Origin of the sequence: Streptomyces sp. NBC_01463 (assembly GCA_036227345.1) — a bacterium.
Classification (GTDB): Bacteria; Actinomycetota; Actinomycetes; order Streptomycetales; family Streptomycetaceae; genus Streptomyces.
The window spans coordinates 7,478,475-7,534,880 of sequence record CP109468.1 but is presented as its reverse complement, the minus strand read 5'-3'; the positions used below and the strand labels follow the sequence as shown (position 1 = coordinate 7,534,880).

The following is a 56,406-nucleotide window of genomic DNA, read 5'->3' as shown; positions in this document are numbered from 1 at the left end:
GCCGCCGTCTTCGGGCAGGCCTGCTACGACCCGGGCACGGCCAAGAACACGTACGGCACCGGCAGTTTCCTGCTGCTCAACACCGGGAACCGTCCCGTGCCGTCCAAGAACGGGCTGATCACCACGCTGGGCTACCGGATCGGCGACGAGCCTCCCGTCTACTGCCTGGAAGGGTCGATCGCGATCACCGGGGCGCTCGTCCAGTGGTTCCGCGACCAGCTCGGGATCATCGGCAGCGCGGCGGAGATCGAGACGCTGGCGGAGAGCGTCGAGGACAACGGCGGGGCGTACATCGTGCCCGCGTTCTCCGGGCTGTTCGCCCCCTACTGGCGCTCCGACGCCCGGGGCGTGATCACCGGTCTGACCGGCTATGTCACCAAGGCGCATCTGGCCCGCGCCGTCCTGGAGGCGACCAGCTGGCAGACCCGTGAGGTCGTCGACGCGATGTACCAGGACTCCGGGGTGCCGATCACCACGCTCAAGGTGGACGGCGGCATGACCGCGAACCGTCTCCTCATGCAGCACCAGGCCGACGTGCTGGGCGTTCCGGTGATCCGGCCGAAGATCTCGGAGACCACCTGCCTGGGCGCGGCGTACGCGGCGGGGCTCGCGACCGGGGTGTGGTCGGGGCTCGACGAGCTCAAGACGCACTGGCAGCGCGATGTGGAGTGGCAGCCCCGGATGGAGCCGGAGGTCCGCGAGCGCGAGTACGGCAACTGGCGCAAGGCGGTGGAGCGGAGCCTCGGCTGGCAGGACGAGGCCGGCGGGCGGTAGGGAGCCGACGCTCCCCGTCCGTCCCATGGACGCGCGGCCCGTACCCTCGTCGGCGGGGGTACGAGCCGCGTTCCGCTGTCCGGACGGGGCCGGCGTCCTACGTCGTGGCGGGCTCGCGGAGCCGGTCCACCCGGGCCACCGCGTGTTCCACGACGGCCACCAGCACGTCCCGTACGGACGACCGGTCCCGTGCGTCGCACATGAGCACCGGCACCTGCGGATCCAGATCCAGCGCCGCCTGCACCGTCTCGGCGGGGAAACGGCCCGCGCCCTCGAAGCAGTTGACCGCGACCGCGAACGGGATCTCCCGCCGCTCGAAGTAGTCGACCGCCGCGAAGCAGTCCTCCAGGCGGCGGGTGTCCGCGAGGACGACCGCCCCCAGCGCACCCTGTGCGAGTTCGTCCCAGAGGAACCAGAAACGGTCCTGCCCCGGGGTCCCGAAGAGATACAGCACCAGGTCCTCGCGCAGCGTGATCCGCCCGAAGTCCATCGCCACCGTCGTCGTGGTCTTCGCCTCGACCCCGTCCAGGTCGTCCACCGGACGCCCTGCCTCGCTCAGCATCTCCTCCGTACGCAGCGGTCTGATCTCGCTGACCGCTCCCACCAGGGTCGTCTTGCCCACTCCGAAGCCGCCCGCCACCAGGATTTTCAGGGTAACGGGCTCCACGGGCCGCCTGCTGCGGCTAGAGCGCCCGAAGGCCATTGATCACCTCGCGAAGAATGTTCACGTCCGGCAGCTCGGCCGGCGGAACGGGACGGGTTACGTGCACCAGCTCGTCCTCGACGAGGTCACCGACCAGGACCCGGACCACCCCGACGGGGAGGTCGAGACCGGCCGCGAGCTCGGCGATCGACTGGGGCATGTCACTGCAGAGTTCGACGATCTCCACGTGTTCCGGGGAGAGCATCTGGTCCCTGCCGGGGTCGTCCGCCGCGGGTTCGGGCATGACGATCGCGATCAGGTCGAGGCGATGCCGGGACGCACTGCTGGTGCGTCCCCTGGTCATCGCGTAGGGGCGCACCACTGGTCCCGCGTCGGCGTCGTACCAGCGCGAGGACTGCGGGTCGCCGGGGGTCTCCGGAGTGGGGGAGGTATCGGCGCTCATGCCATCCACTCACCCTCCGGAGGGCAGACCGGTCGTCCGGGGAGCGTTGGCCAGGTGGGCACCCACGCGCTTGACCATCAGCGTCATCTCGTACGCCACCTGCCCCACGTCCGAGTCCGAGTCGGCCAGTACGGCGAGACAGCTGCCGTCGCCGGCCGCGGTGACGAAGAGGAACGCCTCGTCGAGCTCGACGACCGTCTGCCGGACCCTGCCCGCGTCGAAGTGGCGGCCGACGCCCTTGGCGAGGCTGTGGAACCCGGAGGCGACGGCGGCCAGGTGCTCACCGTCCTCCCGGGTCAGGTCCTTGGACGCGCCGGTGGGGAGACCGTCGCTGGAGAGCACCAGCGCCTTGCGGATGCTGGCGACGCGTTCGACGAGTTCGTCCAGGAGCCAGTTGAGTTCACCCGACCCCTGTCGTGCGGAGTTGAGTGCTGAGGCGTGCGGTGCGGTCATGGACCGTCCCCTCCCGAAGTGGTTCCTTGAGCTGTGTCGCCGGGGCCGGTCACGTCCTCGGCGTTCTGCAGGCGTCCACGCTGCCAGCCGCGCTGGAGCGAGGCCATGCGGCTGCGTACCTCGTCCGCGTCCCGCTCGATGTCCTCGGCGCTCTCCACCGGATCCGGCCCGGCGGTGTGCGCCGAGCCCTCGCGGAGCTGCGGGGCGAGGCTGGCCTGCCGGATGCGGCGGGGCAGTCCGCCCACGGTGTCGGGCGCGGCCTGCCCCGACGGCACCGACGACGCGGACGGCACGGCTGATGTGGAGGACCGGGGCGCCGGTACCGACGGCGTGGCGGGCCCGGCGGGTGTCCGGAAGCCGCTGGGCTGCCGGGGCTCGGTGGGGCGGCGCCGGTCCACGGACGGGACGGGGCCGGTGGCGGGGCGGGCGGGCTCCTGCTCGGCGTTCGACGGGTGGGCGCGGCCGCTCTCGTCGACCCGGCGGCCCCGGTCGGTGACGAGGGTCGGCGGGGTGCGGCGGGGCAGCGGGCGTACCCCGTCCGGCCGCAGGGCCCGCACACCGTCCGGTCCCGCCGTGTGGTCGGCGGCCTGCTGGTGCTGCTCGTGGTCGCCTTCGCGGCGGAGCTCGCGGGCGCGGAAGATGCCGCCTCGTTCGCTCTCGGTGTCGTCCAGGTCGGAGACGCCGTCGAGTGCGGGGTCCAGGCCCCGGCCCGCGACGGCTTCGAGGACCGGATCACGGTCGAAGTCCAGCGGTGCGACCGGTCCTTCGAGCTCCACCGGACCGTCCAGCAGGGCCGGGTCCGCGAGCCCGCTGGGGACCGGTGAGAGGCTGCCGGGCCGCTCCGGCGGGCGGGCGGCGGTGAGCCGGCGGTCGGAGGAGTCCTCGCCCCGGCCGTCCTTCGGGGCGCTGCCCGGCCTGCTGCTGGCGATGGCCTTCTCGGACCTGCGGTCGAGGCGGAATCCGCTCCCGTGCGAGTCCGGGGCGTCCGTGAGCAACGGTGCCGGGATGAAGACGACGGCGGTGGTGCCGCCGTACGGGGAGGTCTGGAGCGACACCCGGACGTTCTGCCGTTGCGCCAGCCGGCTGACGACGAAGAGGCCGAGCCGGTCGGTGTCCGAGAGTTCGAACTCGGGGGTCTCGGCGAGCCGGAGGTTGGCGTCCAGGAGCACCTCGGGGGGCATGCCGAGGCCGCGGTCGTGGATTTCGAGGGTGAAGCCGTTGGCGACCTGCTCGCCGTGCACCTGGACCGCGGTGTGCGGGGGCGAGAACACCGTGGCGTTCTCCAGGAGTTCGGCGATGAGGTGGGTGAGGTCGGCCACGGCGGGGCCGCCCACGCCGATCCGCGGGAGCCTGCGGACCTCGATGCGTTCGTAGTCCTCCACCTCGGCGACCGCCGCGCGCACCACGTCCATGAGCTGGATGGGCTTGCGCCACTGCCGGGACGGGGCGGCTCCGGAGAGGATCACGAGGCCCTCGGCGTGGCGCCGCATCCGGGTGGTGAGGTGGTCGAGGCGGAACAGGTCCGCGAGTTCGTCGGTGTTCTCGGTGCGGCGCTCCATGGTGTCCAGGAGCGTCAGCTGGCGGTGCAGGAGGACCTGGTTGCGTCGGGCGAGGTTGACGAACACCTCGGAGACGCCGCGGCGCATGTCCGCCTGCTTGACGGCCGCCTCGACCGCGGCGCGCTGCAGGGTGTTCAGTGCCTGGCCGACCTGGCCGATCTCGTCGCGTTCGTAACTCAGGTGCGGGGACTCGGTCTCGACGTCGACCTGTTCGCCGGCGGCGAGCCGGCGCATCACGCTCGGCAGCCGGACCCCGGAGACCTCGTGGGCGTCCTTGCGCAGCCGGGAGAGGTCACGGACGAGTTCGCGGCCGATGCGCACGGAGACGAAGACGGAGACGAGCAGGGCCAGGAAGCCGAGGACGCCGGCGACCCCGGCCTTGATCAGGACGCCGTAGCCGGCGGGCCGGCCGCGGTCCTGGAAGCGGTTGTTCATCTCCGTCGAGTCGTTGGCCAGCCGGTCCAGGACCGGTGGGGCGACCTGCTGCCAGCGGGCGGCGTCCAGCGCGCGGGAGTCGCGGGTGGCGCCCTGGGCGATGAGCTTGTCCTCGGCGGTGCGCAGCGGTTCGCTGTCGGGGCCGGTCCAGTACTGCTCGACGCGGCGGCGCTCGGACTCGGGGAGGACCTGGAGGTTGATCTCGTACAGCAGCTCGCGCTTGGCCACGAGGTCGGAGACCTGCCGGAGCTCGGGGGCGGTGAACCGCCCCGCCAGGAGTCCCGAGGCGACCAGCGCGTCTTCCCTGGAGAGCATCTCGCGGGCCCGTGAGACACCGGTCAGCGCCCGGACCTGCTTGTCCATCGAGACGTTCTCCATCGTGTGGAGACCGGTCAGGAAGAGGTAGCAGGGGTCGATGAGGCGGTTGTAGTAGTCCATCGCCTTCGCCCGGCCGATGGTGCGCCGGTCGACGGAGTCCCGGAGGGCGTCGAGTTCCTCGACGGCGCCGAGGATCGAGCCGAGCTGCGATTCCGCGTCGGTGCTCAGGGCGTCGCGGATGTCGTCCTGCTGGGCGCTCGTGTTGACGCGTTCCACGACGCGGTCGGTGACCACGCGCTGCCTGCGCAGGACCGGCAGGGCGTCGGACGCGCGCGGGTCGGCGAGGAAGACCAGGGTCTGGCGGCGCTCGTTCTGGACCGCCCTGACCGTGTCCTCCAGGGGGTGGCCGACCTTCTCCACGACGGTGCTCGCGCTCAGGAGCTGCCCGGCCTCACGTCCCGTGAGATAGGTGGCGAAGCCCCAGAGTGCGGTGAGGGAGACGAGCGGCACCAGAAGCAACGCCACGATCTTCCTGCGGATGGACTTTCCGCGAAAGCGCATGGCCTCCCCCAGCTCGGCCCCGCGGTGCGGGAATCGTGTTCCGTCAACAAACGGCGCGAGCCTACTACCGACACACAGACAACTCGAAGGCATGTCCGGACGATTTTCGGCCGCCTTACTGGGAGTTGACCATGACTTGTCCCGGTATTCCGGGAGATGAAATTCGCGAAAGCGACAGAAGAGGCCCGCCAGAGCGGCATATTCCTCCCCGCAGCGGTTGGCTGGAACTCTTCGTTCCGTGCCATTCCGAGGGAATCTTCACGGACCGGCACTCGTCTGTCTGTACGGGGGCAGGAGAGCTGCAGAGGTGCACTTGAGCAGGACGGGACAGTCCGTCCGCGTAGAAAGGGTGCATGCGGGGCAGCAACCCTGAAGTCGGACAGCGGTGGGGAGTTGAAAGTCGTTGGACACGCAAGCGCGTCATGGCGCGGCGCAGGCGTCGCAGGCCCGGGCTGCGGAAGAGGCCGGCGCCGCGGACCCGGGAAAGCAGGGCCCGCCGGTCATTCCCCGGCAGCAGCTCTGGTTCGAGGAACCGGCGCTGCGCCGGCGGATGCCGGATCCGGTACGCAGGGCCGCCGTGCGGGCCGTACTCATCATGTCGCTGACACTCATCCAGGCGATGGTCGCCTTCCTCGCCTCGTTGGCGGGGTCCTGGCTGGCCTTCCCGATGGTGCTCAGCAGTGTGGCCAGCACGGTGGTCGCGACCTGGTCGGTGCTGGACGTGTGGGTCACCCGCCAGGTGTGGAACCAGCGCAACGGCGTGGTGTCGGTCCCGAGCAGCTCGGCCCGGCAGCTGCGCCGTGAGCGGCGCAGGGCGAGGCGGGCCGCGCGGACCGCCGAGCGGGACGGCACACGGATACGCCGGCAGGACCCGGGGCACCGGCTCTCCCGGGCCTGACCGCGTCCCGCCCACCGCCCCGCTCGCGCCGGGCGTGGGTCCCGCCCGGCCGCCGGGAGTCCGCGGCTACGGGGCCGTGCCGGGTTCCGCCGCGGTGCGGGGCTCGCCCTCGCTGCGGGCCGCGGGCACGTCCGGCTTCGGCGCGGTCCGCTTGAACATGCGGGTCGCGGTGATCTCCCCGTGGACCGTCTCGGTGCCGGGATCCTGCTGGGGCAGCCCGGGGCGCAGGTGCTCCTCGACGCTGATGTACTTCAGTCCGGCCCGCAGGTCCGCGTCGTTGCGCAACCTGATCACCAGCGGGAATTCGGCGAGTGCCGTCGTGTCGAAGAGGCCGGTGGTGTAGAGCAGCTGGACGCCCAGCGCATCCGACACCGCGCGCTGGAGCTCCAGCAGATACGTGGCGTTGGCGCGGCCGATCGGGTTGTCGAGGAACAGCGTGCCCGCGTGGCGGTGCTGGTGCCGGTCCTGGCCCCGGTCGTTGCTCCGCAGGGCGGCCATCGTGCAGTACAGCGCGATGGCCGCGGTGAGCAGCTGACCGCCGGAGAAGACGTCGCCCATCTGTCCCACCGGCACCCGCTCGGCGCGGAGCACGGCGTCCGGCTTGAGGATCTCCACGGCGATGCCGCGGGGCTCCAACGCCGCCTGTACGCCGCGCAGCAGCAGGGACATGCCGTCGCGGCGGAGGTCGGAGTTCTTCTTCAGGGCCGCCTTGGTGGCCTCGTCGATGACCTCGCCGAGGCGTTCGGTGAGGGTGGCCTGGTCGGGTTCCTCGAAGCGGATCCGGAGGAATTCCTGTCCGGACCACTCCCCCAGGCCCTCGGGGAGCCGGGAGAGGCGCTGGGCGGAGCGGAGTGTGGTGAGCGCGGAGTCCACCAGCCCGCGCAGCCGGTCGACGATGGAGTCGCGGTTGCGCTCCAGCTGGGCCAGTTCGTCGGTGAGGACCCGCAGCCGGGGGGCGAAGGCGGTCGCCCACTTCTCCGCGTGCTCGGGCAGCGCGGCGGCCGGGAGTTCGCGGATCTGCTGGCGGGCGGGGGTGCGGACCTGTTCGTAGCGGGTGGAGTTGGCGTGCCGGACGAGGATGTCGCTCGCCTCCCGCACGGCCGCTTCGGCGGTGGACAGGTCGGCGGCGCAGCCACGCAGTGAGCGGCGGGCCTCGGCCGCGGACTGCCGGGCCTCCTCCAGGCTGCCCGGGTACGGCTCGGGGGTCTCGGGCTCGTCCTCCGTGCCGTGGTCCCTCAGCAGGTCCCGGAGGAGCGCGGCGGTCTCGTCGAAGCCGCCTGCCGAGTCCTCGGCCGTGCGGTGGGCGTGGAGCAGTTCGGCGTGGGCGGCCCGGGCGGTGTCCAGGGCGGCGGTGGCGGCGGCGAGCTCGGCCGTCGCGGTGCGCAGCAGCGTCTGGGCCTGTTCGGCGTCGGCCGGGACCTGGCCGTCGGGGAGTTCGGTGTGCAGGCTCTCGCCGTCGTCGGGCGCCAGCCGCTCGGCCTCGCCGCGCAGGCGGCCCAGCTGCTCACTGGCGGCCGAGGCGCGCGTCTCCAGGAGCTGGACGAGGGATTCGGCGCGGGCGGCAGCGGCCTGCCGGGACGGGCCGTCGGCCCCGTCCGTGCCTTCCAGGAGGAGGGCGGCCCGGGTGCGGACCTTGTTGGTGAGCCGGTCGAGTTCGGCCAGTGCGGCACTCTCGTCGCTCTCCGCGCGGGCCTGTTCGGCGCGCAGGTCGGCGCCGACGCCGACCTTCTCGTAGAGCTGGGACGCCGCCCGGTAGGCCTCGCGCAGGGCGGGCAGGGCGTGCCGCGGAGCGTCCGCATCGGGCTCCGGGAGGTGCTCGGGCGCGCCCGCGATATCGGCCCGTTCGGCCCGCAGGGCGCGGGCGGTGCGGCGGGCGTCGTCGGCGGCGCGCTGGGCGGCCCTGCGGTCCTCGTCGGCGGCGCGGGCGCGCTCCAGGCAGACGGTGGCGCGGGCCTCGGACTCGGCCGCCTCGTCGACCAGTTCGCGCAGCTTCGCCTGCCAGCCGGCCCGTTCGCGCAGCCGGAAGGCGAGTCCGGCGAGTGCGTCGGCTGCGCGGCGGGCGCGCTGGGCGGCCTCCTGGCGCTCGTCGCGGACCCGGGCGGTGTCGGCGGCGGCCTCGTCGGCCTCGGCACGCACCGTACGGGCCTCGGCGAGGACGGCCTCCGCGGTCTCGGCAGCCGCGCGGGCGGTGCCGGCCGCTTCGGCGAGTTCGGTGAGCATGCCGGGCGGGCAGTCGGCGCGCCAGGAGCCGATACGGGCGGCGAGCGCGCGGTCCGCGGTGAGACGGGCGGCCAGGGTGCGGATGTCCTCGTCGCGGGCCGCGGTCCGGCTGCGGAGCGCGTGCCGCTCCTCGTCTGCGGCGTGCTCGTCGTGCATCGCCGGGTTCGGCGGGACGAGGAACACCCCGTCGGTGTCGGCGGATCCGGTGCCGGGGTCCGGGACGGGGGCGAGCAGGGCTGCGGCGGTGCCCACGGCCACGGCGGAGCGCGGCAGCAGGGCGGCGGCACCGAGGACGTCACGGGCGCGGGTGTGCGCGTCCGGGTCGGTGATGACGACGCCGTCGACGAGCTCGGGGCGGGCCGCGAGTACGGCCGCGTGGTCGGCGGGGTCGACGGCCTGGGCGAGGTAGCGCCAGCCGGGCAGCGCCGGGATGCCGTGTTCGCCGAGGTATTCGACGGTGGCGAGGACGTCGGGGCCGGGCGGCAGCAGTCCGCCGTCGCCGAGGGCGCCCAGGATGCGGGAGTCGTCGGCTGCCGCGGTGCGCAGTTCGAAGAGGCGCCGTTCGGCGGTGGCCACGCCCTGGTCGAGCAGGTCCCGCAGTTCGTCGGCGTTGCGGTCGAACTCGTCGGCGGAGAGGGCCTGTTCGGTGGTCGCGGTCGCGTCGGTGTGGGTGGCGGCGGGCGATCCGGGCCCGTCAGCCGCGGAGGTGGCGGACGTGCCCCGGTCGCTCCGCTGCTGGTCCTCGGCGCCGTCCGGAGCGCCGGGTGCGCCCCGGCGGGGCCGGGGAACTCCGCCCGCCGTGGGCAGGCCGAGCAGATCGGCGAGACGGTGGTCGGCCGCGATCGACTCGGCGGCCCTGAGCTCGGCCTCGTAGGCCTGTTCCGAGGCCCGGGCGCCGTCGGCGGCGCGGGCGGCGGCGAGTTCGGCCCGGCTCTCGGCGGCGGCGGCCTGCCTGGACCGGTCAGCGGCGGCTCCGGCGGCCTCACGGGCGGTGTCCCAGGCGGCCACCGCGGACTTCTCGGCATCGTTCGCGGCGAGCGCGGCGCGGGCCGGGTCCGCGTTGGGCGCGGTGTCGTCCAGCCAGCCCGCCCGGACGGCTTCGGCGGTCTCCTGCTCCACCTCCGCGAGGCGCTGGCGCAGATGGCCGGCCTCGCTGCGGGCGCGCTGGGCCTCGGTGGCGGCGGTGGTGGCGTCGCGGTGGGCGGCCTCGCCCGCGCTCTGGAGGGTGTCGGAGCGCTCCTCCTCCTCGTTGGCCACGCTCTCGCCCGCTTCGGCGGCGGTGTGCAGGGCCCGTACGAGATCGGCGGCGGCGGTCGCGCGGGCGGCGAGGGCCGGGGCGGCGTCCCGCTCGGCCTCGCGGATCGCGACGGCGACGCGGGCGGAGCGGTCGGCCGCGGCCCGGTGGCGGAGCACGGCCTCGGCGGCCTGCCAGGCGGAGTGCAGGGTGCGGGCGTCGCCCAGTTCGCGGCGCTGGGCGGCGGCGCTCTTCTCGGCCGCGGTCAGGGCCAGTGAGGCGTGCCGGTAGGCGAGTTCGGCGGCGATGAGGGCGCTGCGGCCGCGGGTCTCCTCGGCACCGGTGACGGTGTGGGCGGCGCCGGTGACCTGCTGGGCGAGCTCCGCGGTGCGGCCGCGCTCCAGTCCGGCGCGGGCGGAGAGCCGGCGGGCCAGGTTGCGGGTGCGGCGTTCGGCGCCGGCGTGGATGTCCCGGGTGCGGGAGCGCGTTCCGGCGGCCTCGACGATGCGGCCGAGCAGGTCGACGGAGCCCGCGGTGAAGTCGCGTTCGGCGGTGAGCTCGGCGCGGCGGCCCAGCTTGTTGCCGAAGCCGCTGACGAGGTCGGCGAGGCCGTCGGTGTCACGGGTGTCGGTGACGGCGCGCAGCAGCAGATCGGTGAAGTCGGAGTCCTTCTTGACGGCGAAGAGTCCGGCGGCCTCGCCCTCGTCGGCGTTCATCTCGCGCTGGTAGCGGAAGAGTTCGGGGTCCAGGCCCAGGTCTCCGAGGTGCTCGTTCCAGCGGTCGTGGATCTCCTCCCAGTGCACGTCGAGGTGCTGGTAGAACTTGCCCGCCTCGGTGAGCGCGTCGCGGAAACCCTTCATGGTGCGGCGCCGGCCGCGGGCGCCGGAGACGCCTTCGGCGGGACGGCCGACCGAGGTGGCCTCGGCGACGGGCAGCGAGTCGAGGCTGAGCCCGGGCCCGGGGCGGAAGGAGTACCAGGCCTCGGCGAACTTCCTCGGGTCGTTGGAGACCTGGCGTCCCCGCCACTCGCTGACCTTGCCGACGACGACGCATTCGCCGGTCAGGGTGTGCTGCCACTCCAGCGCGACGTGCCCGCAGTCCTCGGCGAGCAGGAACTTGCGCAGGACGCCGGAGCTCGCGCCGCCCAGGGTGTTGCGGTGGCCGGGCAGCATCACCGAGAAGATCAGCTTCAGCAGGACGGACTTGCCGCCGCCGTTCTCCAGGAAGAGCACCCCGGCGGGGGCGGGGCGGCGCGGCGGGCCGACCGGCTCGTCCTCGAAGAACTCCGCCTGTGCCGGTGCGGGGTGGGGCACGGGCTCGCCGACTCCGCGCAGGTCAAGCACGGTGTCGGCGTAGCGCGCACCGGCAGGCCCGATGGAGTAGAGGCGGACCCGGGACAGCTCGTACATGGCGGCGGACTCTCGTCGTTCGGACAGCGGGAAGGCGATGTCGGTGGCGGGGCCGGCAGTGCCGGGCCCCGGGCGGCGGGGGGGGGCCGGTCAGCTGTGGAAGGGCAGACCGGCGTCGGCCGCCAGCTCCAGGTCGTCGGGGTCCGGTGGCGGCAGCAGCGTCGCCGATCCGTCGGTGACCGGCACCACGCCCAGCTCCAGCAGTTCGGCCATGGCGGCGCTGCCGGCCATGTCGCGGACCTGGAGCTGGTAGCGGGCGGTGGTGCGGAAGGCGCCTCCGGCGTCGTCCCCGGTGCGCTGGAGGAAGCCGGAGTCGGTGAGGAAGGCCACGGCCTTGCCGACGATGCCGGTGGTGGAACCGGCCAGCCGGCGGGCGTCCTTCGTCGCGCCGGTGGCGCTGCGCCGGGCGTAGATCCGCCAGCTCGCCTCCAGTCCGGGGGCGTCACTGGCCGGGTCGGTGTTGTCGCCGTGCTCCTCCGCGCGCTCCTCCAGCCGGTGGCAGGCCTGGCGGACGAAGGCGTCGACGCCGTTGACCGTGATCCGGCCGATGTACGCGTCGTCGGCGAGGTCCTCGGGGCGCGGGAAGGCCATCGCGGCGACGGCCAGATGGGCCAGGCCGTGCAGGAAGCGGTCGGCGGAGTCCGAGGAGGCCCGGCGGGCGTAGTCACCCATGCGGACGGCGAAGACCGAGTCCTCGCCCGCCGTCACGGCCATGCCCGCCCGGGTGGACACCTCCAGCACGACGAGGCCGAGACCGGTGGCGACGGCGTCGGCGAGCCGGGCGAAGGCGGACTCCTCCCGGTAGCGGCGCAGCAGTTCGGCGTATTCGGCGTCGCGGGCCGGCAGGAGCTTGGGCTGGAGCCCGAAGGCGACGAGCCGGGCGGCGTCGGCGGCGTCGGCCGGGGTGACGACCGCCGAAGCCGGCTGTGCCGCCGGCCGGTCGGCGGGGTGCGCGGCCGCCCGGTCGGCCGGGTGTGCGGCGGTCGGGTCGCTCCACGCTTCGGCGTGCTCTGCGCGGTGGTCGCTCACGACGTTCGCTCCTTGTTGCGGAAAGTCTTCGGTACGGGATGAACGACGGCCGGGGTGGCGGCGGCCGCCGGCACGGGCCCGGCTCCCGCGCAGGCGCCCGGGGCCGGTCCGGGGCGCCTCATGTCGCCTCCGAGCGGTCGGCCGCCATCCCCACCGCGTCCAGCAGTGCCGTCCCCACGATCAGGTCGGCGCCGCCGAACTCGGTGTCGTCGAGCACCGTGCCGTCGTCGACGGAGAACAGGAGGCGTCGCTCGCCCTGCCGGTAGGCGGTGCCGACCGGGGGGCTCGCGGCGTGCACCGCGAGCAGGGCGACCAGGTAGGGCAGCTCCGTGTCGCGCCGCCGGGCCTCGGCCAGGAGTCCCGACAGGCGGCGTGGGGCGTCGTGCTCCAGGTCGAGCAGCTCCATGGCGGAGGCGAGCTGCTCCTCGCTGAACCGGCTGTCGTCCGGGGTGGCGATCAGGTCGGGTTCGGGCATCTCGGCGCCCAGGTGTTCGCGTTCCAGGGGCGGGGTGAGCAGCATGTCGACGAGGTCTCCCACCCGGACCGAGGTGGGGGTGCGCAGGCCGGTGCCCCGGGCGAAGAACGCGTCGGTGGCCCGGATCGCCTGCTCGACGGGGAGCGGCAGCAGCGGGGCCAGGAGCTGCCCGTACAGATCGAGCCCGGTGCGGGCGGCCGGCGCGGCGAAGGACTGCCGGTCCTGCTCGGCGCGGAACAGCGGTCCGGCCTCCAGCAGCCGGGACTGGAGCTGGGTGTGGCGGCGGATGCAGTCCTTGACGATGTCGACGAGCTCGGCGGCCCGGCGCTTGTGCTCGGGTTCCTCCGCCTCGTCGCGGGCCTTGCGGATGTTGGTGAGGATCGCGTTCTCGTGGCGGTAGCGGTCGGCCACGTGGTCGAGGGCCTCGGCGATCATGTCGGGCACGGCGTTGAGCCAGTCGACCGCTCGGACGTTGCGCCGGGTCGCGTCGAGGGTCTTGCGGAGGGTCTCCGCGTACTGCACGGTCCGGTAGCGGGCCTGTTCCGCGGCGAGCTGGGCGTCGGCGAGGCGGCCGCGGCTGATCAGGACCTCCAGCTTCACCTCGGCGGCGATCTGGGCGCTGGTGACGTCCGTGTCGAGCGCGCCGACCAGGACGTTGACCGCTTCGTCGGTGGCGCGCAGATAGACGCTGCCGCCGTATCCCGGGACTTCCTCGATGAGCTTGAAGTCGTAGTCCCGGCGGACGTAGACGCCGTCGGGCCCGAAGGTGCCGTACACCGCGCGGAAGCCGCGGTCCACACTGCCGACGTTGATCAGGTTCTCCAGCACCCAGCGGGCGACCCGTTCGTGCTCCGCGACGGGGCGGCGGGGGGCCTGCGCGGCGACGCGCGGGAGCAGTCTGGCCACTATCTGGTCGTGGTCGGCGCCGGTGTCGAAGTCCATGTTCAGGGTGACGAGGTCGATCGCCGCGAGGGCGACCTCGGACATCGCGTACACCGTGTACTCACCGGCGAGGTTCGCCTTGCGCACGTCGAGGTCGTGCAGCGGCGCGGTGCAGGCGAGAGCGCGCAGCCGCCGCGAGAGCCCCTCGTCGGCGGCCGGGCCGGGTGCGGGCCGCGGCCCCGCGCCGAGCCGGTGCGCGGCGTTGTCCGTGTAGGCAGGCGAAGTCACGCTGGACAGATTAGGTCCTCGGACTGACAACGGTCGAAACGGCGCAGATGCGGCCGCTTGCCCCGGAGTCGGTCATGCCCCGGCCCGGGGTGCGGCGGCAGGGTGGCCGGCGCTGTCAGAGCGCCGGTGCGTCCGGCCCGATCCTGCTGCGTACCGCCGACTGCACCTCGGCCTCCTCGGCCGGATCGGCGGCCAGCCTGCGCAGCCGTTCGGCCACCCTGATGTCGCCGGTCTCCGCATGGCGTGCGGCGACCTCCCGGGTCGTCTCCTCGCAGTCCCACAGGCATTCGACGGCGAAGCCGGTGGCGAAGGAGGGGTCGGTGGCGGCGAGGGCCCTGGCGGCCCTGCCCCGCAGATGGGAGGAGGACGTCTCGCGGTAGACGTGGCGCAGTACGGGGGCGGCGCAGGCGATGCCGAGCCGTCCGGTGCCGTCGACGAGGGTCCACAGCCGGAGTGCGTCCGGTCCCTCGCCGCGTACCGCGTCGCGCAGGGCGCCGAGGACCAGGGACGCGTCCTGGGCGCTGCCGCGGCCGGCCAGTACGCCTGCCGCCGAGGCGCCGAGCGCGTCGGGCCGCCGGGCCCAGCGGCGGGCCCGTTCCACGGCGTCCTCACCGCACATCCGCTCGAAGGCGGCGACTGCCGCTTCGGCGACGGCGTGCGAGGCGCCGGCCGCCGCAGCCTCGATCAGGTCGAGCACGGCCGGGTCCCGGACCTCGGCCGCGAGGTAGTGCAGCGCGGCGCAGCGGGCGCCGTCCGGACCGCTGCGGGCGGCCTCGACGATCACGGGCCGGTCCTCGGGTCCGGCCACCGCCGAGAGGCAGCGCGCGGCCGGCACGTGCAGGACGCTGCCGCGGTCGAGCCCTTCCTGGGCCCAGTCGAAGACGGCCTGGACGCTCCAGCCGGGGCGGGGGCCGCCCGGTCGCATCTGGCGTTGCCAGCGGTCGAACGAACCCTGCTCCGATGCTGCGCGCACCCGGGCACCGACCGATTCACGCGGGTCGTCGGCCCAGAGCCGCCAGGGCCGGGGCTCGAAGGCGTCGCGGACGGTGGCGGCCAGCTCGGCGCGGCCCTCGGCGTCGTCCGGGAAGCGGGCGAGCACGGGTACGGCGAGTGACCGGAGTCCGGCGTCGTCGTCGCGCAGCGCCAGCTCGTCCAGGGCCCACGCCCAGTTGGAGCCGGTCGCGGCGTAGCGCCGCAGCAGGTCCAAGGCGTCGTCGCGGCCGTAGGAGGCGAGGTGGCCGAGGACCGCCAGGGCCAGGCCGGTCCGTGAGTCCTCCGTGTCGAGGTGGTCGTCGGCGTCGAACAGGTGCCGCTCGATCTCCTCGATACCGCCGTCGAGATCGAGATACAGACGTGCGTAGTAGAGGGAGCGGTTCTCCACCTGCCAGTCGTGACGCGGATCGCTCAGGACGCAGTGATGGAGAGCCGCCAGGGCCTCGGGGCGTGGTGCGGCGAGTGCGTGGAGCGTGCCGTCGCCGCGGCCCCTCTGCAGCAGGCCGAGCAGCGTGCCGCTCGGCGCTATGAACGGATCGAACATGGGGAAAGCCTCACATCAAGCTGTCGACGCAACCGGGACTGTGCAGTTCCATGTGCCGGGTGGGCACTAGACCGCGCAGCAACATGATCGGCCGACCGCCGTCTTCTGCCTGGTGCAGACCATCTTCCCTGCCTCTCGTCGGTGGCCCGAATCGGGCCCGCGACGTCATGATGACCCAGCCATTTCGCCACCGCGACCACATTTACGGCGAAGCCCGGTCAGCGGGTGCCGAAGAGTTCCAGCAGGTCGGCCTTGCCGAACATGCGCGCCGTGTCCACCGCGGAGGGTGTTCCGGACGCCGGATCGGCCCCCGCGTCGAGCAGCGCCCTGATCACCGCGTCCTCGCCCTTGAAGACGGCTCCGGCGAGCGGCGTCTGGCCGCGGTCGTTGGCACGGTCCGCGTCGGCGCCACGGGAGGTCAGGGCCGTGACGGCGGCCGCGTGCCCGTGGTAGGCCGCGAGCATCAGGAGCGAGTCGCCGCGGTCGTTGGTGAGGTTCACCGGGACTCCGGCGTCGACGTAGGCGGCGAGCGCGTCGCTGTCGCCCTGCCGTGCCAGGTCGAAGACCTTGGCCGCCAGTTCGATCACCTCGGGATCGGGGGTTTCGCTCATCGGAGGACCGCCTTCCATTAACGGTTCGGGCCGGCTCCGGCCCGCCGGGGCGTGTGCCGCGTGGGCCGCACGAGTGAATCGACAGGGTACTGCCAGGAGGTTCACATACCCCGGCCCGCCCTTGGCAAATGATCACGTCGTGTGACGGCGGAGAGATGTCCGTCACGCCGGAGGCCGCCCACCGGAGCCTCCGCGTCCGCCAGTCCAGTGAAAAAACCGACTTTTCACCCAATTGCAGCTTTTATCCTATAGATACTTCCGGTGAGCTTGGAAGGACTCATGGTGACTGTCCCCCCAACCAGGAGAACCACTCATGATCCTTTCCATGTCAGGCGTCGTCATCCTCGGCATCATCGTCTTCCTGTTCTTCAGGAAGGACGGCCTCAAGGCTTCGCACGCCCTCGTCACCGCCCTGTTCGGCTTCTACCTGGCCGGCACCGCCATCGCACCGAGCATCACCGCGGGCGGAGCGAGCCTCGCCGGCCTCTTGGGCGGGATCAAGTTCTGACCCTCCGCTCCCGCTCCCACCCCCTTCAGGAGACAGACGTGGCCCGGCGACCACTCCCCCGCATTCTGAGCAGCGGCAGCGCTTCGATCACTCGCAGTCGAGAGTTCGCGCGCACGGCCGCCGACAGCGCCACCGACGTGCTCCATCCGCTGATCATGATCACTCGTGGTCTGCGGCTGCTGGCCGGTGCAGGACGGCAGAAGTGGGCCGCGACGCCCAAGGACCGGCGTGGTCCCACGCTGTTCCTCGTCGCGGCCTGCGTGCTCGTGGTCGCGCTCATCCCGTACGGGCCGCTCCTGGCTCTCGTCACGGTGATGGGCGCAGCCGCATGGAAGGGACGGGAACGCACACCCGTCAAGACCGGCCCCGACGAGGCGGAGACCGGGCGCCTGCAAGCCCTGTACGAGGCGCTCGTGCCGTACTTCTCGACGGCCGACGACCCCAGTCCGCTGTTCGCCCACGGCGGCGACTGGGACAAGGTCTTCAGTGGGTACGCGTTCGACGGAGACGGCCGTGTCAGCCGTCTCAGCGTCACGTACCCCGCCTACTTCACCGACAGCGAGGCCGACTCCCGGGCCCGGATCGAACAGCTGCTGCACGCCAAGTCGGGCCGCGGCCGGGAGTACCGCTTCAGCTGGGACGAGGAGGGCAACCGGCTCGTGATGAACGTGCTCGACGCCCTGCCCACCTCAATCACCGCCCAGCGCTTCGTCACCGCCCCCGGCGAGACCGTCCTCGGCTTCACCGACGAGGACGCGGTGCAGCGCACCGTGCCGGTCAGCGACGGCGACGACACCCGGGACGCGCCCGGGGTCGTCTGGCGGACCGGCGCCCGCTCCACAGAGCCGCACCTGCTGATCGCCGGCCAGCCCGGCAGCGGCACCACCACGCTGATGCGCTCCATCGCCCTGCAGGCGCTCCAGCAGGGCGACGTCCTGATCATCGAGGGCAGCGGCACCGGAGAGTACGCGTGCTTCACCGGACGCGAGGGCGTCCTGGCCGTCGAGTGCGGGCTCGCCGGCGCGCTGTCCACCCTGGAGTGGGCGGCCAGCGAGACGGAACGGCGGCTCATCGAGGCCAACCGGGCCCGGCAGTCCGGTCACGCCGCGCCCGAGGACACCCGGCGCCCGCTCTGGATCCTGCTGGACCGGCCGAGCGTGCTCGGCCACCTCGCCGCAGCCGACGGCGGGCCCGATCCGCAGGAGCTGCTCCAGGTGCCGCTGCGGCACGGCCGGGCCGCCAATGTCACCGTCGTGATGACCGAGCAGTCCGACACACTCGACGGCCTGAGCGAGACGGTACGGACCCACACCAGGGCCCGGGTCGTGCTCGGCCAGTGCTCCCCCGCCCAGATCGAGTCGGTCCTGGGCCTGGAACCGCACACCACCCCCACCCCGGACGTCCCGCCCGGCCGTGGGTACGCGCGCCTGGGCACCGGCCCGGTGCTGCGCATCCAGGTCCCCGCCACCCCCGATCCGTACGACGACGCGACGAGCGAGGCACAGCGCCAGGCGGTGCTGGGTCTGCTGCCAGAACGGCGTACGGCGATCGAGGCGAACGTGCCCGACCCGGTGACGGCGGAGACCGTGACCGCCTCGGTCGGCATCGAGGGACTCGCCCTCAGCGACTGAGCAGGCGGAACAGCAGGACGGAGGCGGGGGCCCGCGGATCCGCGGGCCCCCGCCTCCGTCCTGTCAGGATTCAGGCGCTCAGGCCACGAAGGTGCGGGGCGCCTCGGCCCCCGCGCCGGCGCCCGAGCCGACCAGCTGGGCGGCGGCCGCGAGCCGAAGCGCCGCCTCCTCCGCCACCGGACCGCCGACCGTGAACGGCAGCCGCACATAACCCTCGAAGGCTCCGTCGACCCCGAACCGCGGCCCGGACGGCACCCGCACCCCGACCCGCTCCCCCGCCACCGCGAGCCGCGAGCCGGACAGGCCGCCGGTGCGCACCCAGAGCGTCAGCCCGCCGCGCGGGACCGCGAACTCCCAGTCCGGCAGCTCCCGGCGCACCGCAGTGACGAGCGCGTCCCGGTTGTCCCGCGCCTGCTCCCGGCGGATCTGCACGGCCTGCTCCCAGCCGCCGGTGCGCATCAGCCAGTTGACGGCCAGCTGTTCGAGGACCGGGGTGCCCATGTCCGCGTACGCACGGGCGGCGACCAGGCTGCGGATCACGTCCGGGGCGGCGCGCACCCAGCCGATGCGCATCCCGGCCCAGAAGGCCTTGCTGGCCGAACCGACGGTGAGGACGGTGCTGCCGGCCGGGTCGAAGGCGCAGACCCGGCGCGGCATGTCCACGTCGTCGTCCAGGTACAGCTCGTGCATCGTCTCGTCGACGACCAGGACCGTGCCGGCCGAGCGGGCGGCATCCACCAACGCGCGGCGGCGGTCCTCGTCGGCCAGCGCCCCGGTCGGGTTGTGGAAGTCCGCGACGACGTAGGCGAGCCGGGGAGCCGCGTCCCTCAGCACCTGGCGCCAGCGGTTCATGTCCCAGCCGCCGAGCCCCTCCTCCATGGCCACCGGCACCAGACGGGCGCCGGCCTCCCGCATCAGCTGGAGGATGTTGGCGTAGCTCGGGGACTCCACCGCGATCCGTTCGCCGCGGCCCGCGAAGAGGTGACAGATCGCGTCGATCGCGCCCATCGCCCCGGTGGTGACCATGATCTGCTCGGGCATCGTCGGGATGCCGTCGGCGGTGTACCGGTCGGCGATCATCTGCCGCAGCGCGGGGAGCCCCGCCGGATAGTCGCCGTGGGTGTGCGCGTACGGCGCCAGCTCCTCCAGGGCGCCCTGGACGGCCCGGGTCAGCCACGGTTCGGGGGCGGGCAGCGAGGCGCAGCCCAGGTCGATCATCGATCCGAGCGCCTCGGGCGGCAGCGGTTCCAGTCCGCGGGCGGGCAGCGGGTTGCCCGCAGGCACCGCCGTCCAGCTGCCGGCCCCGCGCCGCGACTCGAGGAAGCCCTCGGCCCGCAGTGCCTCGTAGGCGGCGGCGACCGTCGTACGGCTGACGGAGAGGGCCAGCGCCAGTTCGCGCTCGGCGGGCAGCCGGGCGGCGACCGGGACCCGGCCTTCGAGGACGAGCAGCCTGATCCCGTCGGCGAGCGCGCGGTAGGCCGGCGGCCTGCGGGTGCCGGGGCCCGCGGGCCGGGGCTGCTGGGCGTGGAGCTGCCGGGCGAGCTGTGCCGCACCGACGGCCGAAGTCCACTGCGCCATGAGAATCAGTCCACCTTCCTCGGATTGGCCATAGTTGGCAGCCAATCCCCTGCCACAGAGTGACATGCAGCAGTCCACGACCACCACACCAGGGGGCACCACTTGTCCATCACCGCCGTGCCGCGCGGGGCGCACCGTCGCCTGATCCAGCTCTACGCGGGCCTGGCCCTGTACGGGGCGAGTTCGGCACTGCTGGTCGTCGCCGGCCTCGGCCTGGAGCCGTGGGGCGTGCTGCACCAGGGGCTCGCCGAACGCACCGGGATCAGCATCGGCGTCGTCTCGATCATCATCGGCGCGATCGTGCTGCTGCTCTGGATCCCGCTCCGCCAGCGGCCGGGGCTGGGCACCGTATCGAACGTCTTCGCCGTCGGTCTCGCGATGGACGGCACCCTCGCGCTCGTCCCCGAGGTGCACGGGCTCGTGGCGCAGGCCGGGGTGATGGTGGCGGGGATCGTCCTCAACGGTGTGGCGACCGGGCTCTACATCGCCGCCCGGTTCGGTCCCGGACCGCGCGACGGACTGATGACCGGGCTGCACCAGCGGACCGGCCGGTCCATCCGGCTCGTCCGCACGGCGATCGAGGTGGCGGTCGTGGCCACCGGATTCCTGCTCGGCGGTTCCCTCGGCGTGGGCACGGTCCTGTACGCCCTGGCCATCGGCCCGCTCGCCCAGTTCTTCCTGCGCTTCTTCGCGATCACGGAAAGCGGTGGCACCACGGTCACCGCCCCGCCTTCCGCGCAGGCCATACTGCCGCAGTGACTTCCGTACGCCACCCCTATCTGGACCACCCCGCACCGCTCGCGTTCGCCCACCGGGGCGGGGCGGCGGACGGGATCGAGAACACGGCGGCCGCGTTCCGCCGCGCCGCCGACGCCGGGTACCGCTACTTCGAGACCGATGTGCACGCCTCGGCGGACGGCCGGCTGGTCGCCTTCCACGACTCCACCCTGGACCGGGTCACGGACTCCCGGGGCCGGATAGCGGAGCTGCCGTGGAGCGAGATACGGCGGGCCCGGGTGGCCGGGCGTGAGCCGCTGCCCCTGTTCGAGGAACTGCTGGAGGCGTTCCCCGGGGCCCGCTGGAACGTGGACATCAAGGCCGGCCCCGCCCTCGGACCCCTGGTCGAGCTGATCCGCCGGACGGACTCCTGGGACCGGGTGTGCGTCGGTTCGTTCTCCGAGGCCCGGGTCGCCAGGGCGCACCGGCTCGCGGGCCCCCGGCTCGCCACCTCCTACGGCGTCCGCGGAGTCCTGGGGCTGCGGCTGCGCTCGTACGGCATTCCGGCGGCGCTGCGGTCCGGCGCGGTCTGCGCGCAGGTCCCGGAGAGCCAGGGCGGTGTACGGGTCGTCGACCGGCGCTTCGTGCGCGAGGCGCACGCGCGCGGACTCCAGGTGCACGTCTGGACGGTGAACGAACCGGAACGGATGGCAGCGCTCCTGGATCTCGGAGTGGATGGCATCATGACCGATCACATCGAGACGCTGCGTACGGTGCTGAGCGAGCGGGGGGCCTGGGCCTGACGCCGGCCCGGATGACGTCTCCCCGGGGAGAGACGAGGGGTGCGCCATGACCGCCGAGACCGCGGACACCGCCGAACCGGCGGACGGCACGGGCGGTACGGGCGGTCCCGAGGAGCGGCGGCGGGAACAGCGCGGCTGGTACTTCTACGACTTCGCGTGCTCCGTCTACTCGACGAGCGTCGTCACGGTGTTCCTCGGGCCGTATCTGACCTCGGTCGCCAAGGCCGCCTCCGACGCCGAGGGGTACGTCCATCCGCTGGGCATCCCGGTCCGCGCCGGATCGCTCTTCGCCTACACGATCTCGGCCTCGCTCGTGCTCGCCGTGATCCTGATGCCAATGGCGGGCGCCGCGGCCGACCGTACGGGCCGCAAGAAGCCGCTGCTCGCGGTGGCGGCGTACACGGGTGCCACCGCGACGGCGGCGATGTTCTTCCTGGACGGCCACCGCTATCTGCTCGGCGCGTTCCTCCTCATCGTGGCGAACGCCTCGATCTCGGTGTCGATGGTGCTCTACAACGCCTATCTGCCGCAGATCGCGGAGCCCGACGAACGCGACGCGGTCTCCTCCCGGGGCTGGGCCTTCGGCTACACGTCGGGGGCGCTTGTCCTCGTCCTCAACCTGATCCTCTACACCGGCCACGACTCCTTCGGCCTCTCCGAGTCGGACGCGGTGCGGATCTGTCTCGCCTCGGCCGGTGTCTGGTGGGGTGCGTTCACCGTCATACCGCTGCGCCGGCTGCGCGACCGGGCGATGCCCGGCGGCGGCGAGGCGGCTGGTTCCGGAGCGGTCGGCGCCGGGTGGCGGCAGCTGAGGGCGACGTTGCGCGACATGCGCCGTCACCCGCTCACCCTCTCCTTCCTGCTGGCCTACCTCGTCTACAACGACGGCGTGCAGACCGTGATCTCGCAGGCCTCCGTCTACGGTTCCGAGGAACTGGGCCTCGACCAGACGACGCTGATCACGGCGGTGCTGCTGGTCCAGGTGCTCGCCGTCGCCGGGGCCCTCGGCATGGGACGGATGGCCCGGGTCCACGGCGCGAAGCACACGATCCTCGGGTCGCTCGTCGTCTGGACGCTGATTCTCGTCGCCGGCTACTTCCTGCCCGCCGACTCGCCGGTGTTCTTCTACGCACTGGCGGCGGCGATCGGCCTGGTCCTCGGCGGCAGCCAGGCGCTGTCGCGCTCGCTCTACTCGCATCTGGTGCCGCGCGGCAAGGAGGCCGAGTACTTCTCCGCGTACGAGATGAGCGACCGCGGACTGAGCTGGCTGGGGCCCCTGGTGTTCGGGCTCGCGTACCAGCTGACCGGCAGCTACCGGGATGCGATCATCTCGTTGGTGATCTTCTTCGTGATCGGTTCCGTGCTGCTCGCGAGGGTGCCGGTACGGCAGGCCGTGGCCGCGGCGGGCAATCCTGTTCCCGAACGGATTTAGACGTTGAAGTGAAAGGCCGGTAGTGTACGCCTTTGGCCTGCCCGGGAGGACCGTTACTGCGAGTGGAAGCACCCGAACCGTTGGGTGACAACTTCCGCCAGATGTGACAAACCGGGCATGGGCGGGTACATGAACACTCGCAAACCTGAAAATGCAGCGGCACGACGGGCGACGCATGACCGGCAACGGGAATCTTTGCCGCCGACCGGACGTTGACCGGATGACGACGACAGCGACACCTGTCCTGTGGGCGACAAGCCCGGGAGGCACGATTCATGAGTGAGCGAGCTCTCCGCGGCACGCGACTCGTGGTTACCAGCTACGAGACGGACCGCGGCATCGATCTGGCCCCGCGCCAGGCGGTGGAGTACGCATGCCAGAACGGACATCGATTTGAGATGCCGTTCTCGGTAGAGGCGGAAATTCCGCCGGAGTGGGAGTGCAAGGCGTGTGGCGCCCAGGCACTCCTGGTGGACGGGGATGGCCCCGAGGAGAAGAAGGGCAAGCCTGCGCGCACGCACTGGGACATGCTCATGGAGCGGCGCACACGCGAGGAGCTGGAGGAGGTGCTGGCCGAGAGGCTGGCGGTTCTGCGCTCCGGCGCCATGAACATTGCCGTGCATCCGCGGGACAGCAGGAAGTCTGCCTGACCGCGTAGCACCGCATCGAGACAGAGCCGCGGGCCGCGACACCTTGTGTGTCGCGGCCCGCGGCTCTGTGCGTGGGCCTTGGGCGGCCGACTGCGGGGGTGCGGTGCGGGTTGCCCTCTTGGACCTGGGCCCGTCTCGGCGGTACGGCTCGGTCCCGTTCGGCCGAGGCCTGAGACATCCTCGAGCGCCGGACGGGCTTGGTACTCGCCGGACGGGCCTGATCCGGCCGGTTACTTCGTCAGCGGCGGGCGCGGGGGGTCCGTCGGGTTGGGGGGCTCCTCGCGGATCACCTCGCCCTGGACGACCTTTCCGTCCGGGCGGTGCATGCGGGCCTGCTGGAAGGCGTCCGAGAGGCCGCCGGGGGCCGCTGCGGTCATCCGGCGTTCCAGCGAGCGCTCCGTGTACCTGCTGAGGGCCGACCGGACCGGCGGCACCAGGAGCAGCAGTCCCGCCACGTCCGAGATCATCCCCGGAATCATGATGAGCAGCCCGCCGAGCATCAGGAAGCCGTTGCCCCGGGTGCTCGAAGGGGCGGGCGAAGAGCCGGCCGCTCCGGGCTGCCCCGGCATCTGCTGGAGCGTCTCGGTGAGATTGCGGAAGGCGCGGCGGCCGGCCCGCTTCATCACCACGGCCCCGAGGACGACCCCCGCGGCCAGGAGCAGCAGCACGGTGAAGGCGCCTGCCGCGTCCGCCACCACGATGAGCAGCCAGATCTCGAGCACCGCCCAGGCGGCGATGGCGAGAGGTACGAAGGTCCGGGCGCGCGAGCGCCTGCGGGCGGTCGGGGGCGGTGTGCCGGTCGTCATACTCCCAGTGTGCCTGGCCCGGCGTCCGGACGGGGTAAGGGGGTGACGGCGGCCCACCGCGGCCGGATCAGGGCGTGCGGCGGCCGAGCACCCGGTTCGTACGGCTGGTGACGCCCCACGCGGTCACGCGCCACAGCGCCTCGACGAGGATGTCGCGGCTCATCTTGGAGTCGCCGACCTCCCGGTCCACGAAGGTGATCGGGACCTCGACGACGTGGTAGCCGGCCTCGATCGAGCGGCGGGCCAGGTCGACCTGGAAGCAGTAGCCCTGCGAGGCGACCTCGTCGAGGCCGATGCCCTGCAGGGTCTCGGTGCGGAAGGCCCGGTAGCCGCCGGTGACGTCGCGCGTCTGCAGCCCGAGCATGATCCGCGAGTACGTGCTGCCGCCGCGGGAGATCATCTCGCGGGACTTGGGCCAGTTGACCACCCGGCCGCCCGGCACCCAGCGGGAGCCGAGGACCAGGTCGGCACCCTTGAGGGCGGTGAGCAGCCGGGGCAGTTCCTCGGGCTGGTGGGAGCCGTCCGCGTCCATCTCGACGAGGACGCCGTAGTCGTGGTCCATGCCCCAGCGGAAGCCGGCGAGGTAGGCCGCGCCGAGCCCCTCCTTGCCCTTGCGGTGGAGCACGTGGACCTGGCCGTCGGCCGCGGCCAGTTCGTCGGCGAGCTTCCCGGTGCCGTCGGGGCTGTTGTCGTCGGCGACCAGGATGTCGGCCTCCGGCACGGCGGCGCGCACCCGGCTGACGATCGGCTTGATGTTCTCGGCCTCGTTGTAGGTCGGAATGATCACCAGAGCTCTGCCGAGCGGGCCGTATCGCCTCTGACCGCCGTCGTTCACTTACTGCCCCTTAAGTCCGTACGCAGGTGCACACCATATCGAGCGCGGCGGCGCCGCAGACCGGCCCGGTCGGGCGGCGCGGCAAGCGGCGGCGGACAGAAGAGCGGAAGTGCGGACAGAACTGCGGATCGGGGCCCGGCGTCCTTCGGGCCGACCTGGGACCCGCCGGCTGCGGGTCGACCTAGAGCCGTTGTCTACTGAACGTCCGGGCCCCACCCGGGTCGCACCCTCCGCCCGGCTGAAACCTTCCCTCGCCCCCGAGGCGCGGGCGCTGAACCTGGCTGTCAGTGGCGGTACGCCGGTGCGGCGCACCACCCCATGACCCAGCGGCGTTCGACGACTGCGTGGACGTTTAACCGGTCGGACGTCCTGTGGTGGACTCGACCGAACCTACCGGCCGGTGGGCGCATTCTGTCAATAGTTGCCTGACCTGCATCGTTTACCGAACGTGCCTGGTCAGTCCCGAAGATCCCCAGGTCGTGGCAGAGCGGGGGCACCTTCGATCGGCGGTACGAAATGTCCGGACGTCACTCGTTCGGCCGTACGTAGACAGTTTGTCCGAACACGACCGTGCGCAGGCAGACCGGGAGTTCGCCGCCCGGGCTGAGATCGGGCAGCCCGGGCGTCCCGGACCTCGGGTCGGTCGACCAGCGGGCGACCCGGTCGTCCGGGGCCTGGACCACCAGTTCGTCGGTGCGCCAGACCGCGTAGTCGGCCGGGGCGCCGGGCACCAGGGTGCCCGCGTCGTCGCGGCCGACGGCCCGCCAGCCGCCCCTGGTGTGGGCGGTGAAGCCGGCCCGTACGGAGATCCGGTGCTCGAGCGTCCGGTGGAACGCGGCGGCCCGCACGGTCCCCCACGGGTCCAGCGGGGTCACCGGGCTGTCGGAGCCGAACGCGAGGGGCACACCGGCCCGCAGGAGCGCCGCGTAGGGGTTCAGGGTCCTGGCCCGCCCGGCGCCCAGCCTGCGGGCGTACATGCCCTCCTCACCGCCCCAGGCGGCGTCGAAGGCGGGCTGCACCGAGGCGGTGAGGCCGAGTTCGGCGAAAGCGGCGACGGTCTCGGGGGTCAGCATCTCGGCGTGCTCGATGCGGTGCCTGGCGGCCCGGACCCGGCCCAGGCCGACCTTCTCGGCCGCCGCCCTGAAGCCGTCGACGACGGCGGTGAGCGCCGCGTCGCCGATGGCGTGGAAGCCCGCCTGCAGCCCGGCCCCGGTGCACGCCGCGACATGGGCGGCGATCTGCGCGGCGTCCAGATGGGCGGTGCCGGAGACCGGCGCGTCCGCGTACGGCTCGTGCAGGCAGGCGGTGTGCGAGCCGAGCGAACCGTCGACGAAGAGGTCCCCGGCCGCGCCCACCGCGCCGAGCTCCCGCACACGCTGGGCGTCCTTCTCGTCGCCGACCCGCTCGGCCCAGTAGCCGAAGACCCGCGGCCCCGGCTGTCCGGCCGCGAGCTTCAGCAGCGAGATGAAGTCCTCCTCGTCGGAGATGTCCGGGCCGCCGCACTCGTGGACCGTGCCGATCCCGAGGGACGCGGCACGCGCCAGCGCGGCCCGCTGGGCGTCGGCGCGCTGCCGCGGAGAGACGGCGCCGTGGGCGGCCGCGCGCACCGCGTGGTGGGCTGCGCCGGTCAGCGGCGCGTCGGGCCGGTAGCCGGTCATCGCGGTGACGCCGGGGACGAGATCGAGCAGCGCGGTCGTCACGACCGCCGAATGCACGTCGACGCGGGGCAGGTAGACGGCCCGGCCGGCCGCCGCCTCGTCGAGCTCGGCGCGTGAGGGCGGGCGCTGCTCCGGCCAGCGCGTGGCGTCCCAGCCGTGGCCCAGGACCACCCCGCCCGCGGGGTGCGCCGCCACGTACGTCCGGACGAGGGCGAGGGCCTCGCCGAGGGTGCGGGCTCCGGAGAGGTCGAGGCCGGTGAGGGCCAGACCGGTCGACGTGGTGTGCACGTGGGCGTCGGTGAACGCGGGCGTGACCAGGGCCCCTTCGAGGTCGATCACTTCGTCGACGCCGCTCGCGAAGGCGTCGGCGGCCCCTTCGGAGCCCACCCAGGCGACATGCCCCCGTTCGACCACCATGGCGGTGGCGAAGGGGTCGGCGGGGCTGTGGACGTCTCCACCGCGCAGCAGCACGGTGCGGTGTTCGCTCTGGGGGGCGGTGCTCTCGGTCATGAGCACCAGTCTCCCGCCTGCCGGGGCGCGGGCGGCGCGCGACCCCCTCAGATCTGCGGCGGGCGCGCCTCGTAGGGCGTGGAGAGCACCACGGTGGTGCGGGTGGACACCCCGGCGAGCGAACGGATCCGGGTGAGGAGGTGCTCCAGCTCCAGCGGGGTCGCGACCCGCACCTTGAGGATGTAGTTCTCGTCGCCCGCGACGCTGTGGCAGGCCTCCAGCTCGGGGACACCGGCGAGCCGTTCCGCGATGTCGTCGGGAGCGCTCGGGTCGAAGGGCTTCACCGAGATGAACGCGGTCAGGGGCAGCCCGACGGCCTCGGGGTCGACGACCGCGGCATAGCCCCGGATCACCCCGCGCTGCTCCAGCCTGCGGACGCGCTGATGAACGGCCGAGGTGGACAGGCCGGTGGCCTTGCCCAGGTCGGTGTAGCTCATCCGCCCGTCCTTGACGAGCAACTCCACGATTTGACGGTCCAGCTCCTCCATATGGATCAATCTATGGCCCCGGCACCCTCCAGGCACAGCCGTGTGCGGCCGGGAGAGGCACCTGCGGCGGGCATGTGACCAATGCCACAGGTTTACGGGTCAGTAGCCGGGCGCCTCGCGGTTACCGCGGATGCCCGACGGGAAGTGCTTGCTGTGGTCGAGGCCGTGGCGCCTTGTCGGCCCACCCGAGGGGGGAATTCCCATGCAGAGCCTGAAGCTCACCGGACGTACCGAACCGGAGCCCGTTGATCCTTTCGAGGACACCGCTCCCGACGCGTACGACACGTTCGAGATGTACCGGGTCATCTGCCCGGACTGCGCGCAGCCCATCGCGCTCCTGGCGGACGAGGACGTGCTGCCGGAGCACGCGCTGTGCCCCACCCCGTGGAACCCGTTCGTCCTGACGGTGTGCGCCGGCACCGGCCGTGCCGCGTCGAAGGCCCGGCCGGCCGACGAGTCGGCCGACGCCCAGGAGCAGGAGACGGCCCTGCTGCTGACGCTCCCCCAGGGACTCGACTGGAGGATGCAGCCGTTCTCGCACGCCGGCAGCAGCGGCTCGCGCCCGTTCCGGGTGCCGCAGCAGCTGCGCCGCGACGCCGCCTGAGGCAGCCCGGGCCCGGTCCCGTCGTCCTCGGACGGCGGGGCCGGGAGACCGGCGCCGCAGCGGGGTGGCAGCCGCCCCTGCGGCGCGCCATGAGGACCTGACGAACAGGCGCCCGAATCGGCCGGGCAGTGACCCGGCGCCGCCCCGCGCCGTTGGCCCGTCATGACCCTGCTGCACTCCACGGCCGGCCCCGGTCGCCGCCGCCTCGCCGCTCCGGCCTCCGAAGAATCGGTTCCGCAGTCCCGCACGGCGCCGACGCAGACCGAGACGCCGCGTCCGGCGCCGCGCTCCGGGCCCCACTCGACCGATCCGCCCATCTACCGGGCGCTCCTGCGGCACTGGGAGGGCACCGGCCGGACCCTGCCGGGCCGCCATGACCAGGAGTGGAACCGGATCATGACGACACCGGTGTGGTCGGACCGGCCGCTGCGGGTCAGCGGGTCTCAGGACCCGCGAGGTGGCGGGCGATGACCATCCGCTGGATCTGATTGGTCCCCTCGACGATCTGCAGCACCTTCGCCTCGCGCATCAGCCGCTCGACGGGGAAGTCCAGCGTGTAGCCGTATCCGCCGAGCACCTGGACGGCGTCGATGGTGACCCGCATCGCCGCGTCCGTGCAGAACAGCTTGGCCATGGCCGCCTGACGCGAGAAGGGGCTGCCGGCGTCGCGCAGCCGGGCGGCCTCGAGGTAGAGCGCGCGGCCCGCCTCGATCTGGGTGGCCATGTCGGCGAGCATGAACCGCAGTCCCTGGAAGTCCGCGATGGGGCGGCCGAACTGCTTGCGCCCGGTGGCGTAGGCGACGGCCTCGTTCAGCGCCGCCTGGGCCACACCGATGGCGCAGGCCGCGATGCCCAGCCGGCCGGAGTCGAGCGCGGACAGGGCGATCGCGAAGCCCTGCCCCTCCTCACCGATCCGGCGCGCGTCGGGCACCCGCACCCCGTCGAAGTGCAGCTGGGCGGTGGGCGATCCCTTCATCCCCATCTTCTTCTCGGGGAGGGCGGCGCTCAGCCCCGCCGCGTCGCCGGGGACGAGGAATGCGGTGATGCCGCGGGCACCCTCGGCTCCGGTGCGGGCCAGGACCGTGTAGAAGTCGGCGACGCCGCCGTGGGTGATCCACGCCTTGGTGCCGGTGATCACCCAGTCGTCGCCGTCCCGGACGGCCTTGGTGGTCAGGGACGCGGCATCGGAACCCGAGGCGGGCTCGGAGAGGCAGTAGGCGCCCAGCAGGCCGCCGCCGAGCATCGCCGGGAGGTGTTCGGTCTGCTGGTCCTTGGTGCCGTAGCCGGCGACCGCGTGACAGGCCAGGGAGTGGACACTGACGCCGAGTCCGACGGTGAGCCGGGCGGCGCTGAGCTCTTCGAGGACCTGGAGGTAGACCTCGTACGGCTGGTCGCCGCCGCCGTGGGCGGAGTCGTAGGGCAGGCCGAGCAGTCCTGACTCGGAGAGCAGGGTGAAGACTTCGCGCGGGAACCGGCCCGCGTCCTCCTCCTCGGCCGCCCGCGGCGCGATCTCCCGTTGGGCGATGTCGCGGACGAGCGCGATGAGTTGCCTGGATTCCTCGGTGGGCAGACGACGTTCCACCAACTGCGGGGCACGGTCGGACATGACGGCGCTCTCCTCCCTGTCGGGCGTTGCGGCGGTCGCGCGCGCGGGGTGTGAGCGGCGCCGCCGGGGGATCTCCGGACGATGCCCGGAAAACACTGCTGCCCAGCCGATGTTGCCCTCCCGGATTACGAGAGGCGCTGGCCAGCGGCTGTGGCGGCTTGAGTATGCCCGATCGGACGGTATCCGTCACCGGTTGACAGAAGACGCCCGGAAAGAGGCGGTGACGGCCGGGACGATCACCGGAATTGGTCCGAACCATTGACCCGACTGGTCTAGTCCATCTACGGTTCCCAGCGAACCGGCTTTCCGCGTTCATGCCAAGTTCGTCTGCGTGCACCGACGGGTACGCATTCGTGTCCGCGCGACCGTACGTCCGCTCCACAGGTGCGCGTTCGCATGTCGTCGAGAGCCGGCCGTCCACTGGCACGTCCCCTCCCCCACGAGGAGCAACCATGACCGGACTGCATCGCCCGGGAGCCCGCCTCAGGGCCCTCGCCGCTGCCGCCTGTACCGCCGCCCTGGGCGCCGCCCTGCTGGGCGTCGCGGGCACCGGATCCGCAGGCGCGGCCCCCGCCGCCGCGCAGGCGGCCGCACCGGCAGCAGCACCGGCCGCCCCCACAGCGGCCGGCAGCAAGGTGGTCGGATACTTCACCAACTGGGGTGTCTACGACCGCAATTACCACGTCAAGAACATCGAGACCTCCGGCTCGGCCGACAAGCTGACGCACATCAACTACGCCTTCGGCAACGTTCAGGGCGGCAAGTGCACGGTCGGCGACTCCTATGCCGACTACGAGAAGACCTACACCGCCGACCAGTCGGTCGACGGGGTCGCGGACACCTGGGACCAGGATCTGGCCGGCAACTTCAACCAGCTCCGCAAGCTGAAGAAGCTGCACCCGGACCTCAAGGTGATCTGGTCGTTCGGCGGCTGGACCTGGTCCGGCGGTTTCGGTGAGGCCGCGCAGAACCCGGCCGCGTTCGCCGAGTCCTGCTACAACCTGGTGGAGGACCCCCGCTGGGCCGATGTCTTCGACGGCATCGACATCGACTGGGAGTACCCGAACGCCTGCGGTCTGACCTGCGACACCAGTGGCCGTGACGCCTACGGCAACCTGCTGGCGGCGCTCCGCTCCAAGTTCGGCACGGACAACCTGGTCACCTCGGCCATCACCGCGGACGGCTCCGAGGGCGGCAAGCTCGACGCCGTCGACTACGGCGGCGCTTCGAAGTCCGTCGACTGGTACAACCCGATGACGTACGACTTCTTCGGCGCCTGGGACGCGAAGGGCCCGACGGCCCCGCACTCCCCGCTCACCTCCTACACGGGCATCCCCAAGGAGGGCTTCAACAGCACGGCGGCCATCGACAAGCTGAAGGCGCAGGGCGTCCCGGCGTCCAAGCTGCTGCTCGGCATCGGCTTCTACGGCCGCGGCTGGACGGGCGTCACCCAGGACGAGCCGGGCGGCACGGCCACCGGTGCGGCGGCGGGCACGTACGAGGCGGGCATCGAGGACTACAAGGTCCTCAAGAACAGCTGCCCCGCCACCGGAACGGTCGCCGGCACGGCGTACGCGCACTGCGGCACCAACTGGTGGAGCTACGACACCCCCGCCACCATCGGCACGAAGATGGCGTACAAGAACGAGCAGGGGCTGGGCGGCACCTTCTTCTGGGAGCTGAGCGGTGACACCACCAACGGCGAGCTGATCAAGGCGATCAACTAGGGTCTTTCGTTTGGATCTGGCTGGATCAGGGAGCGGGGTCCGGTGCGTGCAGCTGCAAGGCGGAGGAGGGAGTCGGATGGGGTCTCCCCCTGCTCGAGCGAAGCCGAGAGCTTGGGGGAGCGCGTGCCGGGGCCCGCGAGCCCGGCATGATCCGAACGAGAGCCCCTAGGTCTCACGGGCACGGGTTGGAGGCGGGGCGGGGAGCCGGGCGGGCTCTCCGCCCCGCCTCACGTCGTGGCTCCGCCCCGGGGCGTCACGGCCCGCGAGGCGGTCACATCAGGCCGAGCTGGGTGACGAGCATGGCGATGACGACGACGAGCGTCCAGCCGGCGAGGTTCTCCAGCAGCTTGGAGCGGTCCTCGGGCCCGCCGGTACGGGTGCGGCGGCGGGCGGAAGTGGTGGTTGCGGCGGCGGTCGCGGTCATGGCATCTCGCTCGGTCGGCTGACGGTGGGTGTCCCCCGAGGACCCGACCACAGTGCCAGCCCCGCGGACCCGCGGGGTAGAGACGTGCGTCACTGCCGCGGGCGGGACGGCGCCCGCCGACGGGTACCCGCAATGGCCGGATCCCGCCGACGGCGGGGATCCGGGTGCGCGGGCGGGTCCGGCCGCCCGGCGCCGTCTGTGCCCGATCCCACACGGCGTGCCGGGGCGCGGACACGGAAAGGCCGGCCCCCCACCGCCGCGCGGTGGGGGGCCGGCCGCGTTCCCGCGAAAGGCGTGGCCCGGTATCCGTGAGCGGCCGCGCCCGCGCCGTTCCGACGCCACTCAGCGCCGGCGCGAGCGGCCTCCTCCCGCGCTCCAGCCTGCGCCGACTCCCGCGACGTGCAGGGCAAGCAGCATCAGACCGAGCAGCATGATGTTGCCCGATGCGAACACGTCGTTGGTCGATATGTCGGCTGCGTTGATCAGGAATGCGATGAAGAACAGGACTGCGGCGGCTATACCCAGCATGGGGTGCTCCCTTTCGGTTCGTGGAAGCCGTGTGCCCCCGAATCGCGAAGGTAGGCGCGGTCCGTCGCTCACCTGTTCTCACCCGGCACGGATCAGATCAAGCCGAACGAAGGCAGCGCCCGGCGCCGAGCCGGTGCGGGGCCGGCCGGCCGGCAGGGCCACTCGTGAGACGGCGCGGCGTCAGAGGTGCTGCACTGACCCTCTGGTAACCGCCTACCGCCCGGGCTGCTGCCGGAGTCGGTGACGGGGCCGTCGACCGGGTGCAGGAGCACGGAGTGGCAACCTCTGAAGGGAGAGCTGTGATGGATACTTCTTCGCTGCCGTTCGTGGATGAGCACGCCGAGGTCATCGCGGCGGAGGCCGATGTCGTCTGGTCCCATCTGGGTGAAGTCCTGGACGAGTCGTTCTCACGCCTCGGCGTCGCCGGTTACGCAAGGCTGGTCGGCTCCGCCGACCGCACGGCGTCCGGGCCGCGGCCCCTTGCCGCAGGCTCGACCCTGCCCGGGTTCCGGGTGGTTGCCGCGGTGCCGGGACGTGAGCTGGTCCTGCAAGGGGCCCATCGCTTCTCGACGTACGCCTTGATCTTCCGCATTGAGCACGCAGGCCCGGGCCGGTCACGGTTGAGGGCCGAGAGCCGGGCGGCCTTCCCCGGGCCTGCCGGTGGCATCTACCGATGGCTCGTCATCGGAACGGGTGGACATGTGATCGGCCTGCGCCGGCTCCTGTCCTCGATCCGCCGCCGATCCGAATAGCGCACTCTCTCTCCGACCGGTCGCGGTCATGCCTCCGTCATCAGGGGGCGACGACACCGCCCACGCCGGCCGCTTTCGCGATCGACTGGAGGGTTGCCTCCGGGGCTGCGGCGAAGGCCGTGTTCGGCCGCGATGATGCGGGCGCGGTTGTCCTCGGCGTCCGAGCGCATCAGCTGTCGACGGGCCTTCGCCATCTGTTCGTTCGCGGAACGGGAGTCGGTCCTACGGTCCTCGCCCCCCTCTGCGGAGGCGTCTCGGTTCTTGTCACGGGGTGGCGCGCAGGAGGACGAGGGATCCGTCGTAGACCGGCCGGCTGCGGAGGTGGCCGAAGGCTTCGTCCCAGGCACCTGAACCCAGCGCGCGGCGCAGGGAGATGTCGAAGTCCTGACGCGCCCGGTCGTCGATGAAGCTCCAGGCGGAGCAGCCCTGGCGGGCGGCGGGGTTCAGGAGCATCTCGGGGCGGCCGTAGTACGCCTCGTTGAAGCCGTCGGTGCAGTCCAGCGGCACCGGCACGGACTGGATGGTGGTGGCTCCGCCGAGCGCGGTCGTGAGCCGGTCCAGGGACGGGTAGCGGCCGGCCTCGATCTCCAGGACGTCGGGGGCGTACTCGTAGAGCCAGAAGTCGCGCACGCGTGCGGGGTCGCAGGTCAGTACGGCGACAGGGCCGCGCGTGACGCGTCGCATCTCGCGCAGTCCCGCCTCGACGTCGTCCCACTCATGAACGCTGAAGAGGGCCATCGCCGCGTCGAAATGTCCCTGGGCGAAGGGGAGGTCTTCGGCGACTGCGTCGATGGCGGTGGCGAGGCGGGCCGGCCGCCGGGCACGTTTGGCCGGGGACGGCTCGACGGCCGTGATCGTATGTGCCGCGGTCTCGTACGATCCGGTGCCCGCGCCGACGTTGAGGACGATGCGCGCGTCACCGAGAGCCTGGGCGATGACGCGGGCGATGCGCCCGTCCGGGCGGCGAACGGGAGCGGCTAGGGATCCGATGGCCCCGTAGCCGGCGTCGCCCCTGCCGTCGTAGGTGTGCATGACCATCCGGGGACCTCCGCCTTTCGGGCCTGGCCGGAGCGGCGGTACTCGCGCCCCGAGCGAAGGCTTCCATCTTGCATCTGCCGGACTGAATCTCCTAGTGCCTGGTGAATGACTGGCTGATCGGCCAAAGTCTCTTGCATGTGCGCCGATGCGTTTGGACGATGCGTCGGCGCGGTGGCGTGAGTGCCGCCGGCCAGTCGCCGGGGCCGGCGATGTTGCGGGGCGCGTTCGTAGGCCGTCTCGTCCGGAGTCCTCAGACCGGGTAGGCGTGGGTCTGCGTCGCCTTCACCGTCGCCCAGACCTCCGCCCCCGGACGCAGGTCGAGTTCCGCGGCTGAGGCCGTGGTCAGGTCCGCGGCGAGCGGCAGCTCTCCGGTGAGGTCGGCGCGGATCTGGTCACCGTGGGTCTCCAGACCCGCGATCCGGCAGTGCCAGAGGTTGCGGGCGCTCGCGCCGGCGGGGCGGTCGCGGTGGAGGGTGACAGCGTTCGGCGGGAAGGCGACGAAGACCGGGCCGGACAGGTCCTCCGTGGTCGCGACGGCGGGCCCGGCATCGAGGCGGACGGTGTGGCCGTCGGCCGTACCCCGGTAGAGGTTCAGGCCGACCAGCTGGGCGATGTAGTCCGTACGGGGATGGCGGGCGATGTGGGACGGCGCCCCCTCCTGGACGACCTGGCCGTCCTCGACGACGACCAGACGGTCGGCCAGCACCATGGCGTCCAGTGGATCGTGCGTGACCAGGACGGCGACGGCCTCGAACTCGGCCAGGTGCTGCCGGAGCTGCGATCGGACCTCCAGCCGGGTGCGTGCGTCCAGTGCCGCCAGCGGCTCGTCCAGGAGCAGCAGCCGGGGGCGGGTGGCCAGCGCGCGTGCCAGGGCGACACGCTGGGCCTGGCCGCCTGACAGCTTGCGCGGCCTGGCGTCGGCGTGGTCCGCGAGACCCAGCCGCCCCAGCCACTCGGCGGCTTGTGCCCGTGCCGCCGCCTTGCTCGCGCCCTGGCAGCGCGGTCCGAAGGCCACGTTGTCCAGGGCGGTGAGGTGCGGGAAGAGCAGGTAGTCCTGGAAGACGACGCCGACGGGGCGTGACTCCGGCGGCGTGCGTTCCAACGCGGCGCCGTCCAGGCGCAGGTGGCCGCCGGTGAGCGGGGTGAGGCCGGCGAGGGTGCGCAGGGCGGTGGTCTTGCCGGCGCCGTTCGGGCCGAGCAGGGCGACGACTTCGCCGGGTGCGACGGTCAGCGTCACGTCGAGCCGGAAGGCGCCGCGCTCGACGACGAGGTGGGCGTCGAGGCCCTCTTCGGGCCTGTCGGCACGGATGTCCCGGGCGGGCTCGGGAGTCTTGGTCATCCTGCTGTCATCCAACGGTCGCGCAGGCCGGCCAGCACCGCGATGGACACGGTGAGCAGGACCAGGCTGAGGGCGATGGCCGCCTCCGGGTCGCTCTGCAACGCCAGGTATACGGCCAGCGGCATGGTCTGGGTACGGCCGGGGAAGTTGCCGGCGAACGTGATGGTCGCGCCGAACTCGCCCAGGGCGCGGGCCCATGCCAGTACCGCGCCCGCGGCGATGCCGGGCGCGATCAGCGGCAGCGTGACCCGGCGGAACGCGGTGAAGCGGGAGGCGCCGAGTGTGGCGGCGGCCTCCTCGAAGCGCGGATCGGCGGCGCGCAGGGTGCCTTCGACGCTGATGACGAGGAACGGCATCGCGACGAACGCCTCCGCGATCACGACTCCCGCCGTGGTGAACGGCAGGGTGATGCCGAACCAGTCGTCGAGCGTCTTCCCGACGATGCCGTTGCGGCCGAGTGCCATCAGCAGGGCGACACCGCCGACCACGGGGGGAAGGACGAGCGGCAGGGTGACGAGGGCCCGTACGAGACCGCGGCCGGGGAACTCGACGCGGGCCAGCAGCCAGGCCAGAGGCACGCCGATGACCAGACTGACCGCGGTGGCGGCCGTGGCGCAGACCAGGGACAGCTGGAGCGCCTGCCAGACCTCGGCGCTGGTCAGCAGCTCGGGCAGGCTGGTCCACGGGGCCCGTACGAGCAGCGCGATCAGTGGCACGATCAGGAAGGCCAGACCGAGCAGCGCGGGCACCAGCAGCGGCAGCGGCACGCCACGACCGCCGCCCGTCCGGGCGCGCCGACGCCGCGGCCGGCCCTGGAGGGTGCCGGTCGCGGCGTCGGCCTTGTTGGGCTTCGTCACGGCTTGAGGAACCCGGCCCCGGTCAGGACCTGCTGACCCTGGGCCGACCGCACCAGGGCGATGAACGCCTTGGCGGCCTCGGCGTTCTTCGTGTCCTTGAGCTCGACGATCGGGTAGTCGTTGATGGCGTCCGCGGACTCGGGGAAGTCCACGCCCTCCACCTTGTCGCCGGCTGCGTGCACGTCGGTCTTGTAGACGACGGCCGCGTCGGCCTCCTTCAGCTCGACCTTGGTCAGCGCGGACTTGACGTCCTGCTCGTAGGAGACGGGGGTGAGCTTGAGCTTGCTCGCGTCGAGGGCCTTCTGGGCGGCGGCGCCGCAGGGCACCTCCTTGTCGCAGAGGACCACCTTGAGGCCGGACTTGGTGAGGTCCTTCAGGGAGGAGACCTTGTCCGGGTTGCCCGGCAGGGTGGCGATCTCCAGCTGGTTGCGCACGAAGGTCGCGGGTGTACCGGAGGCGTCGCCCGCGTCGGTGACGATCTTCATCGTCTTGGGGCTGGCAGAGGCGAACACGTCGGCCGGGGCACCGCCGGTGATGCTCGCGGCGAGGGAGTCGCTGCCGCCGAAGCTGAAGGTGACCTTCGTTCCGGGGTTCTCCTTCTCGAACTCCTTGCCCAACGCGGTGAAGCTCTCCTTGAGGGAGGCGGCGGCGAAGACGGTCACCGTCCCGGACAGCTTGTCCGACGAGGACGCGGAGGAGTCCGATGCGGCCGACGAGGAGTCGTCGGACGACGAACATGCGCTCAGGGCCAGCAGGGCAGCGGCGCCTGCACCGGCCACCTGAAGTGTCCGGCGGGTCCGGCGCGCGGTACGGGTCATCACGGTTCTGCTCCCTCTTGTCCTGACGGACACAATCACCTGCGGTCCTGGCGGACCGTCCAGGGTCTCTCGGCGACCACGTTGGTCGACTTGATCACGGCAACCGCCGGAACACCGGGCTCCAGCTTCAGTTCTTCAGCCGACTCGCGGCTGACCGGCGCCACGACCCGGAACGGCCCGGCCTGGATCTCCACCTGTGCCGACACGTCGCCGAGCAGCACATCGGTGACGATGCCGGAGAGCCGGTCGCGGGCCGAGGAGGCCGCGGACTCCCGTTCCACACGGTGCATGTACTTGGCGTGGGCGGCCAGGGCCCGTCCGGGGATGGTCCGGCGGCCCAGCTCGTCGCGTTCGGCGGTGAGTTTCCCGCCGTCGACGAGGCGCCTCACGGTGTCGGCGCTGACACCGAGCAGGGTGGCCGCTTCCCCGATCCGGTAGGTGTGCATGCGCAGATGATACTGCCGCAGATGCGAGGGAAAAGTCTGCTGTCGCTTCGCATGAGGTAGAGCCAGGATTGCTGTGGCTGGTATGTGCGTTTGTACGGGGTCTGCGCCCGGGTAGCTTGACCGGGGAGGTGGTAGTCCGTGAGCCAGTCCCTCACAGCCGTCGGTACGACCGCCGGCCCGGTGCCGGAGATCGCCCTCACCGGCGACCTGGCCCGTCCGGCCAGGCTGACGGTGTCCGACCTGCTCGCCTGGCCTCAGCACGAGGCCGCCGTCAGCTTCGAGTGCGCCACCAGCGGTGTCCAGCACCACCGCTTCACCGGCCCGTTGCTGCACGACGTGCTCGCGGGCGCCCGCCCCCGTTTCGATCCGGCCCGCCGCAAGGACCGTCTGCGCTTCCTGATCGCGGTGTCCGGTGCGGACGGCCACCACACCCTGCTGTCCTGGGCGGAGATCGACCCGGATTTCGGCCGGGCCCCGGTCCTGCTCGCGGTGACCATCGACGGCGCCCCGCTCGACCGCACCGGCTCACAGCTCGTCCTCCCGCAGGACCGCTGCGGCGGACGGCACATCAGCGGCATCAACGCCGTGCGCGTGGACGGCGGGTACTCGAGGTGGGAGTGACGTCGGGCCCCGTCACGGGCGGGCGCCCCGCCGTCCGGACCGTGGCTCCCGGCCCGGGGACGGCTGCTTCACCGGACGGAAACACACACCTCCCGACCGATCCATGGAGGATCAGCCAAGAGGTGTTTCCGTCCTTTCTTCTGGCACTTACCATGCAGGAGCCTGAAGTCCCCTAGCTGATGCAATATCCCGGATCAAAGTCGGCGGGCGGCTGGATCCGGTCCGTACGAGGAGCCGAGTACATGCACGTCGAACACCTGCTGAGGGACGAGACCCTCGGCCTGCGCCTGCTGTGGGCCGAGGAAGCGCTGCTGGACCGGGAGATCAGTGGAGTGACAGTCACCGACCTGGAAGGGCCGGCTCGCTTCGTTCGTCCGGGGGAGGCAGTGCTCAGCGGACTCGTGTGGTGGACGCCGGACAGTGAGCAGGGCAGGACGGAACGGTTCGTGGCCGGGCTGCGAAGCGCGGACGCCGCCGTGCTGCTGGCCGGGGAGGAGACACACGGCTCGGTCCCCGACGACCTGATCGAGGCATGCGTACGGCACCGCATCCCGCTCGCGGCCGTGCCTGCGCACGTCATGTTCCGGGCCGTCACCGACAAGGTGTACCTGCAGCAGTGGGGCGAACTGAGCCGCCACCACGCACTGCCCGAGAATGCCCGCAACCGCCTGAGCCACCTCGCGGCCCAGGGCGGGAGCCCCGAGGAGGTCGTCACAGCCGCGTTCGCCCATCTCGGCCAGGGGGCCGTCGCCTACGTGCTCACCGCCACCGGTCGCACGGTCGCGGCGACACCCGGCGCACCCGGCCTTCCCCTCGTGAAGGCTGCCGCGTTGCTGGCGAGTGGTACCGGCGCAAGGGTGCCCGTCGACACGGAATCGGCGACCACGCCGTACAAACGCTGGCATCTCTACCTGCCGGATCCGGGCACGGCGCCGCCCCGGATGCTGCACGAGGTCGCCGCGGTTCTGGGCCGCTGCCAGGAACAGGAGGCTCAGCGAGAGACCGGCAGGGACCGGGCGGCGGCCCAACTGGGCCTGCTGCTCACCAGAGACGGTGCGGAGAGCGCGGCCGTGGTGGCAGCGATGCGGAGCTGCGGGCTGCCGACCACCGGGGAGTCGTACCGCGTCGCCACCGCCACCACGGGAGTGCAGGGCACGGGGCCGGCGGAGGACGCACTGTCAGAGGCTGTTGCGCAGGTGGCAGGGACGGGGCCCACCGTTGTGGGGCGGCTTCCGGACGGCACCGCATTCGCGGTCGCACTCGGCACCGCCGACGGCCTGGGCGAGGTGTGGCCCCGAGTCGCCGCATGCGAACCGTCGGTGCCCCTGCACGGGGGAACCGGCGCACCGGCCGCCGGTCCGCAGGACCTGGCCGCAGCCCTGGCCGAGGCCCGCTTCGCGCTGGCCTCGGCACAGAGCACAGCTCCGCGAGCCTCACTTCTGGTCGACGCCAGCTCCCTCACCGGCCTCGAAGCACTTCTGACCGGCATACCCGCGGAGGTGCGCACCGCGTTCAGCCGCACCGTTCTGGGCTCGCTCCTCGACAGCCGGAGCGCGTCGGCTGCCCCGCTGCTGCACACCCTGCGTACCTTTCTCGACTGCGACGGCTCATGGGCTCGTACCGCGGAAGTCCTGCATCTGCACGTGAACACCGTCCACTACCGCATCCGGCGCACCGAGCACTTCACCGGCCGGGACCTGTCCCGCCTCGCTGACCGCCTCGACCTGTGGGCCGCGCTCCTCTGCCACAAGACCGTCCCCTCCGCCGACATCCCGCACGGACCGGCCCAGTTCGAACCGGACGCGGCGAGGACGCGTTAGGTCTGCCCGAGTACCCGTCGCCAGGCGACGGTGGAACTGCTCGAAGCCCTTAGGCCCGCACGGTCAGGTGCGGTCGATGTGCACGTTCGTCGACTTCACCCGCGCGGTGGCCTCCACGCCGACCTCCAGCCCCAGCTCCTCCACAGCCTCCCGCGTCAGCAGTGACACCAGGCGGTGCGGCCCGGCCTGGATTTCCACCTGGGCGGCAACGTCACCGAGTTTGACCGCGGTGACGATCCCGGGAAACGCGTTGCGCACTGAGGTGTAGGGGGCGTCCATCCCGTCGCCACTCTTGGCAAGCTCGACGGAGAAGGCCGCCAGGTCCCTTCCCTCGATGAGGCGCCGCCCGCCCTCGTCCCGACGCGTGGCCATTCGCCCGGCGTCGGCCCACCTGCGCGCGGTGTCTGGACTTACGCCAAGCAGACGTGCTGCCTGGCCGATTGTGTAGGACTGCATGCGCGCCAACCTATGCGATCGGAGGCGCGCCGTTCGTACGCATCCGTGTGACCGTGCGAGGGGGCGGGCAGGGCCCGTCGCCGGTTGCGGCACGTAGTGGATGCCGCACGGCGACGCCTCCGTTCACGGGGTGTCCCGCCGGACCGGGCATCGCCCGGTCAAGGTCACGGTGGGCCGGTACGGCCACCTCGCGCAGGACGGCCACGAGCACTGCCGCCAGGGGGTCGAGGTGGCCGTGAGCCCCTACACGCTCACACCAGGCCGAACGATCGCAGCGCCCGGCGCTGAGCCGGTGTGGGGTCGGCCGGCCAGTACAGGTAGCAGACGCCGCCCGTGCCCGAGACCACACTGCCGCTCGCGTTGTAGCGCTTCGTCCTCAGCCAGATCGTCTCCCACTCGTGCCGCTTGTAGACGTGGCGCACCGCCTCGTCGTCCGGCGACGCGGGGTCGTTGGCGATCACGTCGCCGTCCTCGGTGAAGCCGATCACCGTCATCAGGTGGCCCGAGGTGCCGTAGCCCGCGCCGGTCAGCTCCTCCTTGAGGAACGACTGCGACGTTATGGCCGGGATGCCGGCGCGGATCAGCGTCTCCAGGTCCTTCAGCGAGCCGAGCCGGGTCACGACGGCGCTCATGTCCGGGTACGTCGCGGCGTAGGCGGCGTTGAACGGCCAGTTCCCGCAGCCCTCGTACTGGTTGTCGTACGTGAACCGCGCCGCGTGGCAGACCTGCGGGTCCTCAAGACCCGGCTTGACCCAGGAGAGGTCGTCGGCGGAGGGCCTGCGCCCCCAGTACTCGATGATCATCTGCGAGGAGGTGGGGCTGCACCACGCCTCTCCGCCGTTGTCGTACTCCGGGTACTGGCCCACGTGCACGTTCTGCGAGAAGCGCGGCACGGGGAGCTCGCGGGCGAGTCCGGGCGTGCTGGCGGGCACGGTGAAGCGGTCGGGGATGTCCGAGGCCATCGCGCCCAGGCGCCACACCGTGGGCGTGAGCCGCGTGCCCGGGGTGCGGTACAGCGTCAGCCGCAGCCGGTAGGACAGCAGCCGCAGGCCGCTCGCCGCGTCGTCCACCGAGAAGGTGTCGGTCCAGATGGAGCTCTTGCCGTCGGTCTGGTCGTCGACGGAGGTGCGGCGGATGTCGCCGTCCCCCGCGGCCCAGCGGCCCATGACGTACCAGGGGGTCTCGGTGCCGTCCGAGTAGCTGCCGCGCAGCTCGATCTGGATCCAGGTGCCGGCCGGTGTGTCCGCGTTCCAGGACGCGATGACCTCGGTGGCCGGGACGGCGGAGCGGTGGACCGGGGAGGTCCAGGTCGCGTATTCCCAGGCGGCGGTCGTACCGGTGTGCGGGTCGGTGTAGTCGGTACGCCCCAGCGGGTGGGCGATCGCCAGTCCCGCCCGGCGGCCGGCGACGGCGCGGGTACCGGCGCCGGAACCGCAGCGCCAGTCGGTGTACGTGGTCCATGCGTGGTTGTCCACGAGCGAGGCTGCCGCCGAGGGTGCGTGGTGCGGGTGACGGGACGGTGCCGCGGCGGCTGCGGAGGCGGCGGACGACAGCGCTCCGGCGCCGGCCGCTGCCGCGATCGCGGCGGTGAGCACGGTTCTGCGTGAGGTCGGACTGGGCATGGGCGAGACCCCCGGTCGTAAGCGGAATGGGGCTGCAGGTACACGACAGTGGGCCAACTATTGCGGGTCCGTACCCGGTTCGGCCAGCGATTCGGCTCGCGTCGAACGACCAATATTGGTCTCCACCACTGGCGTGACCTGCGGCTGCTTCACCCCGGCTCGTAGGCTGGGGGCATGAACGACCTCTCCCGCCACGCCGCGCGGCTGCGCGCCCTGCCGCCGTCCTGCGGGCCGGTCCGGCTGATCGCCGTCGACGGCCACGCGGGATCGGGCAAGAGCACCTTCGCCGCCCGGCTCGCGGCGGCGCTCGACGACGCCCCGGTGCTGCATCTGGACGATCTGGCCACCCACGAGGAACTGTTCGGCTGGACCGGCCGGCTGAGCGAGCAGGTGACCGGGCCGCTGTCGCGCGGCGAGACCGCGCGCTACGCGCCGTACGACTGGACGGCGCGTAGCTTCGGGCCGCCGCGCACCCTGGACCCCGCACCGGTGGTGCTGATCGAAGGCGTGGGGGCGGGCCGGCGGGCCCTGCGGCCCGCGCTGGCCCACCTGTTGTGGATGGACCTCCCGGCGGCGGAGTCCTGGGCGCGGGGCCGGCGGCGGGACGGGCCGGCGCTGAGCGGCTTCTGGGACGGCTGGACGGCCGCCGAGGAAGCCCATTTCTCGGCCGATCCCTCACGCCCCTCCGCCGATGCTCTGGTACGCCAGTTGCCTGTGGGGTACGAGTGGCAGGAGTGGTCCCCCACGACAGCAGGAACGAACCATTCCGTCACCCAAAGTGATCAGCCCGCACCGCCATACTGAGCAGTCGGAAATCGGCCCGGAAGTACCTCAACTCCGCTTGACCCGGGGCCGGTACAGGTCTTACGTTCTCAATGTGCGGCTTTTCGGAGCCCCCGCAGGCGCGAAGCCCCCGGTTGTTCCCCCGTGATCGGGGGCTTCGTTCTGTGCTCCACCCCGCATTCCGGCCGCACTTCACCCCCTTCCGCTCACCCTGGGTCACGGTAGGTCTTGGGCCTGCGGCGCCCTTAGTCGCACACTCCCTGCGCAGGTACGATGCCTCTCGGTGCGGTCAATTCCCGTCCATGGCACAGTGATTCGGCGCGCCTCGGCGGGCTGTCGTGCGGCGGGACATCCTGGGGGCACGGTTTGTGGGGGACCTGATGGATTTCGGCACGCAGGGCGCACAGGCCCCGGCCGACCTCGCGTGGCTGCGCGGCGTGGACGCCTACACGATGGGCGCCTACCCGCAGGCCGAGGAGGAGTTCAGAGCGGCGGTGCGCCTCGATCCCGGGATGGCGGACGCCTGGCTCGGCCTCCATGCGCTGCGGGTCGACACGACGACGGCCTTACTGCACATGTACCGCCACCGCGACCGCTTCGGCGATCAGCGCGGGCGGCACCGCCGCACCCTCAACTCCTGGTACTGGCTGGGCTGGTGGGTGCAGCCGGTGCTGGAGAGCCCACGCGACCTGCTGCTCGCGCACGCCTCGCACTGGCTGGACGGCCGCCATGTGCCCGAGCTGGACCGGGCGTTGGCCGGTCTGCCGCCGGTGGACGCCGACCCGCAGGTCCGCTTCCTGCACGCCTGCCGCTCCTACCTCGTCAAGGACTGGGAACAGCTCGTACGCCATACGGAGCAGCTGATCGAGGATCCGCTGCTCGGCATCGAGGCCGGGCTGTTCGGCGGCATGGCGCGGGTGCGGCTGGAGATGTACGGGCAGGCCGAGCCGCTGCTGGCCACCGCGCTGATGCGCTGCCGCAGTGAGCAGCCGCAGCGCAAGGAGCTGCGCTACTGGCTGGCCCGGGCGCACGAGGGGACCGGCCGCAGTGCTGCCGCGCTGCCGCTGTACCGGGCGGTCCACCGGATCGACCCGGCGTTCATGGACACCTCGGCACGGCTGGCGGCGATCGCGGACTACGACGGTCTGGACGGCTCGGAGGAGGCATCGGGCCTGGCCGCCGTCTCGCTGACCGGTCTGGGCGCCGACGGCACGTTCGCCGAGGCGCAGCCGGACGGCGACTCGCTGCTGGGCACCGATCTGGTGGACGGACGGGAACCGCGTCCCGGCGGCGAGCCGCAGGACCTGCCGGGCATCGCGGTGCCGCCGGCGGGCGGGGCCCGGGAGAAGACCGCGGTCCCGGGCCGGCCGGCGACGCAGCCCTTCCCGGCCGGGCCCAGCGATCCGGTGCTGCTCGCCGAGGCGCTGGCGGAGCTGGAGCGGATGGTCGGCCTGGAGCCGGTGAAGCGCCAGGTCAAGGCGTTGTCGGCGCAGCTGAACATGGCGCGGCTGCGGGCGGGCCAGGGGCTGCCCGTACAGCCGCCGAAGCGGCATTTCGTCTTCTCGGGACCGTCCGGGACGGGCAAGACCACGGTGGCCCGGATTCTGGGCCGGGTGTTCTACGCGCTGGGCCTGCTGGGCGGGGACCATCTGGTCGAGGCGCAGCGGGCGGACCTGGTGGGTGAGTTCCTGGGACAGACCGCGGTGAAGGCCAATGAGCTGATCGACTCGGCGCTGGGCGGGGTGCTCTTCGTCGACGAGGCGTACAGCCTCTCCAACACGGGATACAGCAAGGGCGACGCGTACGGCGACGAGGCGCTGCAGGTCCTCCTCAAGCGCGCGGAGGACAACCGCGACCATCTCGTCGTCATCCTGGCGGGCTACCCGGAGGGCATGGACCGGCTGCTGTCCACCAACCCCGGTCTCTCCTCGCGCTTCACCACCCGGGTGGACTTCCCCAGCTACCGCCCGCTGGAACTCACCTCGATCGGCGAGGTGCTGGCCGCGGAGAACGGCGACGCGTGGGACGAGGAGTCACTGGACGAACTGCGCTCCATCAGCGGCCATGTCGTCGACCAGGGCTGGCTCGACGAGCTGGGCAACGGCCGATTCCTGCGCACCCTGTACGAGAAGAGCTGCGCCTACCGCGATCTGCGGCTCTCGGGATACACGACGGTGCCGACGCGGGACGATCTGGCGACGCTGCGGCTGCCGGATCTGATGCAGGCGTACGGCGAGGTGCTGTCGGGCCGGGGCCCGGTGGGGCGGGGCCGGCAGGAGCCGCCGGAGATGTGAGACGCGACCGCCCCGGCCACCGGTGCGACCCGGCGGCCGGGGGCGGCGCGCGCTATCCGACCAGGGCGGACAGTTCGTCCGAGCCGCTCTGCCGGTCCTCGTTGCGGCGGGGCTCCGTGACCCGGTGCGCCGGGTCACGTACCTCCCCGACCAGCATCTCCAGTACGTCCTCCATGGCGACCAGGCCGAGGACCCGGCCCGACGCGTCGGCGACCTGGGCCAGATGCGTCGCCGCGCGGCGCATCACGGTCAGGGCGTCGTCCAGGGGAAGCTCTGCCCGGACGGTCGCCATCGGGCGCCACACGTGCTGCGGGACCGCCCGCTCGCCGTCCTCCAGATCGAGGACGTCCTTGACGTGCAGGTAGCCCATGAACGGGCCGCCGCCCTCGGCGCAGACGGGGAAGCGCGAGTAGCCGGTCCGTACCGTGAGCTCCTCTATCCGGCGCGGGGTGACGGAAGGGTCCACCGTCACCAGGTTCGCCCGGCGCAGCAGCACCTCGGTGACGGGGCGGCTGCCCAGTTCCAGGGCGTCCCCCAGCCGTTCCTGCGCCTCCGGCTCCAGGAGTCCGGCCTGTCCGGAGTCCTCGACCAGCCGGTTGAGCTGCTCGCTGGTGAAGACGGCCTCCACCTCGTCCTTGGGCTCGACCCCGAAGAGCCGGAGCACCAGCCGGGCGCAGGCGCCCAGCGCCGAGGTGACCGGGCGGCAGAGGCGGGCGAAGCCGACGAGGCCGGGGCTGAGCCACAGCGAGGTCTTCTCCGGGGCCGCCATCGCCAGGTTCTTCGGGACCATCTCGCCGATGACGAGGTGGAGGAAGACGACGAAGACCAGCGCCAGCACGAAGCCGAGCGGATGGACCAGCTCCTCGGGCAGACGGGCCGCGTGGAAGACCGGCTCCAGCAGCCGGGCGACGGTCGGCTCCGCGACGGCGCCGAGGGTCAGCGAGCAGACGGTGATGCCGAACTGGGCGGCCGCCATCATCTGCGGCAGGTTCTCCAGGCCGTACAGCACCTGACGGGCCCGGCCCGACCCGGCTGCCGCCAGGGGTTCGATCTGACTGCGCCGCACGGAGACGAGAGCGAACTCCGCGCCGACGAAGAAGCCGTTCGCCAGGACGAGAAGTCCGGCGAAGACCAACTGGACCAGGCTCATCGTGCGGCCTCCAGAACACCGCGGGAACCGTGCTCGGAGACTGCCCCGGAGGGCTCGGACAGGCGCACGAAGCGGACCTTCTCGGCCCGGTAGTGGCCCACCTGGCGGACGGAGATCCGCCAGCCCGGCAGTTCGGCCCGGTCGCCGGGGGCGGGAATCCGGCCCAGCAGATCGGCGACCAGTCCGGCCACCGTCTCGTACGGGCCGTCGGGTACGTCGAGGCCTATGCGCCGCAGGGTGAGGACCCGGCAGCTGCCTTCGGCGTCCCAGGCGGGCCGGCCGTCCTCGGGGGCGGCGGGGGCCAGCTCGGGACGGTCGGCGCCCACGGCGTCGTGCTCGTCCCTGACCTCGCCGACGAGCTCCTCGATGATGTCCTCCAGGGTGACGACCCCGGCGGTGCCGCCGTACTCGTCGACCACCACGGCGATCGGCTGCTCCTTGCGCAGCCGCTGGAGCAGCTGCTCGACGGGCAGCGTCTCGGGCACCAGCAGCGGCGGCACGGCGATCCGGCCCGCCGGGGTCCGCAGCCGGTCCTGGACGGGGACCGCCAGCGCGTCCTTGAGGTGGATCATGCCGACGACCTCGTCGATGCGCTCCCGGTAGACGGGGAAGCGGGAGAGGCCGGTGGCACGGGTGAGGTTGAGGACGTCCGCCGCGGTCGCGGTGGACTGCAGCGCACTGACCTTCACGCGCGGGGTCATCACGTGCTGGGCGGTGAGCCCGGCGAGCGACAGGGTCCGTACGAAGAGGTCCGCGGTGTCCTGTTCGAGGGTGCCGGCCTCGGCCGAGTGCTTCGCGAGGGAGACGAGCTCGCCCGGTGTACGGGCGGAGGCCAGCTCCTCGGTCGGTTCGACGCCCAGCAGCCGGACCAGCCGGTTGGCGACGGTGTTCAGCAGGCCGATCACCGGGCGGAAGACCCGGGTGAAGACCTGCTGGGGTGCGGCGACGAACCGGGCGACCTGGAGCGGCCGGGAGACCGCCCAGTTCTTCGGTACGAGTTCGCCGATGACCATCTGGACGGCGGCCGCGAGCAGCATGCCGAGGACCACGCTGATGCCGGGGACGGCACCGTCGGGCAGACCGGTCAGGGCGAGGGGTCCGGCCAGCAGCTGGGCGAGGGCCGGCTCGGCGAGCATGCCGACCACCAGGGAGGTGATGGTGATGCCGAGCTGGGTGCCGGAGAGCTGGAAGGAGAGTTCGCGCAGGGCGTCGACGACGGTACGGGCACGTCGGTCGCCCTCGGCGGCGGCGCGTTCGGCGTCCGCCCGTTCCACGGTGACGAGCCCGAACTCGGCTGCCACGAAGAACCCGTTGGCGAGGATGAGAAGGAATGCCGCGCTGAGAAGCAGCAGGGGGGTGGTCATGCCGCCGCCTCCACAGAAGGGGCGGCGCAGGTACTACCGGACGATCCGTCCATTGCTGGAGGGAGTCACTCCTTGGGTCGCAGGAAAGCCCCGCAGGCCTCGGGGGCCTCTGGTGCGGGGCGGGGCGCACAGGGCGCCGCCGCCCTCCAGAGTAATCAACAAGAGGCCGTGCGGGGCAGGGGGCTCAGCCGTTGTCGTTGCCGGTGCCGTGGTTCTCGGCGAGGGCGCGCAGCGCCCGGGCGTCCCGGATGGCCTGCTCCTTGGCGATTCCGGGCTGGATGCCGAGGGCCGGCATGCTGGTGCCGTCGCTGAGGTCGAGGAAGACCCACGGGTCGCCCGCGCGCAGGTTGACGCGCACGATCTCCGCCCAGGACAGCCGCCGGGAGCGGGTGAGATTGACCACCGTCACCCCGCTGTCGTCCGCGACGACCCTGGGGCGGCTGAGCAGCGCCAGGACGCCGAAGAACAGCGCGGCGGTGAAGACGAAACTGGCCCGCTCTCCCCCGCTGAGCTGTTCCAGTGTGAAGGCGACGACGGTGATGACGGCGAACATCACCGCTCCGACGCTCAGCAGGACTACCCGGGTACGGGTCGGCCGGAAGGTGACCGGGAGGTCGGGGAGTACGGGGGCTGACATGGTCTCTTCCGTCCCCGCCGTCAGAGGCGGCAGGCGTGGATGGCCGTGGTGAGGATCGCGCGGGCGCCCAGGTCGTACAGGTCGTCCATGATCCGCTGCGCCTCCTTGGACGCGACCATCGACCGGACGGCGACCCAGCCCTCGTGGTGCAGCGGGGAGATGGTCGGCGACTCCAGGCCCGGGGTGAGGGCGACGGCGCGCTCCAGGTGCTCGACGCGGCAGTCGTAGTCCATCATCACGTAGCTGCGGGCCACCAGGACGCCCTGGAGACGGCGCAGGAACTGCTGGACCTTGGGCTCGTCGCCGGGAGCGCCCTTGCGGCGGATCACGACCGCTTCCGACTTCATGATCGGCTCGCCGATCACTTCGAGTCCGGCGTTGCGCAGGCTGGTGCCGGTCTCGACGACGTCGGCGATGATCTGGGCGACGCCGAGCTCGATCGCGGTCTCCACGGCACCGTCGAGGTGGACGACGGAGGCGTTGACGCCGGTCTCGGCCAGGTGCTTGGCGACGATGCCCTCGTAGGACGTGGCGATCGTCATGCCGTCGAAGTCCTCGGGGCCCGCGGCCGTGCCCGGCTTGGTGGCGTAGCGGAAGGTGGAGCGGGCGAAGCCGAGCTGGAGGATCTCCTCGGCTTCGGCACCGGAGTCCAGCAGCAGGTCGCGGCCGGTGATGCCGATGTCGAGGCGGCCCGAGCTGACGTAGATCGCGATGTCGCGCGGGCGCAGGTAGAAGAACTCGACCTGGTTCTCGGGGTCGACCAGGACGAGTTCCTTGGACTCCTTGCGCTGCTTGTAGCCGGCCTCATGCAGCATCGCCATCGCAGGCCCGGAGATAGCACCCTTGTTGGGGACGGCGATGCGCAGCATGAGGTCGGGTTTCCTTTGCGACAGGGGTGTCTGGATACGTAAGGACAGGTGCGGTGCGGTGGTCGTGCTCAGAGGTGGGCGTAGACGTCGTCGAGGGAGATTCCGCGCGCGACCATCATCACCTGGACGTGGTACAGCAGCTGCGAGATCTCCTCGGCGGCGGCGTCCTTGCTCTCGTGCTCGGCGGCCATCCAGACTTCGGCGGCCTCCTCGACGACCTTCTTGCCGATGGCATGCACGCCCTTGTCCACCAGTTCGGCGGTACGCGAGGTGGAGGGGTCGCCGTTGGCGGCCTTGAGCTGCAGCTCGGCGAAGAGCTCTTCGAAGGTTTTGTTCGCCATGATGTCCTTAAGAATACGGGGTCCCGGACCCGCACTCAGCGCCAGGGTTCGCTGACCGAGCGCAGTGTGGTGGCGGTGGCCACGGCGGCGGTGACCGCTTCGTGCCCCTTGTCCTCGTTGGACCCCTCCAGGCCCGCCCGGTCGAGTGCCTGCTCCTCCGTGTCACAGGTGAGGACGCCGAAGCCGACCGGGACGCCGGTGTCGACCGCGACCTGGGTGAGGCCGTTGGTGACGCCGTGGGACACGTATTCGAAGTGCGGGGTGCCGCCGCGGATGATCACGCCGAGGGCGACGATCGCGTCGTACCCGCGTCCGGCGAGCACCTTCGCGACGACCGGGAGCTCGAAGCTGCCGGGGACCCGCAGCAGGGTCGGCTCGTCGATGCCCAGTTCGTGCAGGGCGCGCAGTGCACCGTCGACGAGCCCGTCCATGACCTTCTCGTGCCACTGCGCCGCGACGACGGCGACGCGCAGGTCACCGCAGTTGCGTACGGACAGTTCGGGTGCGCCCTTGCCGCTCATGTTTCTGCCTATCTCGATCGGATGACTGCTGGGACGTGCTGACGGTTACTGGTTGCCGCAGGTCGACACCGCGGCGGCGTCGAGCCAGGGCAGGTCGTGGCCCATGCGGTCGCGCTTGGTGCGCAGGTACCGCAGGTTGTGCTCGCCGGCCTGCACGGGCATCGGCTCCCGGCCGTTGACGGCCAGTCCGTGCCGCAGGATCGCGGCGGTCTTCTCGGGGTTGTTCGTCATCAGGCGCAGGCTGTGGACGCCGAGGTCCTTGAGGATCTGGGCACCGGCCGCGTAGTCCCTGGCGTCCGCGGGCAGACCGAGCTCCAGATTGGCGTCGAGGGTGTCGACGCCGCGCTCCTGGAGTTCGTACGCCCGCAGCTTCGACACCAGGCCGATGCCGCGGCCCTCGTGGCCGCGCAGATAGACGACGACGCCGCGGCCCTCCTCCGTGATGCGCCGCATGGAGGCGTGCAGCTGGGGGCCGCAGTCGCAGCGCTGCGACTGGAAGATGTCGCCGGTCAGGCACTCGGAGTGGACCCGGACCAGGACGTCCTCGCCGTCCCCGATGTCGCCGTGGACCAGGGCGACGTGCTCGACGCCGTCCACGGTGGAGCGGTAGCCGTACGCGGTGAACGCGCCGAAGTTCGTCGGCAGCCGCACCTCGGCCTCGCGGCGGACGGTGGGCTCGGAGGTGCGCCGGTAGGCGATCAGGTCCTCGATGGAGATGATCGTCAGCCCGTGCTTGCGGGCGAACGGGACCAGCTGGGGCAGCCGCAGCATCACACCGTCCTCGCCCGCGATCTCGACGATCGCCCCGGCGGGCCGCAGCCCGGCGAGCCGGGCGAGGTCCACGGCGGCCTCGGTGTGGCCGTTGCGCACGAGCACCCCGCCGGAACGGGCGCGCAGCGGGAAGACATGGCCGGGGCGCACGAAGTCGCCGGGGCCCGCCGTGCCGCCCGCCAGCATCCGGAGCGTGGTGGCCCGGTCGGCGGCGGAGATGCCGGTGCTCACGCCGTGCGCGGCCGAGGCGTCGACGGAGACCGTGAAGGCCGTCTTCATCGACTCGGTGTTGTGGTCGACCATCTGCGGCAGTTCGAGCCGCTCCAGCTCGTCGTTCTCCATGGGCGCGCAGATCAGACCGCGGCACTCGCTCATCATGAAGGCGACGATCTCGGGCGTGGCCTTCTCGGCCGCGATGACGAGGTCGCCCTCGTTCTCCCGGTCCTCGTCGTCGACGACCACGACCGGCCGGCCGGCGGCGATGTCGCGGATGGCCTGCTCGACGGGGTCGAGGGAGAGGTCCTCGATGGGTGCGTCGTGTTCCCGGTGCAACCAGGTGGGCTGGGCAGTCATGCCGTGGCTCCTTCCAGAGCGGGTGTCCGCGTACGCAGCCACCAGTCGCGCATGCCCCACAGGACGAGGGCCCCGTAGACGACGTAGATGAGACCGGAGAAGGCGAGACCGCTGTGGAAGTTCAGCGGGACGCCGACCAGGTCGACGAGGAGCCAGGCGAACCAGAACTCGACCATGCCGCGCGCCTGGGCGAGCATCGCCACGAGCGTTCCGGCGAATATGTACGCGTCCGCCCACGGGCTCCACGAGAGCGAGGGGAACGCGGTGAACAGCCCGCCGACCGCCAGAGTGCCGACCGCGGCCCCGCCGAGCAGGTAGCCGCGCTCGCGCCAGGTGGCGAACCGTACGGCGATCGAACCGTCCTGGGCCTGCTGCCGGCCCCGGGTCCACTGCTGCCAGCCCCACACGGCGACGGCGATGACGATGAGCTGCTTGCCGACGCTGCCCGCCTGGTGGACGGAGACGTTGGCGGCGACCAGGACGACGCCCGACAGCAGCTGCGCGGGCCAGGTCCAGATGGAGCGGAGCCAGCCCAGCGTCAGGGCGATCAGACCGATCGTGTTGCCGATCATGTCGGACCAGATGATGTGCTGGTCGAAGACGGTGAACGCCTCCGAGTTCAGCCAGTGCAGAGCGCTCACTTCGCCGGCCCCCCGGGCTTCTGCGCGGAGTTGCCGAGCAGCCGCTCGACGTACTTCGCGATGACGTCCACCTCGAGGTTGACCGGGTCGCCGGGCTCCTTGATGCCCAGCGTGGTCAGGGCGAGCGTGGTGGGAATGAGGCTGATGGTGAAGTAGTCGGGTCCCGCGTCCACGACGGTCAGGCTCACGCCGTCGACGGTGATCGACCCCTTCTCCACCACGTAGCGGGTCAGGTCCGCCGGCAGGGAGATCTTCACGATCTCCCAGTTCTCGGAGACCTTGCGCTCGACGATGTGGCCCGTGCCGTCGACATGGCCCTGGACGATGTGCCCGCCGAGCCGGCCGCCGAGCGCCATGGGGCGCTCCAGGTTGACCCGGGAGCCGGTCGCCAGCGCGCCGAGGCTGGAGCGGTTCAGGGTCTCGGCCATCACATCGGCGGTGAACTCGTGCTCGCCGAGGTCCACGACGGTCAGACAGACGCCGTTCACCGCGATGGAGTCGCCGTGCTTGGCGCCCTCGGTGACGACGGGACCGCGCAGGCGGAATCGGGAGGCGTCGTCGAGCTTCTCGACGGCGGTGACCTCACCCAGTTCTTCGACAATTCCGGTGAACACTCAGTTTTCCTTCCGGGCGGGGCCGGGAACGGCGGTGATCCGCAGATCGGGGCCGATGCGTACGGTCTCGGTCACATCGAGGCGCAACGCCTGGGCGATGGTGGAGATTCCGGCGTCGGCGAGGGCCGCGGGGCCGGCGCCGAGGAGCACGGGGGCGAGATAGCCGACGACCCTGTCGACCAGTCCCGCCGCGACGAAGGCCCCGGCCAGGGTCGGGCCGCCTTCGAGCAGTACGGAGCGGACGCCGCGCCCGTGAAGCGCGGCGAGCAGTGCGGGCAGGTCCAGTCCGGGGCCGTCCGCCGCGCGGGGCAGCCGCAGGACGGCCTCTTCGGGCAGGTGGCGGGCGTCGGCGTCGTCGGCGACCGCGATCACGGTGGGTGCGGTGGGGTCCAGGACCCTCGCACCCGGCCGTACGGCGGTCGCGGCGGTGTCCACGACGACCCGCAGCGGCTGGACCGCGCCGTCGATGCCCCGCACACCGAGCTGGGGATCGTCGGTGCGGGCGGTACCGGCGCCGACCAGGACCGCGTCCGCCTCCGCGCGCAGCCGGTGCACGTCGGCGCGGGACTCCGCCGAGCTGATCCAGCGGCTCGTGGCATCCGCGGCCGCGATCCGGCCGTCCAGGGTCGCCGCGTACTTCCAGGTGACGTGCGGGCGTCCCAGACGCATCGACGTCAGCCAGGCCGCGTTGCCCTGCTCGGCCTCCTCGGCGAGGAGCCCCTGCTCGGCCTTGACCCCGGCCGCGCGCAAGGTGTCGGCGCCGCCGGTGGCCTGCGGGTTCGGGTCGCCGACCGCGTAGACGACCCGGGCGATCCCGGCATCGATGAGCGCCTGCGCGCAGGGGCCGGTGCGGCCGGTGTGGTTACAGGGTTCGAGGGTGACGTAGGCGGTGCCGCCACGGGCCTTCTCGCCGGCCGCGCGCAGGGCGTGAACCTCGGCGTGCGGCCCGCCGGCGCGCTGGTGGAAGCCCTCGCCCACGGGGTTGCCCGCCGCGTCGAGGACGACACACCCGACGACCGGATTGGGGCTGGTGGAGCCGAGGCCGCGGGCGGCGAGCGTGATCGCTCGGCGCATGGCGGTCGTGTCGGCTGCGGTGTCCACCGGGTCCTCCTGCCTCTTCGGGCACGGACTCCGGGGCCTGTCGATGAAGACAGATGAAGCGGAACGCTGAACAGGGACGCCGGAACATCCGAAAAACGGATGGATCGGTCGCCCGAAAACCACCCGCCGACGGCGGCGTACCCGCGAAACGGCCCGCCGCGCACTGCCTCCCATCCGGACTTTCACCGTCGGTCCAGGAATCTCACCTGGTCAACCGGCCGCTGGATGCGGACGGGTCGCGGACTATAACCGCCGGTTCGGAATTACACCGACCCCGGAGTGCGCTGCTGCTGGTACACGATCAGTGTGCCACGACTGGCCGTGAGCCATACGGGTGAACGCTGTGGAGTGGCTCACAGACAGGCCGTGACAAGGCGGTTTTCGGACACGGTTGCCGCTGCGCTCCTGGGGTGCGGGGCCCCGTGTTGCGGGGGCGCCATTGTCCGGTGGGTGGGGGTGGGGGCCCTCCGGGGCGTCTCCTCAAAAACTGGCGTGGCAACCGGAGACGTAGCGGGGGCCGGGTATTACGCCATTCTTCTGCGGGGACCCCCCTGCACGCCCCCACCCGCTCTCGCGTGCGTCTGAACACCGGCTCAGCTTTCTGCCGCGGACGCGGGACGGCCGGGTCCGGGGCCGTGCAGGGGAGTCCCCGCAGGACGACGAACACATACCCGGGTCCATCGCGTGGGACTGGAAACGTTCGTCGTTTGAGGAGACGCCCCGGAGGGGCACCGGACCCCCACCCACCGGGCAGGCGCCCCCGGGTCGCGGAGCACCCGCACAATCCAGCCCGTCGAGGGGGTCCCCCCATGCCCTTAAGGCTATGGGGGAGATTGAGGACGGAACCCCGCACCACGGACCGGCGCAACGTCACACCGCCGGGGCGAACAACGCGTCCTGCGCCGCCTCCCGCGCCACAAGCAGCGCGCCGCGCAGGACCGCGGTGCCGCCGAGCAGCCCGGCCCGGACCTCCGTGCGCAGGGGCGACATCAGGGCGAGCCGTTCCTCGACCCGGGCGGCCAGCGCGTCGCCGCCCGCGTGGCCGACCTCCCCGGAGAGCAGGACACAGCCGGGGTCCAGGACCGAGGCGACGGCCGCGGCCCCGGTGGCGAGGCGGTCGGCGAGGGTGTCGAGGAAGGTCTCGCTGTCGCCCTCGCCCGCGAGGGCCGCACGCACGGCGACCGCGGCGCCGGGTTCCCGGCCGCCGGCCGGTGCGGTGATGCCGTGGGCGGCGGCCAGTTCGCAGAGCGGGGCCGAGCCCACGAGCGAGTGGAATCCGCCGTCGCAGTTGACGGAGGAGGGCGTCCCGGCCGTGCCGGGCACCGGCAGGAAGCCGATCTCCCCCGCGCCGCCCGACGCGCCGCGGCGCAGTTTCCCGTCCAGCATCACCGCCGCCCCGACACCATGGCCGAGCCAGAGCAGGACGAACGTGTCGTGGTCCCGGGCGGCGCCGACGCGGTGTTCGGCGACGGCGGCGAGGTTGGTCTCGTTCTCCACGAGCACGGTCGCGGACAGGCGTTGCTGGAGGGCGCGGACCAGGCTGCGGTGCCAGGCGGGCAGGCCGGTCGTGTCGCGGAGTTCACCGGTGACCGGGTCGATCAGGCCGGGGGCGCCGATGCCGACGCTGTGCAGGGGCGCCGTCCCGGCCTTGCGCGCTGTGCGCTCCAGGAGGGCGACTGCCTGTGCCACCGCGTCGTCGGCGGCGGTGTCGCTGCCGATCGGCAGGGTGGCCTCGGCGAGGGTGACGCCCAGCAGGTCGGCGACGACGACGGCGACGCTGTCGGTGCGTACGTCGAGGCCGGCCAGGTGGGCGCGGTCGGCGACGATCCCGTAGAGCCGGGCGTTGGGCCCCCGGCGCTCGGCCCCGGCCTCGCCGACCACCCGGACGAGTCCCGCTCCCTGCAGTCGTTCGACGAGGTCGGCGACGGTGGGCCGGGAGAGTCCGGTCAGGGTCTTCAACTGCGTGGCCGTCAGGGGGCCGTCCTGCTGGAGGAGGCGCAGGGCCAGCCGGTCGTTGATGGCCCGGGCGGTGCTCGGTGATGCGGGCATGCCGGGATCCTTCCAGATCACTGTCGCGATGCAGACGCTCTATTTATCAGGCAGGGTTCCTGATAGTTTACTGCCCGCATCGTGGAGAAGGGCGCCCGGGAGCGTCACGAACCGCGCGGACAGAGAATTTCCAGGGGAGGGAACGGTGGCATGACGACGGATTCCACGGCCAAGGTCTTCGGCATACAAGAGGTGAGGCGGGCCAGGTACGCCGTTGCCGCGGTCTTCACCGTGCACGGCGCGGTGACCGGGAGTTTCGCCACCCGGGTGCCCTGGATCCAGGACCACGCCGGGGTCAGCGCCGGGCAGCTCGGCATCGCTCTGGCGTTTCCCGCGATCGGCGCCTCGCTCGCCATGCCGCTCGCCGGTGCGGTCAGTCACCGTTTCGGCGCGCGGACCGCGTTGCGCGGGCTGCTGGCCCTGTGGACCCTGGCGCTGATCCTGCCGTCCCTGGCCCCCAGTCTGCTGACCCTGTGCGCGGCGCTGTTCCTTTACGGGGCGTCGGCCGGCATGTCGGATGTGGCGATGAACGCGCTCGGGGTCGAGGTGGAGAACCGCCTCAACAAGTCGATCATGTCCGGGCTGCACGGGATGTGGAGCGTGGGCGCCCTGATCGGTTCGGCGGCGGGCACGGT

51 protein-coding genes and 1 riboswitch (2 of these 52 running past the window's edge) are annotated in these 56,406 nt (G+C 72.2%); of the genes, 16 read left to right on the top strand and 35 right to left on the bottom strand.

All coding sequences use genetic code 11. The features are described 5' to 3' along the window. Positions 1 to 774: the 3' portion of a glycerol kinase GlpK gene (glpK, locus tag OG521_33320; GenBank protein WUW25379.1), read on the top strand. It extends 741 nt beyond the left edge of the window; only the last 774 of its 1,515 coding nucleotides appear in the window; the start codon falls outside the window, past its left edge; the stop codon is at positions 772 to 774. A gap of 97 nt (positions 775 to 871) precedes the next feature. On the opposite strand, the gene OG521_33315 is transcribed toward glpK, so the two are convergent. Genes OG521_33315 through OG521_33300 form a run of 4 tightly spaced genes read right to left on the bottom strand, consistent with a single transcriptional unit; the run spans position 872 to position 5,206 of the window. Further along, positions 872 to 1,477 carry an ATP/GTP-binding protein gene (locus OG521_33315; GenBank protein WUW25378.1) on the bottom strand — a complete coding sequence of 202 codons (606 nt, stop codon included), beginning with the start codon at positions 1,475 to 1,477 and terminating at the stop codon, positions 872 to 874. Next, complete coding sequence (locus tag OG521_33310; protein ID WUW25377.1) at positions 1,458 to 1,880, bottom strand: DUF742 domain-containing protein; 423 nt, start codon at positions 1,878 to 1,880, stop codon at positions 1,458 to 1,460. Before OG521_33310 ends, OG521_33315 begins: the two co-directional genes overlap by 20 nt. 9 nt (positions 1,881 to 1,889) lie before the next feature. After that, positions 1,890 to 2,333 carry a roadblock/LC7 domain-containing protein gene (locus OG521_33305; GenBank protein WUW25376.1) on the bottom strand — a complete coding sequence of 148 codons (444 nt, stop codon included), beginning with the start codon at positions 2,331 to 2,333 and terminating at the stop codon, positions 1,890 to 1,892. Then, positions 2,330 to 5,206: a nitrate- and nitrite sensing domain-containing protein gene (locus OG521_33300; GenBank protein WUW25375.1), complete on the bottom strand. Its 2,877-nt coding sequence runs from the start codon at positions 5,204 to 5,206 to the stop codon at positions 2,330 to 2,332. The genes OG521_33305 and OG521_33300 overlap by 4 nt, the downstream gene beginning before the upstream one ends. Before the next feature lie 502 nt (positions 5,207 to 5,708). On the opposite strand from OG521_33300, the gene OG521_33295 reads away from it, so the two are divergent. Then, entirely contained in the window at positions 5,709 to 6,104 is a 396-nt protein-coding gene (locus OG521_33295; protein WUW26887.1) for a hypothetical protein, read from the top strand. Between the two features lie 66 nt (positions 6,105 to 6,170). On the opposite strand, the gene OG521_33290 is transcribed toward OG521_33295, so the two are convergent. The 5 genes from OG521_33290 to OG521_33270 form a co-directional block, all read right to left on the bottom strand. Next, complete coding sequence (locus OG521_33290) at positions 6,171 to 10,967, bottom strand: hypothetical protein (protein ID WUW25374.1); 4,797 nt, start codon at positions 10,965 to 10,967, stop codon at positions 6,171 to 6,173. Between the two features lie 90 nt (positions 10,968 to 11,057). Next, the gene (locus tag OG521_33285; protein ID WUW25373.1) at positions 11,058 to 11,996 is read right to left on the bottom strand and encodes a hypothetical protein; all 939 of its coding nucleotides are present in this window, start codon (positions 11,994 to 11,996) and stop codon (positions 11,058 to 11,060) included. A gap of 118 nt (positions 11,997 to 12,114) precedes the next feature. Further along, the gene (locus OG521_33280) at positions 12,115 to 13,641 is read right to left on the bottom strand and encodes a hypothetical protein (GenBank protein ID WUW25372.1); all 1,527 of its coding nucleotides are present in this window, start codon (positions 13,639 to 13,641) and stop codon (positions 12,115 to 12,117) included. Between the two features lie 115 nt (positions 13,642 to 13,756). Next, positions 13,757 to 15,178, bottom strand: coding sequence for a HEAT repeat domain-containing protein (locus OG521_33275; GenBank protein ID WUW25371.1), 1,422 nt, complete (start codon positions 15,176 to 15,178; stop codon positions 13,757 to 13,759). Positions 15,179 to 15,396: 218 nt separating this feature from the next. Beyond that, on the bottom strand, positions 15,397 to 15,789 hold the full coding sequence (locus OG521_33270; GenBank protein ID WUW25370.1) for an ankyrin repeat domain-containing protein: 393 nt from the start codon (positions 15,787 to 15,789) through the stop codon (positions 15,397 to 15,399). 313 nt (positions 15,790 to 16,102) lie between these two features. On the opposite strand from OG521_33270, the gene OG521_33265 reads away from it, so the two are divergent. Then, positions 16,103 to 16,297, top strand: a complete 195-nt coding sequence (locus OG521_33265) for a hypothetical protein (GenBank protein WUW25369.1) — start codon at positions 16,103 to 16,105, stop codon at positions 16,295 to 16,297. Positions 16,298 to 16,335: 38 nt separating this feature from the next. Beyond that, a complete protein-coding gene (locus OG521_33260; GenBank protein ID WUW25368.1) occupies positions 16,336 to 17,928 on the top strand; it encodes a type IV secretory system conjugative DNA transfer family protein in 1,593 nt (530 codons plus the stop codon). A gap of 78 nt (positions 17,929 to 18,006) precedes the next feature. On the opposite strand, the gene OG521_33255 is transcribed toward OG521_33260, so the two are convergent. After that, the gene (locus OG521_33255; protein ID WUW25367.1) at positions 18,007 to 19,506 is read right to left on the bottom strand and encodes a PLP-dependent aminotransferase family protein; all 1,500 of its coding nucleotides are present in this window, start codon (positions 19,504 to 19,506) and stop codon (positions 18,007 to 18,009) included. 102 nt (positions 19,507 to 19,608) lie between these two features. Between OG521_33255 and OG521_33250 the strand changes: the two genes are divergently transcribed. From OG521_33250 to OG521_33235, 4 genes are all read left to right on the top strand, one after another. Further along, positions 19,609 to 20,265 carry a hypothetical protein gene (locus OG521_33250; GenBank protein WUW25366.1) on the top strand — a complete coding sequence of 219 codons (657 nt, stop codon included), beginning with the start codon at positions 19,609 to 19,611 and terminating at the stop codon, positions 20,263 to 20,265. After that, a complete protein-coding gene (locus OG521_33245) occupies positions 20,262 to 21,026 on the top strand; it encodes a glycerophosphodiester phosphodiesterase (GenBank protein WUW25365.1) in 765 nt (254 codons plus the stop codon). Before OG521_33250 ends, OG521_33245 begins: the two co-directional genes overlap by 4 nt. A 46-nt stretch (positions 21,027 to 21,072) precedes the next feature. After that, positions 21,073 to 22,458 carry an MFS transporter gene (locus OG521_33240; GenBank protein WUW25364.1) on the top strand — a complete coding sequence of 462 codons (1,386 nt, stop codon included), beginning with the start codon at positions 21,073 to 21,075 and terminating at the stop codon, positions 22,456 to 22,458. A 275-nt stretch (positions 22,459 to 22,733) separates the two neighbouring features. Next, positions 22,734 to 23,108: an RNA polymerase-binding protein RbpA gene (locus tag OG521_33235; GenBank protein ID WUW25363.1), complete on the top strand. Its 375-nt coding sequence runs from the start codon at positions 22,734 to 22,736 to the stop codon at positions 23,106 to 23,108. Positions 23,109 to 23,338: 230 nt separating this feature from the next. On the opposite strand, the gene OG521_33230 is transcribed toward OG521_33235, so the two are convergent. The 4 genes from OG521_33230 to OG521_33215 all read right to left on the bottom strand — a co-directional run bounded on the left by OG521_33230 (position 23,339) and on the right by OG521_33215 (position 27,405). Beyond that, positions 23,339 to 23,914: an FxsA family protein gene (locus OG521_33230; protein WUW25362.1), complete on the bottom strand. Its 576-nt coding sequence runs from the start codon at positions 23,912 to 23,914 to the stop codon at positions 23,339 to 23,341. 67 nt (positions 23,915 to 23,981) lie between these two features. Next, complete coding sequence (locus tag OG521_33225; GenBank protein WUW25361.1) at positions 23,982 to 24,749, bottom strand: polyprenol monophosphomannose synthase; 768 nt, start codon at positions 24,747 to 24,749, stop codon at positions 23,982 to 23,984. Between the two features lie 527 nt (positions 24,750 to 25,276). Further along, complete coding sequence (locus OG521_33220) at positions 25,277 to 26,917, bottom strand: amidohydrolase (protein WUW25360.1); 1,641 nt, start codon at positions 26,915 to 26,917, stop codon at positions 25,277 to 25,279. Between the two features lie 47 nt (positions 26,918 to 26,964). Beyond that, the gene (locus OG521_33215) at positions 26,965 to 27,405 is read right to left on the bottom strand and encodes an Lrp/AsnC family transcriptional regulator (protein ID WUW25359.1); all 441 of its coding nucleotides are present in this window, start codon (positions 27,403 to 27,405) and stop codon (positions 26,965 to 26,967) included. 202 nt (positions 27,406 to 27,607) lie between these two features. Between OG521_33215 and OG521_33210 the strand changes: the two genes are divergently transcribed. Further along, on the top strand, positions 27,608 to 28,009 hold the full coding sequence (locus OG521_33210; protein WUW25358.1) for a hypothetical protein: 402 nt from the start codon (positions 27,608 to 27,610) through the stop codon (positions 28,007 to 28,009). Positions 28,010 to 28,442: 433 nt separating this feature from the next. Here the strand turns inward: OG521_33210 and OG521_33205 are convergent, their stop codons facing one another. Continuing rightward, a complete protein-coding gene (locus OG521_33205; GenBank protein WUW25357.1) occupies positions 28,443 to 29,615 on the bottom strand; it encodes an acyl-CoA dehydrogenase family protein in 1,173 nt (390 codons plus the stop codon). Between the two features lie 452 nt (positions 29,616 to 30,067). Between OG521_33205 and OG521_33200 the strand changes: the two genes are divergently transcribed. Further along, positions 30,068 to 31,342: a glycoside hydrolase family 18 protein gene (locus OG521_33200; protein WUW25356.1), complete on the top strand. Its 1,275-nt coding sequence runs from the start codon at positions 30,068 to 30,070 to the stop codon at positions 31,340 to 31,342. 271 nt (positions 31,343 to 31,613) lie between these two features. Here the strand turns inward: OG521_33200 and OG521_33195 are convergent, their stop codons facing one another. Both OG521_33195 and OG521_33190 read right to left on the bottom strand, forming a co-directional pair. Beyond that, positions 31,614 to 31,766 carry an SCO1431 family membrane protein gene (locus tag OG521_33195; protein WUW25355.1) on the bottom strand — a complete coding sequence of 51 codons (153 nt, stop codon included), beginning with the start codon at positions 31,764 to 31,766 and terminating at the stop codon, positions 31,614 to 31,616. A gap of 342 nt (positions 31,767 to 32,108) precedes the next feature. After that, the gene (locus OG521_33190) at positions 32,109 to 32,294 is read right to left on the bottom strand and encodes a hypothetical protein (GenBank protein WUW25354.1); all 186 of its coding nucleotides are present in this window, start codon (positions 32,292 to 32,294) and stop codon (positions 32,109 to 32,111) included. Positions 32,295 to 32,596: 302 nt separating this feature from the next. Between OG521_33190 and OG521_33185 the strand changes: the two genes are divergently transcribed. Next, the gene (locus OG521_33185; GenBank protein WUW25353.1) at positions 32,597 to 33,046 is read left to right on the top strand and encodes a hypothetical protein; all 450 of its coding nucleotides are present in this window, start codon (positions 32,597 to 32,599) and stop codon (positions 33,044 to 33,046) included. A 264-nt stretch (positions 33,047 to 33,310) separates the two neighbouring features. Here the strand turns inward: OG521_33185 and OG521_33180 are convergent, their stop codons facing one another. The 5 genes from OG521_33180 to OG521_33160 form a co-directional block, all read right to left on the bottom strand. Continuing rightward, positions 33,311 to 34,078 (bottom strand): class I SAM-dependent methyltransferase, encoded by a 768-nt coding sequence (locus tag OG521_33180; GenBank protein ID WUW25352.1) that lies wholly within the window; start codon positions 34,076 to 34,078, stop codon positions 33,311 to 33,313. A 256-nt stretch (positions 34,079 to 34,334) separates the two neighbouring features. Further along, positions 34,335 to 35,423 (bottom strand): ABC transporter ATP-binding protein, encoded by a 1,089-nt coding sequence (locus OG521_33175; protein WUW25351.1) that lies wholly within the window; start codon positions 35,421 to 35,423, stop codon positions 34,335 to 34,337. Next, positions 35,420 to 36,280 carry a molybdate ABC transporter permease subunit gene (gene modB / locus OG521_33170; GenBank protein ID WUW25350.1) on the bottom strand — a complete coding sequence of 287 codons (861 nt, stop codon included), beginning with the start codon at positions 36,278 to 36,280 and terminating at the stop codon, positions 35,420 to 35,422. The genes OG521_33175 and modB overlap by 4 nt, the downstream gene beginning before the upstream one ends. Then, positions 36,277 to 37,098 (bottom strand): molybdate ABC transporter substrate-binding protein, encoded by an 822-nt coding sequence (gene modA, locus OG521_33165; protein ID WUW25349.1) that lies wholly within the window; start codon positions 37,096 to 37,098, stop codon positions 36,277 to 36,279. The genes modB and modA overlap by 4 nt, the downstream gene beginning before the upstream one ends. Before the next feature lie 35 nt (positions 37,099 to 37,133). After that, positions 37,134 to 37,544, bottom strand: coding sequence for a TOBE domain-containing protein (locus OG521_33160; GenBank protein WUW25348.1), 411 nt, complete (start codon positions 37,542 to 37,544; stop codon positions 37,134 to 37,136). 138 nt (positions 37,545 to 37,682) lie between these two features. On the opposite strand from OG521_33160, the gene OG521_33155 reads away from it, so the two are divergent. Both OG521_33155 and OG521_33150 read left to right on the top strand, forming a co-directional pair. Next, on the top strand, positions 37,683 to 38,165 hold the full coding sequence (locus OG521_33155) for a molybdopterin-dependent oxidoreductase (protein WUW25347.1): 483 nt from the start codon (positions 37,683 to 37,685) through the stop codon (positions 38,163 to 38,165). Between the two features lie 242 nt (positions 38,166 to 38,407). After that, positions 38,408 to 39,985, top strand: coding sequence for a PucR family transcriptional regulator (locus tag OG521_33150; GenBank protein ID WUW25346.1), 1,578 nt, complete (start codon positions 38,408 to 38,410; stop codon positions 39,983 to 39,985). Positions 39,986 to 40,048: 63 nt separating this feature from the next. On the opposite strand, the gene OG521_33145 is transcribed toward OG521_33150, so the two are convergent. After that, positions 40,049 to 40,441, bottom strand: coding sequence for a helix-turn-helix transcriptional regulator (locus OG521_33145; protein WUW25345.1), 393 nt, complete (start codon positions 40,439 to 40,441; stop codon positions 40,049 to 40,051). A 251-nt stretch (positions 40,442 to 40,692) separates the two neighbouring features. Beyond that, a complete protein-coding gene (locus OG521_33140; GenBank protein ID WUW25344.1) occupies positions 40,693 to 42,063 on the bottom strand; it encodes a peptidase C39 family protein in 1,371 nt (456 codons plus the stop codon). A gap of 174 nt (positions 42,064 to 42,237) precedes the next feature. On the opposite strand from OG521_33140, the gene OG521_33135 reads away from it, so the two are divergent. Beyond that, entirely contained in the window at positions 42,238 to 42,867 is a 630-nt protein-coding gene (locus tag OG521_33135) for a hypothetical protein (protein ID WUW25343.1), read from the top strand. 359 nt (positions 42,868 to 43,226) lie between these two features. After that, on the top strand, positions 43,227 to 45,140 hold the full coding sequence (locus OG521_33130; protein WUW25342.1) for an AAA family ATPase: 1,914 nt from the start codon (positions 43,227 to 43,229) through the stop codon (positions 45,138 to 45,140). Between the two features lie 52 nt (positions 45,141 to 45,192). Here OG521_33130 and OG521_33125 read toward each other — a convergent pair whose 3' ends face one another. From OG521_33125 to OG521_33075, 11 genes are all read right to left on the bottom strand, one after another. Then, positions 45,193 to 46,290 carry a hemolysin family protein gene (locus tag OG521_33125; GenBank protein ID WUW25341.1) on the bottom strand — a complete coding sequence of 366 codons (1,098 nt, stop codon included), beginning with the start codon at positions 46,288 to 46,290 and terminating at the stop codon, positions 45,193 to 45,195. Then, the gene (locus tag OG521_33120; protein ID WUW25340.1) at positions 46,287 to 47,654 is read right to left on the bottom strand and encodes a hemolysin family protein; all 1,368 of its coding nucleotides are present in this window, start codon (positions 47,652 to 47,654) and stop codon (positions 46,287 to 46,289) included. The genes OG521_33125 and OG521_33120 overlap by 4 nt, the downstream gene beginning before the upstream one ends. 184 nt (positions 47,655 to 47,838) lie before the next feature. After that, entirely contained in the window at positions 47,839 to 48,291 is a 453-nt protein-coding gene (locus tag OG521_33115; protein ID WUW25339.1) for a PH domain-containing protein, read from the bottom strand. Positions 48,292 to 48,311: 20 nt separating this feature from the next. Beyond that, positions 48,312 to 49,160 (bottom strand): ATP phosphoribosyltransferase, encoded by an 849-nt coding sequence (hisG, locus tag OG521_33110; GenBank protein ID WUW25338.1) that lies wholly within the window; start codon positions 49,158 to 49,160, stop codon positions 48,312 to 48,314. A 68-nt stretch (positions 49,161 to 49,228) separates the two neighbouring features. Beyond that, on the bottom strand, positions 49,229 to 49,501 hold the full coding sequence (locus OG521_33105) for a phosphoribosyl-ATP diphosphatase (GenBank protein WUW25337.1): 273 nt from the start codon (positions 49,499 to 49,501) through the stop codon (positions 49,229 to 49,231). A 35-nt stretch (positions 49,502 to 49,536) separates the two neighbouring features. Further along, a complete protein-coding gene (gene ribH, locus OG521_33100) occupies positions 49,537 to 50,022 on the bottom strand; it encodes a 6,7-dimethyl-8-ribityllumazine synthase (protein ID WUW25336.1) in 486 nt (161 codons plus the stop codon). Positions 50,023 to 50,067: 45 nt separating this feature from the next. Continuing rightward, a complete protein-coding gene (locus tag OG521_33095) occupies positions 50,068 to 51,366 on the bottom strand; it encodes a bifunctional 3,4-dihydroxy-2-butanone-4-phosphate synthase/GTP cyclohydrolase II (GenBank protein WUW25335.1) in 1,299 nt (432 codons plus the stop codon). Then, positions 51,363 to 52,007 (bottom strand): nicotinamide mononucleotide transporter family protein, encoded by a 645-nt coding sequence (locus OG521_33090; protein WUW25334.1) that lies wholly within the window; start codon positions 52,005 to 52,007, stop codon positions 51,363 to 51,365. The genes OG521_33095 and OG521_33090 overlap by 4 nt, the downstream gene beginning before the upstream one ends. After that, complete coding sequence (locus OG521_33085) at positions 52,004 to 52,621, bottom strand: riboflavin synthase (GenBank protein WUW25333.1); 618 nt, start codon at positions 52,619 to 52,621, stop codon at positions 52,004 to 52,006. Before OG521_33085 ends, OG521_33090 begins: the two co-directional genes overlap by 4 nt. Then, the gene (ribD, locus tag OG521_33080; GenBank protein ID WUW25332.1) at positions 52,622 to 53,722 is read right to left on the bottom strand and encodes a bifunctional diaminohydroxyphosphoribosylaminopyrimidine deaminase/5-amino-6-(5-phosphoribosylamino)uracil reductase RibD; all 1,101 of its coding nucleotides are present in this window, start codon (positions 53,720 to 53,722) and stop codon (positions 52,622 to 52,624) included. It abuts the gene before it with no gap. A gap of 156 nt (positions 53,723 to 53,878) precedes the next feature. Next, positions 53,879 to 54,009, bottom strand: a riboswitch (FMN riboswitch). Between the two features lie 583 nt (positions 54,010 to 54,592). Next, entirely contained in the window at positions 54,593 to 55,771 is a 1,179-nt protein-coding gene (locus OG521_33075; GenBank protein WUW25331.1) for an ROK family transcriptional regulator, read from the bottom strand. Positions 55,772 to 55,921: 150 nt separating this feature from the next. On the opposite strand from OG521_33075, the gene OG521_33070 reads away from it, so the two are divergent. Beyond that, positions 55,922 to 56,406, top strand: the beginning of a protein-coding gene (locus OG521_33070) for an MFS transporter (GenBank protein WUW25330.1). The gene runs 739 nt beyond the window's last position; the window shows 485 of its 1,224 coding nt (coding positions 1-485); the start codon lies at positions 55,922 to 55,924; its stop codon lies off the right edge, out of view.

Bases quoted from the DNA above. Each gene is read 5' to 3' on its own strand.
- OG521_33175 (WUW25351.1), bottom strand. From the start codon at position 35,423: ATGACCAAGACTCCCGAGCCCGCCCGGGACATCCGTGCCGACAGGCCC.
- OG521_33215 (WUW25359.1), bottom strand. From the start codon at position 27,405: ATGGAGGAGCTGGACCGTCAAATCGTGGAGTTGCTCGTCAAGGACGGG.
- OG521_33130 (WUW25342.1), top strand. From the start codon at position 43,227: ATGGATTTCGGCACGCAGGGCGCACAGGCCCCGGCCGACCTCGCGTGG.
- hisG (WUW25338.1), bottom strand. From the start codon at position 49,160: ATGCTGCGCATCGCCGTCCCCAACAAGGGTGCTATCTCCGGGCCTGCG.
- OG521_33195 (WUW25355.1), bottom strand. From the start codon at position 31,766: ATGACCGCGACCGCCGCCGCAACCACCACTTCCGCCCGCCGCCGCACC.
- modA (WUW25349.1), bottom strand. From the start codon at position 37,098: ATGACCCGTACCGCGCGCCGGACCCGCCGGACACTTCAGGTGGCCGGT.
- OG521_33145 (WUW25345.1), bottom strand. From the start codon at position 40,441: ATGCAGTCCTACACAATCGGCCAGGCAGCACGTCTGCTTGGCGTAAGT.
- OG521_33315 (WUW25378.1), bottom strand. From the start codon at position 1,477: ATGGCCTTCGGGCGCTCTAGCCGCAGCAGGCGGCCCGTGGAGCCCGTT.
- OG521_33265 (WUW25369.1), top strand. From the start codon at position 16,103: ATGATCCTTTCCATGTCAGGCGTCGTCATCCTCGGCATCATCGTCTTC.
- OG521_33115 (WUW25339.1), bottom strand. From the start codon at position 48,291: ATGTCAGCCCCCGTACTCCCCGACCTCCCGGTCACCTTCCGGCCGACC.
- OG521_33125 (WUW25341.1), bottom strand. From the start codon at position 46,290: ATGAGCCTGGTCCAGTTGGTCTTCGCCGGACTTCTCGTCCTGGCGAAC.
- OG521_33205 (WUW25357.1), bottom strand. From the start codon at position 29,615: ATGTCCGACCGTGCCCCGCAGTTGGTGGAACGTCGTCTGCCCACCGAG.
- OG521_33235 (WUW25363.1), top strand. From the start codon at position 22,734: ATGAGTGAGCGAGCTCTCCGCGGCACGCGACTCGTGGTTACCAGCTAC.
- OG521_33310 (WUW25377.1), bottom strand. From the start codon at position 1,880: ATGAGCGCCGATACCTCCCCCACTCCGGAGACCCCCGGCGACCCGCAG.
- OG521_33140 (WUW25344.1), bottom strand. From the start codon at position 42,063: ATGCCCAGTCCGACCTCACGCAGAACCGTGCTCACCGCCGCGATCGCG.
- OG521_33105 (WUW25337.1), bottom strand. From the start codon at position 49,501: ATGGCGAACAAAACCTTCGAAGAGCTCTTCGCCGAGCTGCAGCTCAAG.
- OG521_33200 (WUW25356.1), top strand. From the start codon at position 30,068: ATGACCGGACTGCATCGCCCGGGAGCCCGCCTCAGGGCCCTCGCCGCT.
- OG521_33150 (WUW25346.1), top strand. From the start codon at position 38,408: ATGCACGTCGAACACCTGCTGAGGGACGAGACCCTCGGCCTGCGCCTG.
- OG521_33300 (WUW25375.1), bottom strand. From the start codon at position 5,206: ATGCGCTTTCGCGGAAAGTCCATCCGCAGGAAGATCGTGGCGTTGCTT.
- OG521_33220 (WUW25360.1), bottom strand. From the start codon at position 26,917: ATGACCGAGAGCACCGCCCCCCAGAGCGAACACCGCACCGTGCTGCTG.
- ribH (WUW25336.1), bottom strand. From the start codon at position 50,022: ATGAGCGGCAAGGGCGCACCCGAACTGTCCGTACGCAACTGCGGTGAC.
- OG521_33275 (WUW25371.1), bottom strand. From the start codon at position 15,178: ATGTTCGATCCGTTCATAGCGCCGAGCGGCACGCTGCTCGGCCTGCTG.
- OG521_33135 (WUW25343.1), top strand. From the start codon at position 42,238: ATGAACGACCTCTCCCGCCACGCCGCGCGGCTGCGCGCCCTGCCGCCG.
- OG521_33095 (WUW25335.1), bottom strand. From the start codon at position 51,366: ATGACTGCCCAGCCCACCTGGTTGCACCGGGAACACGACGCACCCATC.
- OG521_33240 (WUW25364.1), top strand. From the start codon at position 21,073: ATGACCGCCGAGACCGCGGACACCGCCGAACCGGCGGACGGCACGGGC.
- OG521_33290 (WUW25374.1), bottom strand. From the start codon at position 10,967: ATGTACGAGCTGTCCCGGGTCCGCCTCTACTCCATCGGGCCTGCCGGT.
- OG521_33180 (WUW25352.1), bottom strand. From the start codon at position 34,078: ATGCACACCTACGACGGCAGGGGCGACGCCGGCTACGGGGCCATCGGA.
- OG521_33120 (WUW25340.1), bottom strand. From the start codon at position 47,654: ATGACCACCCCCCTGCTGCTTCTCAGCGCGGCATTCCTTCTCATCCTC.
- OG521_33160 (WUW25348.1), bottom strand. From the start codon at position 37,544: ATGCACACCTACCGGATCGGGGAAGCGGCCACCCTGCTCGGTGTCAGC.
- OG521_33230 (WUW25362.1), bottom strand. From the start codon at position 23,914: ATGACGACCGGCACACCGCCCCCGACCGCCCGCAGGCGCTCGCGCGCC.
- OG521_33185 (WUW25353.1), top strand. From the start codon at position 32,597: ATGGATACTTCTTCGCTGCCGTTCGTGGATGAGCACGCCGAGGTCATC.
- OG521_33270 (WUW25370.1), bottom strand. From the start codon at position 15,789: ATGAGCGAAACCCCCGATCCCGAGGTGATCGAACTGGCGGCCAAGGTC.
- OG521_33190 (WUW25354.1), bottom strand. From the start codon at position 32,294: ATGCTGGGTATAGCCGCCGCAGTCCTGTTCTTCATCGCATTCCTGATC.
- OG521_33075 (WUW25331.1), bottom strand. From the start codon at position 55,771: ATGCCCGCATCACCGAGCACCGCCCGGGCCATCAACGACCGGCTGGCC.
- OG521_33305 (WUW25376.1), bottom strand. From the start codon at position 2,333: ATGACCGCACCGCACGCCTCAGCACTCAACTCCGCACGACAGGGGTCG.
- OG521_33210 (WUW25358.1), top strand. From the start codon at position 27,608: ATGCAGAGCCTGAAGCTCACCGGACGTACCGAACCGGAGCCCGTTGAT.
- OG521_33255 (WUW25367.1), bottom strand. From the start codon at position 19,506: ATGGCGCAGTGGACTTCGGCCGTCGGTGCGGCACAGCTCGCCCGGCAG.